Origin of the sequence: Rhizobium sp. rho-13.1 (genome assembly GCF_007000305.1) — a bacterium.
Classification (GTDB): Bacteria; Pseudomonadota; Alphaproteobacteria; order Rhizobiales; family Rhizobiaceae; genus Rhizobium; species Rhizobium rhododendri.
The window spans coordinates 1-56519 of record NZ_SCFL01000013.1; the positions used below are offsets into that span (position 1 = coordinate 1).

Here is a 56519-nt window from a genome sequence, read left to right on the forward strand (position 1 = left end):
TCCGAATCATGGAGGCCTATAGATTCAGAACTTGTAAAAATACGCAACTGTAATGCTAGGAAGCGTCGGACGTCAGAGGCGACATCCGACTGCGTCTTGGCGATCAGAGCCGTGTCGACGTCCTTGCCCCGAACTTGGGTATAAAGTTGCTGGTAGCGATCGAAACGACCGGCAAAGTCGTGCATGTGGATCATCTTCGGCCGACCGATCCGGGCAAGCTGCTCGAGGCCGATCCGGTAGCCCGGATCATAGAGCTTCATGTAGCCGACGATGGCGACAAGCCCGCTGGCTTCAGCCGCCGCGACAAGCGGGCGGGCCTCTTCCGCGGTGAAGGCCAAGGGTTTTTCAACTATAATATGCTTACCGGCTGCGATGGCCGCCGATACTACAGGGCCATGATCGTAGGTGCAGATGACTACCGCGTCGACGGTCGGGTCGTTCAAAAGGTCGCGATAGTCCCGGTAACGTGCCGCCACGCCGTACTGCGTTCCGAGCGTATCCAGCACCGTCTGAGACAAGTCGCAGATCGCGGCGATCTTCAGCGTTGTGAGTTCCTGGAGAATCGGCAGGTGCATGAGCTGGGCGATCTCGCCGCAACCGATGACGCCGACGCCGATAGGAACTTTGGAAGAAGGTGAGCTCATTGATATGGACTTTCTCTCAGGACTTGACGGCGCCGGCGGTCAGACCGGCGATGAACTGCCGCTGCATCAGCACAAAGACGGCGATCACCGGCAGGGTTGTGATCGTCAGGGCGGCAAAATAGAGATTCCACATCGAGCCGTATTGCTGGAAGAATGCCACAAGCCCAAGCGGAATGGTCTGTACTGCAGGCTCACGCAGAAGCAGGAAGGAGAGGAAGAAGTCGTTCCAGATCTCGATGAAGCCGAAGATGATCACCAGCGCCAGGCCGGGGCGCACCAGCGGTAGCATGATCAACCAAAGGATCTGAAGGCGGTTCGCACCATCCATGCGCCCCGCATCCTCGAGTTCAATCGGGAGCGACAGGAAGAAGCTGCGTAGGATGAAGATGGACAGCGGCAGATTAGCTGCCGCATGAATAAGCGCCACGCCCAGACGGCTGTTGATCAAGCCCAGATCGCGCGCTGTCATGAACAGCGGAATGGCCATGACCTGCGGCGGCACGAGCATCGCCGAGACAATCAGCGCGAGGATGAGGTTGCGTCCGCGAAATGTCAGCCGTGACAGGGCATAGGCAGCAGGCGTCGCTGCCATCAGCACCACCACAAGTGCGACACCGGTGACAATGATGCTGTTAAGGATGCGGTCGCCCATCCCGGAGACGCGCCAGGCCTCGACATAATTTTGCCAGATGAAACTGGATGGAGGTCCCCAGACATTGGCGATCACCTCGTCTTTGGTCTTGAATGAGCCGAACAGCACCCACACCAGGGGATAGAGCGTTTCCACCAAAACGATGGCCAGTACACCATAGACAAAGACCAGTTCGGCGACCGACCGACCGGCAAGGCGCTCCCTCCAGCGCAGATGCCGCGTCCGTCTTCGGCTTTCGCCATCGATATCGGGAGAAATGGCTGGATCGAGGGTCATGGTCACATGTCCACCTTTGCGCGGCGCATTAGTCCGAGAAGTGCGACGCAGCCCAGTGCTACGATCAGGAATAGCGCATAGCCCATGGCACTGGCGTAGCCCATATTGCCATCCTGGAAAGCGGTTTTGACCATCAGCGTCATGACGACCTCCGTGGCATGATTTGGTCCGCCCTGCGTCAGAACCTGAACAATGTCGAAGTTGCGCACGAAGGCTCCGGAGAGACCAAGGATCACGTTAATCAGAACGACCGGCATCATCAACGGCAGGGTCAGGTGACGAAAGCGAGAAAATGCCTTGGCGCCATCCATGCGGGCCGCCTCGTAGAGCTCCTGCGGTATCGTCTGCAGTCCGGCAAGATAGATCACCGCATGGAAGCCGAGCCATTTCCAGATATCGACCGCGACGATCGAGTAGAGCGCGATATCCGCATCGCCGAGCCACGACTGCTTAAGCCAGGAAAGGCCGACCAGATCGAGTGCGGCATTGAGAAGGCCGAAAACCGGATTGTAGATCCACGACCAGAGCAACCCGGTTGCCGCGAAAGATAGGGTGACGGGAATGAACACGGCTGCGCGGATTGGTCCGCGCAGAAAAATCGCTCTATCGAGCAGCATAGCCAGGCCTAGACCGAGCGTATTCTTGAAGATCAGGATCAGAACGACGAAGATCAGGTTGTTCTCGATAGCGCCGAGAAACACGTGGTCGTGCAGCAGTCTGAGGTAATTGGTCAGACCGACGAAAGTCGGATTGGAAAAACCATCCCAGCGCGTCAGGCTGATCCACAGGCCCCGAAAGAATGGCCAAATGAAGAACAGCCCGAGCAGCGCCACTGCCGGCACCAGCATCAATGTCGCCACGATCGGGTCGCTGTCGAGCCGGATGCGTCGTTTGGGCGAGGTGGCCACGGCGCTTCTTCCTCAGCCCTTGAGGGGGTTGAGAGAAAGGCCGAGCGTTTCCGTGAGGTAGGCGATGCTCTCGATGGCGCTCTGCTCGGCGGTCTTCTGCGAGGCATCCAGCTCGACGATGGCGAGGCCGTCATAGTCGGCGTCGATCAGGACGTCGGCCAATCCGGGCAAATCGACGACCCCGGCGCCCAACTCGCAGAAAGCAGCGTAGCGCTCCGGGCCGACGAGGCTGTCGTCGACCTTGGTGTCCTTGAGATGCATGTAGCGCACCGCCGACACATAGGTCTTTAGCGCGTCCACCGGATCGGAGTGCGTCTGGGCTAGGTGGGCGGGGTCGATGCAAAGGCCGGCGTGTCGCGTATCCAGCTCGTCCATCATCCGGTCGAGCTGATCGCGACGCTCGATGAAGGTGTCGAGATGCGGATGATAGACCGTGGCGATGCCGAGATCGGCCGTTCGCCGCCCGATATCCTCGAGGGCTCGGCAAAACGCCTTGTAGTCATCCGCTGTGTGCTTGTTGCCCGATGCCTCGGATGGCCCGCCGCCGAGCACGAGAACCGGTGCACCGAAGCCTTTCAGAATGCGAGCGAGCGAGATCAGGCAACCGCGTTCGTATTCCCACAGCACCGGGTTGACGAAGGTGGCATTGACATAGAGCGACGACAGCCCGATGCCGAGATCGCTTTGCGCCTCGGATAGAAGCGCATAACGGCGCAAAATGTCGGTATCGGTGGTCACGCCGGGAGGGGCAAGGTTGCCGAGCTGCATGTATTTCCGGGCGAACTGATCGGACAGGCTGGTGAAAGCGAGGATCTCGAACCAGTTGAAACCTTGACCGGCTAGAAATTCAAGCGCGGGCCGCAGAGGCTGACCGGTGAGGTCCCAGCTGTTGAGATGATAACCGATGGAAAAACGCTGTCTGGCGGAACGGGTCATGGCCTGGGCCTTTCGTGCTAAGGCGGATAGGCTCGTCACTGCGACGAGAGTGTGCGTAGATGCGCAACGGCGCCGTGTCAGGCCGCGGCTGCAGGAAGAGGGCGGCGGCGCGAAGAGATCCCGCGCCGTTCGCATGCTCGGGACGTGTGTCAGTCCTTCGGCGGCCAGTTGCCGTCATCCACCAGTTGCTTGAAGGCCGCCTCGACACTCTTTGCCGCGTCCTGGGGCGTCGTGGTGCCGCCTACGACGCCGGCGATACCCGATGCCACGGCGCTCGTGACTTCGCTCGGCCAGACCCAGTCGAGGAATTTGACAGTATCGGGGAACGTGTTCGCGCGCAGTTCCTTGGCATAGGGTTCGTCAACGCCATCGACACCCTTGATCGATGTGGCGATCGGCTGGTCTGCGTCCAGATAGATTTTTGCGATATCAGGCTTTGTCAGATAGGCAATGAAGTCGAGTGCAGGCTTGACCTTTTCGTCCGGAATGGAGGCGCTAAGGCACATGCCGTTGTCGGCGCCGCCGCCATGCTTAGGCGCCCCGGGCGTTCCAGGCATCTTCGGGAAGGGGAAGACGCCCCAGGTAAAGTTCTTGACGCTATCCTTTAGGGACGGAACTTCCCAAGTGCCGCCATAATACATCGCGCTCTTGCCGCTGGCGAAAGCGGCCCTCATGCCCTCCATGTCGACGGAAAGCGAATCCTTGGACAGAATGCCGTCGTCTGTCCATTGCTTGATCAACTGAAAGGCTTCGATGCTCTTGGCATCATCGAACGGTTCATTGCCTTCGAGTTGCTGTTGGGTGAGGCTCACCGCGTCGCCGCTCGATTGAGACAGGGTCTCGAAATACCACATCGGCCACATGACCGAATTGGCGCCCTGGTGCAGAAGCGGGATGACGCCGGCTGCCTTGAGCTTCGGCACCGCCGCCTTGAGGTCTTCATAGGTCGGAGGCGTCGGAATGCCGAGCTTCTTGAACAGACCGACATTGTAGAAGATCGTCGATGTTGACAGCGAACTGATCGGCACGCCGTAGATCTTGCCGTTGACCGTAAATGCTCCAAAGCTGGTGGCGTCGACATTGGCGGCGAACGGCTTCACATCGTCGGTTATCGGCTTCAGCAGACCGCGGCGTACATAGGCTCCATTGACCCAGAAGGCCGAGCAGGCAACCAGATCCATTTCCTGGCCCGACAGCTTGGCGGTCATCATACGCTGCAGCGAACCGGCTTGCGGCCCCTGCGCATCCCATTCGATGCTGGCTACTTCCGGATGCGCCTTGAGGAATCCGGAGATGATTTCGTCGCGGATCTTGGTCTGGACCTCAGGTTTTTCTCGAGGCGCCAAAACGTCAAGGGAGGAGCCGCCGAATACTTTCAGCGTGACGCCCGCCGCCTCGGCGGATATCGGAAGAGCAATAGCGGAAAGGCTGAGGGTGACGCTAAGGATACGCGCCGTCAACTTCCGATTTCGGTGCGTCATAAAATAGGAGGAATGCAAAGAAGTCAGCATGATAGAACCCCTTTTTTGCTTTATTTCGATGCCTTTGCATCTCGACCATATCGTTGATGGTCATACAAATAAGGATCAAGCGTTTGCACTTGTCAAGCACTTCGAAGCTAAGATTTTTATCGATGTGCAAGCCTTTGGCGATTCGCATGTCAGCTTGCAAGAATCCACGCGCGCCGCTACCGCCGCTGCTCTTCAGACTCGTTCGATTGTCAACGATATTTCAAGGCGTTGCCAGGATCAATCGTGCTGCTGCCATGCTGGCATGCGCTGCTTGATTTCACTCTGCGTCCGTCAGTTTTCCAAGCAGCTTGACAAAAGTTGATCGCTCTCGCGACGACAGCGGCGCCAAAAATTGCTCCACGGAGTCGATGCTGAGCTTAAGCAGCGGCAGGGTGTATTCGATGCCCACAGGCGTCAGGCTTAGCACGGACAGCCTTTGGTCGGTGCTGGACGGCGAGCTTTGCACGAGGCCGCTCTCCATCAGCTTGCGTACGACAATGCTGATGGTCGAGCGATCCATCGCGGTGATGCGACCGAGATGGTTTTGCGACAATTCGCCGTGTTTAAGCAGCGTTGCAAGGGCTGCGTGCTGGGTCGGCGTCAGATCGTAGCCTGTCATGGCATTCTGGAAGCAGGTCGTCGCGCGCTGATGGGCGCGACGGATCATATGGGCCGGATGGGTATCGAGATCGTAGCCCGACGCATCGTAAAGCGCCGCGATCTCCTGCGGTGAATGGGGCTGCGGCGCATTTGCGCTCGTCTTGTCATTCCTTACCGATGCCATCCGCGATCCTCCTCCGTCATGCACATCACGACCAACTCTGTCGATGGAATAGCCATCAAAAGCCGTTTCTGTGAAGAGCGCTACAGCAAGAACCCGGCAATTGAAATCGAGAATTGCGATCTATCGAAATATGAAAATGGCTTATTGACAAAGGCCAGCAATTAGATTGGATTGTATGAGTATCAACGAGTTTTGCAGCCGGATGGGCGCAAACTTCTCGAGTTGGCCATTCAATTTCTGTGGCCGGAGCGGAGATTGTCGTCGCCGCGCCGGAAGGAAGTCGTGCATGGAAGTCATTGATGTCGGATCGAACATTTTACTGGGGTGCGTTCTTGCGACCGCTGTGGTGAGCCACTGCCAGATCGCGGGCCTGGAAGTGCAAGGCCCTACCTGCAACGGCGCGTAGACTGCCGTCGCCGATTTCCATTCTCATTCCAATACGACCAGTCAGGGGGGCCTATGGCACCGGGAGCGAATACCTTGAATGACCGGATTGTCGCCGGGATCGATGTTGGCGGCACCTTTACCGACCTGATCATCATAGATGAGAAGGCGGGCAAGGTCGTCTTGGCGAAAACCCCGTCAACGCCGGGGGACCAGTCTAAGGGCGTGTTGAATGCGTTGGCGCAGGCGGGCTATCCCATCGCGAAAATCGACATGATCGTGCATGGTACAACGGTGACGACCAACGCGCTGCTGCAGCGCCGCATCGCGAAGGTCGGAATGATCACCACCCGTGGATTTCGCGACGTCATCGAGCTCGGCCGCCGCACCCGTCCGACGCCCTATGGCCTGTTCGGGACCTTCGTGCCGCTCATTCCCCGCGACCTGCGTCTCGAAGTTGATGAGCGGATGGAGGCCAGCGGCAAGATCCGCGTACAGCTCGACGAGGAGCAACTGCGCGATGCCATCGTCACCCTGATTGACGCCGGCTGCGAGTCTCTGGTCATCCATTTCCTGCATTCCTACAAGAACCCGGTCCACGAACAGCGTGCAGTGGAAATCGCCAACTCCCTGTGGCCGAATGTCTATGTGACGAGCGGCCACGCCCTGCTGTCCGAAGCCCGTGAGTTCGAGCGCGGGGTGACGGCCTCGGTGAACGCCGCAGTCCAGCCGGTGCTGGAACGCTACCTGCAAGGTCTGCGCACGGCGCTGCAGGACAGCGGATATGACAGGGATCTGCTAGTCATGAACGGCAATGGCGGGACGATCTCGTCACGTCTCGTGACCCGGGAAGCCGCCAAGACTGTCATGTCGGGTCCAGCGTCCGGCGTCATCGCCGCCGCCTACACCGCCAAGCGCGCCGGCTATGACCGGTTGATCACCTATGACATGGGTGGCACGTCGACAGACGTGGCGCTGATCCGCGACAACAAGCCACTAGTGTCCAACGAGATCGATATCGAATATGCGATGCCGATCCATGTGCCGATGGTCGATGTCCATACGGTCGGCGCCGGTGGCGGTTCGATTGCCGCCGTCAATGACGCAGGGCTGCTGCAGGTCGGGCCACAGAGTGCGGGCTCCTGGCCGGGGCCGATGTGCTACGGTCGCGGCGGTACGCGGCCGACCATTTCCGATGCCAATCTACTGCTTGGCCGCTTGAGCGTGAAGAAGCTTCTCGCGGTGGATCAGCCTGTCTCGGTGGAGCGGATCGCTAGTGCTTTTGCAGCCGAGGTGGGCGGCAAACTCGAGCTTGATGCCATAGAGGCCGCTGAAGCAGTGGTCGAGATCGCCAATCTCAAGATGGCCGGCGCCATCAGGATGGTGTCTGTCGACAGGGGTAACGATCCGCGCGATTTCGTACTGTTTGCCTTCGGTGGTGCCGGTCCGCTACACGCCTCGGCGATTGCCCGCGAGCTTTCCATCCCGAAAGTATTCGTGCCGGCAAGGCCGGGCCTGACCAATGCCATCGGCTGTGTCGTCGCAGATCTTCGCCACGACTACGTGACGACGGTCAACCGCTTGGTTGTCGAGACCGATCCGGCACTGATCGACGAGCTGGTCGAAAGCCGGACGGCCATGGGACTGCAGGCGATTGGCAGGGAAGCCGTCAAGCCGGTTCAGATCGTCGTCGAGCACAGCGCCGACATGCAGTTCTCCGGTCAGACGCATCTGATCCGCGTCAAGCTGCCGGAGGGCGCCGCAGACATGCAGACAATGCAGCTGCTGTTCGAGGAAGCCTATTACGATCGCTTCCGCGTGCGCCTTCCGGAAGTCCGGGCAAGAATCGTCAGCATCAACACCTCGGTCATCGGCATCCGCCGTGAGGTCAGCCTAGAGAACCTAATCCCCATGGCAGGAAGAGCGGCGACAGTGGAAGAGGCACTGGTGGAAACGCGGCCGGTCCGTTTTGGCGGCGCATGGCGCCAGACGCCGGTTTACGGGCGTGAGAAGTTGCCGATTGACGCTCGGATCGAGGGTCCGGCCATCCTTGAGCAGCTCGATGCCACAACCGTCATCAATCCCGGCGATGTCGCTGAAGGCGACGCGCAAGGCAATATAATCATCACCGTGGGGCAACGAGCATGAGCGGTATCAACGCCATCACCCTGACTGTCATCCAGGCCGGGCTGCAGCAGGTTTGTGACGAGATGGATCATACCTTTTCGCGCGCGGCCTTCTCGCCGATCATTTCCGAAGCTGATGACCGTTCCGATGGCATCTATGCCGCCGACGACGGCTCGTTGATCGCCCAGGGCATCGGTGGCCTTCCGGTCTTCGTCGGTACCATGCAGGCATCGACAAAGACGATCATCGAGTTCATCCGCGACGGCCGTTGTCTGCCGCCGGAGGAGCACGACATCTATGTGGTCAACGATCCCTACCTTGGCGGCACGCACCTCATGGACGTCCGCTTCGCGATGCCCTTCTACCGCAACGGCAAGATCTTCTGCTGGCTCTCCAACATCGGCCACTGGCCGGACATCGGCGGTGCTGTGCCTGGGGGGTTTTCCGCGTCGGCGACATCCGTCGAGCAGGAAGGTCTGCGTCTGCCTCCCGTGAAACTCTTCAAGAAGGGTATGCTCGATTCGGAGATTTATGCGATCATCTGCTCCAACATCCGCATCGCCGATCAAAGGATAGGTGACATCCGGGCGCAGGCCGCAGCCTTGCGGGTCGGTTCCGAGCGCCTGCATGCACTGCTCGATCGCTATGGCGATCAAACGGTGATCGATGCGATAGCCGAATTGCGCGTTCGCTCTGCCGCGCAGATGCGCGCCTCTATCCGCAGGATCGCCACCGGCACCTATCGCGGCGCCGCCTTTATCGATTCCGATGGTATCGTCAACGAGCCGCTGAAGATTTCGCTGCTGGTCACCAAGACCGACGACGACACGCTGATTTTTGACTTCGAAGGATCAAGCCCACCTTGCAAGGGCCCGATGAATTGCGTTCTGGCGACGACGCATTCCTCGGTGTATCTGGCGATCCGTCACATCTTTCCGGACATTCCCTTGAGTGCGGGCGCCTTCGAGCCGCTGATCATCAAGGATCCGGCCGGAACCTTTCTGCACGCGAAATACCCGCGGCCGGTCTCGGGCTGTGCGGCAGAAGTTTCCCAACGCATTGCTGAAGCCGTGTTCTCGGCGCTAGTGCACGCGCTGCCCGAGCTGGTGACAGCAGCGCCTGCCGGCTCGAGCGGCAATTTCGCCCTCGGCGGCCACGATCCGGAGGTCGGTCGCGACTATGTCATGTACCAGATTTCGGGCGGTGGCTATGGCGGCAACATCGCCGGCGACGGGCTGACGAATGGCTGCTCGACGATCGGGATTTCCAAGTCGCCGCCCGTTGAAATCACCGAACAGGTCTTCCCGGTGCTGTTTACTGAATATTCTCTGCGCGAGGCCTCCGGCGGTGCCGGCAAGACCCGCGGCGGCTTTGGCCTGACCTACGAGGTAGAATTGCTGCGCGGCGAGGCTAGCGCCTCCTTCGTGATGGATCACGGACGCGTCGGACCGCAGGGCGTCCTCGGCGGTCGCGATGGCGAACCAGGCAGCATCGTCGTCATCCGGAACGGCGTCGAATATCGACCGCCGCACATCACCAAGGAGCAGGACATTGCGCTGCGCAAGGGAGACCGCGTGCGTGTGGAGACACCCGGCGGCGGTGGCTACGGATCGCCATTCGAGCGTGATGTCGCCGATGTGCTGACTGATGTCGGACTTGGCTACTACAGCATAGAAGACGTGCGGAAGCTGTTTCGGGTGGTCATCGACCCCTCGACCGGAAAAGTCGTTGCCGACGAGACAGAGGCACTTCGCAACCCGACCCGCCACGTCGCCTGACAGGATCAGAAACAGGAGAAAATTGAATGCTGCCCGTCGAAGTTCGCAAATTCTACCTTCAGATCGAGGAGATCTTCCATGACGGTGGCCCGGTGGCCGACACGCCGCCGCGGCGCGGCGTCATCATGGCGGTCGTCGCAAATCCGTTCGCCGGCGGATATGTCGAGGATATTACCGGCTACATGGACACGCTGAAGCCTCTTGGCCTCGATATGGCACAGCGCCTGCTGGCAGCGCTTGGCGGTGATGTCGCGGTTATCGAGGGTTACGGCAAAGGCTCGATCGTCGGTGAGGCCGGTGAGCTGGAGCACGGCGCCCTTTGGCATGTGCCTGGCGGTTATTCGATGCGTGAGGTTCTGGGCAACGCGAAGGCAATCGTCCCTTCGGCCAAGAAGGTCGGCGGGCTGGGAGCAAGGCTCGACGTGCCGATCACTCACATCAATGCCTCCTATGTCCGGAGCCACTTTGACGCAATCGAAGTAGGCATCCCGGACGCCCCGAAGCGCAATGAGATCGTCTTCGTCCTTGCCATGACGACGGGTCCCCGGGTTCATTCGCGGCTTGGCGGCTTGGCAGTTGCCGACATCAAGGGCGAGGATGGGCTGCGATGAACCTTGAGATCAGGCGGATCGTCACCTTCGTCGAGGAGACGCTGAGCGAGCAGGGGCAAGTGGTACAGCCGCCCGTCCGGCGCGCGGTTGCTGCCGCGGTTGTCAAAAATCCCTATGCCGGCGCCTTCGTCGCCGACCTATCTCCGCTCTATGACCTGGCGACGCCGCTTAGTGAGATGCTGGTGCAAAGGACAATTGCTCTGCTCGGTGTACCTGCCTCAGCCATCCACAGTTTTGGCAAAGCGGCTGCCGTTGGCGAGGATGGCGAGCTGGAGCATGCGGCGGCCTTCCTGCACCCGAAGCTTGGGGCACCGATCCGCGCTGCACTGGCTGGCGGCGCGTCTATCATTCCGTCCTCCAAGAAGCGGGCAGGTCCGGGCGCCATCTTCGACATTCCGCTTGGCTACAAAGATGCGGTCTATGTCCGCAGTCACTTCGACGGCGTCGAGGTCCGTATACCCGGTGCACCGAAAGCCAATGAGATCGTCATCGCCATCGCCTTGACGACCGGTGGGCGGCCCCTGCCACGTGTCGGTGGGCTGCAGCGCGCGGACGTAATAGGAAAGGATGGACTGCGGTAACGCAAGTCTTTGGTCGACCTGTTGAGCGCCGGTTTTTTATCGAACGGTCGTCAATCCTTAAGGAAATAACCCAGGATCACTTTAGGAGTGCCAGCATTGCGAGGAATCGTCGCTGGTCCCTGGGTTTCAGCGGTGCCAGCACCTCGTCGCTAACCCGCTTTGCGATCGGCAAGGTTTCCAATGCGAAATCGATACCCTTTTCGGTGAGGGCAACCAAATTGACACGCTGGTCCTCATCCGATGGGACGCGTTGCAGGAGGCCCGGATCCTGCAGTCGCTGCAGCATAGGGCTCAATGTCGCAGTGTCGATCGCCGTCAGGCGGCCGAGATTGATCTGCGACATCGGTCCATAGCGCAAAAGGGTCGCGAGGATCGCCGATTGCGGTGGAGTCAGCGCATAACCTTCGAATGCTTTCTGGAAGATCGCCGTGGCTCTCTGATGCGCGAGCCGGATGATATGGGCATTGTGCTCCTCGAGCTTGTAGCCGATTTCGGCGAGCCGCAGGTCTATCGCCTCCCGCGATCTCGGCGCGTTATCCGCGGGTTGCTCGCGCGAACACTTGCCACCCTTCGGAGTTCGATCCTGGGTCTCGAGGGTTCCCATCGCTTATGCTTCGAAAATCTGGTTGGAAATCGCGATTTTACCGGCCAAGGCCGCGGTTACCGTCTCGGTGTCGGAGACCGTGCCGAAATGGGTGGCAATATCGTAAAGCGTCGAAACATGTTCGCGTGGTCCGGTCGCGGCACAGGCGTCGTGCGGCACGACGATATCGTAGCCCTGGAAAAAGCCGTCATGCACGGTCGATCGCACGCAGATGTTGGTGACGACACCAAAGACGACGAGCTGCGAGATCAGCATGTCTTTCAGCACGAGATCGAGGTCGGTCTGGAAGAAGGCCGAATAGCGGTGCTTGACGACGACGATGTCTTCGTCCTGCACTTCGAGATCGTCTATGACCTGCGTCGCCCAGGTATTCTCGACGCCATGCGGCGTGCGCTTCACCCATTCGCGATCTCGCCGCATGTTCTTGCGATGGGAATCGACGACGAAGATCACCGGCACGCCATTGGCTCGGGCAGCAGTGATCAGTGCCTTCTGCTGCGGCATCAGTGTTTCATAGCCGGGCAACACCATCCGTCCGCCGGGCTTGCAGAACTCGTTGATCATGTCGATGACGATGACTGCCGTCTTGGTCGGGTCGAGTATCGCTGCGTCATCGTGGCGGTGGGCGGAAAATACGTCGGTCATCCGAAAAACTCCGTGGTTCGTGGCGGGTCAGTCGCGCAGCAGCGTGTACATCAGTTCGAAGAAGCGGTCTGAATCGACACGGCTGGCCACCTTGCAGTTGGTCCCCAGTCCGCGCAGGTTCCAGTAGTCGGCAACCGTGGCGCCGAAAGTATGCGTCCCGGTCAGGTCGATCTCGACATGAGCGTCGCGCGTTTCAATCAAGGTCGGATCGATGACCACCGCCAGCGCCAGCGGGTCGTGTAGCGCGCCGCCGACGCCCATCTGGCCGCGATGCAGCTTCTCATAAAATTTCAGCCAGTCCAGAACGACCTCACCGAGCTTGGTGTCGATTTTCCGCAACTCGGCGAACTGCTCCTCTTCGACCAGCACGTGCATAGTGACGTCGAGACCGACCATGGTGATGTCGAGCCCGCTTTCCAGCACGATTCTAGCGGCCTCGGGGTCGCAGAAGATATTGAACTCGGTCGGAGTGATGTATTCCGTCCGCCGGTAGAAGGCGCCGCCCATCAGCACGATCCTGGCGATCTTGTGCTTCAGCTGCGGATATTTCAGCAGAAACATACCGATATTGGTCAAGGGTCCCGTCGGCACCAGAACCACCGGTTCTTCCGCCTCGGACAGCACCTTGGCGATGAAGTCGACGCCATGCATGTCGACGAGCGGCATCGACGCCTCGGGCAGATAGGTCGTGCCATCGAGGCCACTCGGCCCGTCAGCTGTGCCGAGCACGAGGGAGCGCGCCAGCGGCGAAACACAGCCGGCTGCGATCGGCACATCGGTCGCGCCGATGAACTCGAGAATCCTCCGCGCATTGGTGGTGGTGCGGTCAAGGGTGGCATTGCCGCAGACCGTCGTTACCCCGAGAAGGTCGATGGCTGGAGAGCGATGCGCCATGACCAGGGCGATGGCGTCGTCATGACCTGGATCGCAGTCTATGAGCACAGGGATTTTCTTCATCATCATTTTCCTATGCCAATGCGCCAATGGCGCTCTTAAACAATTTCAGGAATTTCTTGCCGTCGAGGTCCTGGCAGATGCGGGTCGTCGCAGGTCCGGAAAACGGCAGTATCTGTCGGCCGCGGAATGCCACCGTTTGGCCGCGCACCAAGCGTTCGCTGAGGGCAACATCTACGAACAGCGGCTCTGTCATGGAGAAGAATTCTGGATGCAGCACTGCACTCACCGCGATCGCGTCATCGAGCGGAAAGCCGACGAGCTTGAAGAACTCCCGCCAGATGTCGATGTAGATCGGAAACGTCCTCTGGACGTAGGACACCACGGTGCTGTCGGGATAGAGCGATCCGAGATCGTTCAGGTCGTCGCGCGTCAGCATGGAGGCAGCGACGCGGTTGTCCTCGCAGACGTCGAGCGGGACGAGGATGACTGGCGCGCCGCTGGCAAGCACCACGCGTGCCGCTTCCGGGTCGGCCCAGATGTTGTATTCGGAGACCGGTGTCATGTTGCCGGGCGTCTGGAAGCAGCCGCCGAGGACGACGATCTGCTTGACCAAACCGGCGATATCGGGGGCCATGCGCAGCGCCAGGGCAACATTCGTTTGTGGTCCGGTTGCGACGATCGAGATCTCGCCGGGATTGGCCCGCACGGTATCGATGATGAAGTCCGTGGCGTGCTTTTGCATCGCCTGGCGTTTCGGGGGAGGGGCCTTCGGATTGAAGTCCCTCAGCCGGTCGCCAAAGCGCGCCTGCAACTGCTTTTCGAAATTCACGGGCGCCAGCATGTCAGCGGCCGAATTGCCGACGATTGGACGGAAGGCGCCAGCGGCGACCGGGATATCGTCGCGGCCTGCCAGCGATAGCGTGTTGAGGACGACGTTGGTAACCTGCTCGATGTCGCCGGCCGCCCCGGTGCAGGCAGTGACGCCCTCCAGTGAGATACCTTCGCATCCGAGCGCAAAGAGGATGGCAAGGATGTCGTCACCGGCCGAGTCCACATCCAAAATTATTCGTTCCATCATGGCTCCGTGGCCTTACGCCCGTTTGAGAAGAGAGAAGCTTTCAAGCGTTTCCCGGACGACCTTTGGCCGCTGGCGGTAGGTCAGCCCGAACAGTGCCAACAGCGACACCAGATAGGGCACCATCAGCACGAGGTAGGAAGAGACGCCGAAGGTCTGTAGCCGCAGCGAGGCGGCGTCGGAAAAGCCGAACAGCAGGCAGCCGAACAGCACCTTCAGCGGGTCGCCATTTGAAAAGATCAGCACGGCGACGGCCATGAAACCGCGGCCCGACGACATGTTCTCGGCAAACATGGTGATATAGCCGAGCGACAGATGCGCACCGGCCAGGCCCGCGAGCACGCCGCAGAGCAGCGAAGCAATGTGCTGCATCCGCGCTGATGGGATGCCGATCGCCTCGGCTGCCTCCGGCTTCTCGCCGACGACGCGGATATAGAGGCCGAGACGCGTGCGATAGAGGATCAGCCAGACAAGGAAGACGGCGATGAAGGCGAAATAGACGAGTGGCGTGTAACCGGACAGCGCGCGGCCAACTTGGCCCAGCATGGCGATGCCAGGAATGTCGATCCGCGGCAGCCCGACAATGTCGCCGCGGACAATTGATCCACGCACGCCGAAGATCGCCTTGGTGAGCGAGATCGTCAGGCCGCCGGCGAGGATGTTGAGCGCCAGGCCGACGACAACCTCGTTGGCCCGTAATGTGACGACCAGCAGCGAGAACAGTCCGGCCATGGTCACGGCCGCTAGCACGCCGCATAGCACGCCGCCCAGCGCCGAGCCGGTCCAGATTGAACCGAGTACGGCGCAGAAGGCACCCATCAGCATCTGTCCCTCAAGGCCGATGTTGAAGATGCCGGCCTTGGTGGTGAAGGTGCCGCCGAGCGCGACCAACAGGATGGGCGCGGTCGTGCGCAAGGTTGCGGCAATCAGCGCCAGATTGAAGATCTTTTCTAGAATTTCCATCGACGCTCTCCCTGACGGCTGTCGCGGCGGCGGCGCACTAGAATCTGCGCCGAAACGCAGAGAATGATCAAGGCCTGGATCACCGTGATGATTTCGCGCGACGCCGTCGTCTCCACCTCCATCAGCAGCGATCCTGCCCTGAGCGCACCGAAGAATAGCGCCACGCCGACCATGCCGATCGGGCTGCCATTGGCAAGAAGGGCGGCGATCACGCCATCGAAACCGAAGCCCGGCGCAAAGCCTTCCATGAAGCGATGGTGCACGCCGAGCGTCTCGACACCGCCGGCCAGCCCGCCGACTGCGCCTGACACCAAAAGGATGACGAGGATGTTGCGCTTGACTTTAACGCCGCCATATTCGGCGAACTTCAAATTGGCCCCCATGGCGCTCATCGAGTAGCCGGCGCTGGTCCGCTTTAGGAACAGCTGCAGGCCAAAGGCAAGCGCGATGCCAATCAACAGCCCGAGATTGACACGGGAATCGTTCATCAGATGCGGCAGCTCGGCGGTGGCTGCAATGGGCGCCGTTTCCGACCAGCCGCCCGGGCGCTTGAAGACGCTGATCGTCAGATAGGACGTCAACAGCACGGCAACGTAATTGGCCAGGATGGTCGAGACGACCTCGTTGGTGCCGTAGCGGGCCCGGAAGAAGGCCGGTATCGCGACCCAGAGTGCACCCGTAAGGACGGCTGCCGCCAGCGCAACCAGCAAATGAATGACCGGCGGCAGAGTAAAGCCGAAACCGACCCAGGCGGCGGCAAAACCACCGACATAGAGCTGGCCTTCGACGCCGATATTGAACAGTCCGCCACGCAAGGCAATGCAGGCTGCCACACCGCAGATGATGATGGGGGTCGCCTGAAGCAGCGAGCCAGCGATGCGTTCGCTATTGCCGAACGCGCCGCGCAATAACGTCGCGAACACATGCGTGGGATTTTCGCCGACGGCAATGATGATGATCGCACCGCCGATTAGCGAGATGCCGATAGCCAGCATTTGGCCGAACATGCCCTCGGCCCAGTCGGGGAATTTCATACGGCGCTTTGGTGCGACCAGGACCGTTTGTGCGTCGTCGCGGCTCGCGGTCATGAGGCCACCTTCATTTCACCGGCCTGGCGTCCGGCCATCAGGAATCCGATCTCGTCCTCGGTCGTGTTGTCCGGATCGACTTCTCCGACGATACGCCCGGCAAACATCACCAGGATACGATCGGCCAGCTTGAGAACTTCGTCCAGCTGCACGGAGATCAGCAGTATTGCGGCGCCGATTTGCCGTTGCCGGATGATCTCGTCGTGGATTCCTTCCATGGCACCGATGTCCACGCCGCGTGTCGGCTGATCAATGAGCAGGAAGGGTGCTCCACGGGAGAATTCACGGGCCAACACGACCTTTTGCATATTGCCGCCGGATAGCGTCCTGACCGCGGCTCGATGGCCGGTCGCACGGATGTCAAACTGCTTGATCAGCCGTTCGGCTTGCTGCTTGACATGCGTCCAGCGAATGAAGCCGCACTTGGCAAACGGCGCTGAGTGCTGCCGTCCCATCAGGATGTTCGACGCGATGGAAGCCGAGGCATCAACGCCGCGCACCAATCTGTTACCTGGCACATGCGAGAGCCCGGCGATGCGAACGGTTAGCGGATCCTGCCCCTGCACGGGCGTCTGGCATAGTTGGATGACGCCGTGGCTCGGTTGGCGTAGGCCTGAAATCACTTCCGCCAGTTCGGTCTGGCCATTGCCATCGACGCCAACGATGCCGATGATCTCGCCGGCCCTGACCTTGAAATTGATGTCGCTCAGCGTCGGCAGGCCGCGATCGTCGCGGGCACAGACCTCGCGCAGATCAAGCACCGGCTCTCCCGTCACCGCGCCTCGCGGCCGGCGATCGAAATTGACGGCCCGGCCGACCATCATCCGGACGAGCTCGTCTTCCGAGACTTCGCTGGTCGGCCTGGTGCCGACCACGCGGCCGTCGCGAAGCACCGTGATCGTGTCGGAGACCTCCATCACTTCCGACAGGTGATGCGAGATGAAGATCACCGTCATGCCTTTTTCCGTAAAGGATCGCAGGATTCGGAATAGGTCCCGGCTTTCCTGCGGCGTCAGTACGGCTGTGGGTTCGTCCAAAATGACAATCTTCGCACCGCGGGCGAGCACTTTGAGTATCTCGACCCTTTGCTCGATACCAACCGAGAGCTCTGCAACGCGACGATCCGGATCGACCTGAAGGCCGAAGGCTGTCGACAGTTCGCGGACCCGTGCGCTCTGCGCTTTGCGATCGATGAGACCGCCTTTGGTGATTTCCATGCCGAGAAAAATGTTTTCGGCAACGGTCAGCGACGGCACCAGCTTGAAGTGCTGGTGCACCATGCCGAGACCGAGCGCGATCGCCTTGCGCGGCGAATCCATCACCACCGGTTCACCATCAATGCTCAGAACCCCTGCGTCTGGCTGGTAGAGGCCGAAGAGGACATTCATCAACGTCGTCTTTCCAGCACCGTTCTCCCCGACCAGCGCATGGATCTCGCCCTTGCGAACCGCGAGATTGACGTCGCTGTTGGCCGTCTGCGGGCCGAAGCGTTTTGTGACGCCGGACATTTCGATCGCGTAAGCCATCAAGCTCTCATCGTTTTCAACGGCCATTGACCTAAATCAAAAAGGAGGGACTTGGCGCGAATAGAATCGCCGCGCCAAGTTGGACCAAGATTCCGAACTGGAGACCCGATCAGACCCTGGGCTTTGCTCTACTTGTTTAGAGCCACGGAGATCGTGCCGTCGGCGACGCCCTTGCGCATAGCTTCAAGCTTGGTCATGACATCGGTCGGGATCTTGTCCTTGACCTGATCACAAACCTTCAGCTCGACGCCGCCTGACTTGATGCCGTAGAGTACGGAGCCGTCCTTAATAGGATCGTCGCCACTGACCTGGCCTTTGATCATGTTGTAGACTGCGATGTCGCCACGTTTCATCATGGATGCCAAGATGTTGCCCGGTGCGGTGGCGCATTGGTCGATGTCAACGCCGATCGCGTATTTGTTGGCGGCCTTGGCGGCTTGAAGAACACCCTCACCAGTCGGCCCCGCTGCCTGGTAGATTATATCGATGTCCTGACCGTACATAGCCATCGCCACTTCGCTGCCCTTGGCCGGATCGTCGAAGGTGCCAGCAAACACACTGTTGACCTTCACGTCCTTGGAAGCTTTGGCGACGCCCTGCTCCATACCCATAAGAAAGTTATGAATGACGGGGATGTCGCGGCCGCCGATGAAGCCGACTTGCGAAGAGTCGGCGAAGCCGTCAACTTTTTCCGCTGTCAACATGCCCGCAAGGCCGCCCGCGAGGTATGAACCCTCTTCCTCTGAAAATTTGACATAGGTCATCGTCGGGCTATCGAGCACGCCATCAATGAAGACAAAGCGTTGCTTTGGGTAGGCGGCATGCGACTTCTGGAGCGCGTCGACCAATTCCCAGCCCATGACGAAGATGACATCGTAATTGCCATCCTTGGCCAGGTTGTTGAATTGCTCCTCATAGTCGAGCGCGCGATTACCGGTGTCAACGATCTTCAGCTCGATGCCGAGATCCTTCTTGGCCTTGTCTAAGCCATTGACGATCGAAATGCCGAAGCCCTGCGAGAAATATCCCGAAATCGCCGCGACCTTGAGCTGAGCGGCATCCGCAGCCGTTGCTCCGAAGGCCAGAGTGGCGATCATCGCCGAACTGGCAAGCACTTTCCTGAAAATCGAAATCATGATCGTTCCCACTCTGTTGTTGTTTGTTAGCCCGAACCGCCGTTTCAAGCGCATCCCAGTCAGCGCAGGTCGATCTATATAGTTCGTGGACGAACTAAACTGAGCCGCAAATTCAACGTTTGTCAAGCAGGGTGCAATCAGAAATATTGTTGGACTACGGACGGATTTTTCGCTTAACTTGCTCTGCGACGCGGGGTCGGCGGAGGTAAATGCAGGGATGCATATCTTGGTGACGGGGGCTGCTGGACTGCTTGGCCGCCATGTGGTGGAGGCTTATCGTGCCGCCGGCTTTGCCGTTACGGCCATGGACATCGTCGGCAACGAAAGCGGCGATATAGTCGGGGCCAACCTTTGCGACCTTCCTACAGCGACGGCACTGATCAGGGACGTTGATTGCGTGGCGCATATCGCATCGATACCGCGCCCCGTAGGCTACGCGACAGATGATGTCTTCAGAACGAACATGGCCCTGATGTTCAACGTGCTGACCGCCATGGAAACGGCCGGCATAAAGAAACTGTTGTTTGCCTCATCCTTTAGCATCATCGGCCTGCCGTTTGCGCCGGCTCCGGTGCAGCTCGATTTTCTGCCAATCGACCAGTCCCACAGAGCCCAGCCGCAGGACATCTATGCCGTGACAAAATGGCTGGGTGAGGAGATGGTTGAAGCCTGGGTCAGACGCACCGGCGGGACGGCAATGAGCATCCGGATGCCCTGGATACAAACACCGGAGAGTTTCTTCCGGGATGTCGGGCCGCGCCGCCAGAGCTCTGATGCGCCTCTGGATCTTTGGGCCTATATCGACGCAAGGGATGCCGCAGAGGCTTTCGTCCGGGCTGCCAGAGCAGAGGCGACAGGTCATGAACGCATCTTCATTTCGGCCGACGATACCTATAGTGAAACGCCGTCACATCAACTGCTCGAGACGCACTATCCGGATTTGGAACTGCGGGAATATCTAGATGATCACGGTAGCCTCCTGTCGAATGCGTTGGCGAAGGATCTTCTGGGGTTTCAGCCACGTTATTCCTGGCGTTCTTACCCTGACCCGCTGGTTGCACACGAGATCTGAATCAAGAAGAGGCGTGCATCGAAATGACATTCGTACAGGATTTTGCAGGCAAGACAGTGCTTGTCACCGGCGGTGGCGGGGTCATAGGCAGTACGGCCGCCAGGATGTTTCTCGAGCGCGGCGCGAACGTCGTGCTGGCAGATATCGACGGGCAGACATTGGAAAGTAAGGCGTCAATGTTCGGGGTCGGGGACCGACTGGCAATTGTTGCTGGCAACTTGTCCGACGAGACCGCGGCGAAGGGAGCGGTCGATCTCGCTCTCAGGACATTCGGTCGTATCGACGTCGTCTTCAACAATGCGGGCATTTCGGGCATCGTCGCGCCGGTACATCTGCTCGAGGCGTCGGACTGGGACGCCATTGTCAACGCCAATCTTCGTAGCATGTTTCTTGTGTTGAAGTTTGCGGCAGCGGCGATGGTAAAACTGCAGATTGCCGGCAAGATCGTGAACATGGGATCATCAATGGCCGGATGGGACGTCCTTTCTGGAGGCGCTGGCTATGCCGCCACCAAGAGCGCCGTCGTCGGCCTGACCAAAGTCGCCGCCCTGGATCTGGCGCGCTATGGTATACGAGTGAACGCGGTATGCCCCGGTGTGATTGAGACGACGCTCGGTGTGCCCGGCATGCGAGGGGATGAAGACATTAAATCGGCGGTCGAGCATTTCGCTGAGCGGATTCCGCTCCGGCGGATCGGTCAGCCGGAAGACGTGGCAGAAATCGTTCTGTTCTTGGCCTCGGATGGGGCGCGCCACGTCAGTGGCGCGGCGTGGCTGGTGGATGGTGGACAGACGCTGCAAAGCTTCTCAAATGCGCCGACAAAGGGCGTGTATCCAAAGCGGATCAGGTCGATGGATGAGTAGATTGATCGATAACGCTGCTGGGGCCATTAGCTCAAAGTAGGTGGTGAAAAGAGCTCGGAGAATTTAACTCTGAATTCCGCTATGAATTGCGGTGAAACAGAGCGTTAGCCGCGCCTGCGCTGTTCCGTAGATAAGGCGGATGAGCTGTTCATCGAACACGTAACTCTGGGCTTGGCTGCATCTTTTCGATGGGGCAGGCAACGCATGTTTTTCGAACCACCACCAGAAGAGGTACCGGAAAAGACCATGTCCAGGCGAATTGCAGTGATCGGAGCGGGCATCAACGGCCTTGCCGTGGCCCGACAGGTTATGCTGGATCATTCGGGCATTGCCGTCACCGTCTTCGAAAAGGAGGCGAATGTTGCCCAGCACCAGTCGAGCCACAATTCTGGCGTCGTGCATGCTGGCCTCTATTACGAGCCGGGCAGCCTGAAGGCGCGGCTTTGTACCCGCGGCGCCGAACTAATTCGCGACTACTGTGTCGCCCACGCGCTGCCCTATGACGAATGCGGCAAGCTTGTGGTGGCGCTCAAGGACGAAGAACTGCCGCGGCTGGAGGCGATCCACAGGCGGTCGATCGCCAATGGCGTGCCTGGGGTCAGCCTGATCGGGCCTGAGCGGATGCGCGAAATCGAGCCGAACGGCGTCGGCATCCGGGCGCTACACTCGCCGCGCACGGCCATAGTCAGCTACGAGGTGGTAGCCAGGCGCATCGCCGCCGAAATCAAGGAGTGGGGCGCCAGCCTCAGGCTCGGGACGAAGGTCGCCAAGATCACCGAAAGCAGCGACGGCGCCTATGTCGAGGGTGCCGAAGGGCGGCTCGACGACAAGCCCTACGACCATGTCATCGCCTGCTCAGGCTTGCAGTCGGATCGCCTGGCGTGCGCCTCGGGTGACGGGGACGAACCGCGCATCGTGCCGTTCTTCGGCCTCTACTACGTCGTCGACGCCGCCTTCAGAAAGCACGTAAAGGGGCTGATCTATCCGGTTCCGGATCCGCGCTTTCCCTTTCTCGGGGTGCACTTCACTAAGCGCATCGACGGCGAGATTACTATCGGCCCGAATGCCTTCATCTCGCTCGGCCGCGAAAACTATTCCGGCCGCCGCTTCGACCTGCGCGACATCGCCGATTTTGTCACCTTTCCCGGCTTCTGGAAATTTGCGGCCCGCAACAAGGCGGTGGCCATCCGAGAACTGAAGACCGTTCTCAGCCAGAACACCTTCGTGGCTGAAGCGGCGAAATATGTTCCGTCCCTTGCAGACGTAAAGGTAGTGCCCGCTACCCGAGGTATCCGCGCCCAAGCTATGAAGAACGACGGCCGGTTGGTAGATGATTTCGTTATCCGCAAGGCGCGATATGTGACCCATATTCGCAACGCGCCGTCGCCCGGCGCCACATCATCCTTAGCAATTGCCGAGCACATCGCGAAAGAGATCGGGGCATTCCAATAGGGTCCATAAATTTGGTCTGGCAACTAGCGTTGAGCCAGTCGATGTCCCGATGACCGAATCTCAACTCGATTCTCGAACTCATGAGGTTCCATAAATGGGCGTTACGCTTTCATCCGGTTGATTTCGTAAGAATAAATTTTGCGGCTGAGTGGTCGGCGGTTCGGTTCCTATCAAGCGGAAGGCTATATAAACGCGTCATCGTTTTCCCCCTTTATGGCCAGAGACGGTTCATTTCCCAAGTCAACCCGTCTCCAGCAAGGGCGTACTGCAGACGGATATGGTTACGATCCGTTGCTCCTTGCCAGAACTCAACAACGACGCGAGAGACGGCATACACGCGCCAACCCGGTGCAACGTGGTCAGGGTTGGCTGCCAGGAAGGCCCGGGCGTCAACAATACGTCGCTCGAGCTCTTGCCTATCTTTCAGACCGTCGCTTTGCTTCGATGCGATCGCGCTCACTTTCGAACCCGCGGGTCGGTCCAGAAAATCCTCGGCGCATTCTTCGGCAGAAAGCGCGACGGCCTCGCCACGTATACGAACCTGCCGACCAAGGTCGGGCCAATAGAATGTCAAGGCGACCTTTGGCATCGACCCTATCTGCTTGCCCTTAGGGCTTCCGGCCTTCATTGCGAAGTGCCAGCCGCGCTTGTCGACATTTTTTAAAATAATAACTCGGGCATCCGGCCAGCCGTTCTCATCTGCCGTGGATAGCGTCATCGCATGTGGCTCTTTGATGCCAGCAGCCAAGGCATCGTCAAGCCATATTGTGAAAGCAGCGTGCGGTGTGTCGGGAAACCCCTCCACGTCCATATGAGGAAGCGGTCCTTTGAGGGAGGGTATCTGACGCAACTTGTCTTTCATCGACAACTGGCCCGGATTAGAGCTGCTCATGGTCGGTGTTCCTTGGGGATAATTGCGGGGATTGTGGACAGGGCTGTCGCGGAAAATCCGATATCGTGAGTGTCTCGCCCAAGTAGGATGGTCGACAACCCAGCAGCTTGACCGCCAGCAATGTCCGCGTCGGGGTTGTCGCCAATCATCCACCGAGCCCGACCGGGAGCCAGCGATTCAATCGCATATCGGAAAAGTGCTGGTGATGGTTTTTCAAGGCCGATCTGCCCTGAACAAAAGACTTTATCGAAATGGATGCTAAGCCCCAACCCATCCATCAGCGATGGGAGCTCGGGAGCAAAGTTGAAAATAACTGCGTGGTGCCAACCGAGGGCAGACAGGTGTTCCAATACCTCGACGGCGTCTGGGTCTACCTGCCAACCAGCAAGATCCAGATAGATCTCGCGCGATCTTATTGAGACCGATATGGCCAAAGTCTTTTCCATGCCAAGGGTGACAAGAGCCGTTTCGGCGGCGGCGAGGATAGGGCTCCACCATCCATCTGCGTTTCCTGCCCAGGAATGCGCAAGTTCGTCACGGTGCCAGGGGAAGGCACCTGATAGGAATGGCCTGATGATATCAGCAGTACAGGTGAATGTGGGATCGGCAACAGTGGCTGCAGCTTCCAAAGCGCTTGTATAGCGCCCCTTACGTACGGCAAGCGTTCCCTCAAAATCCCAGAGGAGGTAGTTTTTTGAAACCTGGTTTGACAACATCGAGAGCCCTGGAACGTATGACCTCTTAACGGTATGATTGTCCCTAAAGAGGTATATACCTCTATCATCGTCAACATGACATTGGAATGACAAAGGGCATGGGCCTTATAATGTCGAACGCTAAATCTGAGAAGCAACCGCTATGGCTGCAGACGGCTCACAAAATCCGTAGACGGATAGAAGAAGGCGTCTTGAGGCCCGGCGAGAGAATGCCTTCAAGTCATCAGATTGCCGAAGAGTTTGCGATCAACCGCATGACGGCCCGGCGTGCCCTGGCAGAGCTGGAGAAGGACGGGCTTCTTCGCATCCTTCATGGTAACGGCACCTTCGTCGCCGATGCACCGATACCGTATGCCATTGGGACCAGGGTAAGGTTTGACCAAAATCTGGAAGCCGTGGGCGCCGTTCCGGAAAGAATAGTCCTTCGGCGCTGGTTGGAACCGGCAACTGAAGAGGTGGCAGCACAACTGGCGTTGTCGATCAGAGCGCCGCTCATTGTGATGGAGATCGGTGCTTATGCCAGCGGCCATCCAATCGGGATTGGGAGGCGTTATTGCTGTGCGACAAGATTTGCTGGTTTCGCAGAGATTTTTGAGGAGCTTGGCTCAATCAGTATGGCGCTGAAGCAGTTCGACATTGACGATTTTCAAAGAGCCAGCACAATCGTCGTCGCCAGGATGCCGACGACCGATGAATGTGAGTTTCTCAGGTCCTCGAAATCTCAGCCTGTCTTGGCATACAGCGCGATCGATGTGGCTCCGGCGGACGAGCCGATATCCTATTTTACGGGTTGTTTTTCGGCTCGTGCGGTTGAAATGCACATTTTCGCCTGAGCACTCGACGGTTCGATCCTCTCCAAGGCGAGAGGTCGCCTGATAGCGGTGTGATCGTCTCAACGAACCGATCCACTTCTCTCGGCAAGCCTTGTCTTGAGAGCCAAAAGCTATCACTGGCGCGTCTGGCGACCTCGCCTGTCGAGGTGAGCCCATCCTCCGGGGAAGGCTGCCAATAGACTCTTGTCAGCCGATCAGACCTTCGCTCTCTATGCCCTTCGTCAGCTCCAACGCCTGGTGCTCGAACAGTCTGCGATAGATCCCGTTCCTCCGTCGTATAAGGCGAGCGTGGGTATCTTCCTCAGCGATATGTCCGTGTTCGCCGCCCGTATATCCTGCCAGGGAGCAGCTGGCTGCGGTGCCCTGAACCGCATGGGCCCTAACGGTGGTGCGGCGAAGGGAATGCCGCGCCAGCTTCGCACCCCATCCGTCACGATGCCGGCGAAGAAGCCGCTTTCGATCTCAACGGCGAGACTGCCGTGGGGGCTCTGATCAGACATGCGCTGCTCCTTCGAGTGGCGCCGTTTCTGTTGTCAATGCTTGGCGCGGAATGGGCGTGGGACCATCCAGCCCCGGCAAGAAAAAACGAGATCCGTTCCGCAGTGATGGAGAGGGTAGCCGGCGTCGCCTCACAGGGCGACAAACCGAGTGCCGACGCGCGCATGGGCGGCGCTATGGCAAGGTCCCACAGAAATTGCGCATTGGCTACGATCGCGTGCTCCTCTGCCGGCTGGACAAGGCGAAGAATAGGGTAAAGGCGGCTCGTGGCCCGAAGCGGACGTCTTCCAGCACTGGCACGATCTCCGGAAAATGGTCTGCCTGCGCGACAAGGGTAAGTTCCATCGCGATGATGTCCGGATGCAGAAAGAAACGAAGCAGATCCTGGCAAACGTTCAGCAACTGATCGGCTACGGCCCGATCTCCGGCGCATTTCACAACAATCTCGTCCAGATGCCAAACATCGCCGGGGCGGCCCTGCCGTCTCCGCAAGTTGTGGGCGATATGGGGTCCGAACTTGGCGATCCAACGGCGGATCGTCTCATATGAAATATCTCTCTCACGCTCGAGTAGCATTAGCTCAACTTCACGAAGGCTCAGGTTGAACGGTAGGTAAAGCCAGGCCGCGTGAGAAACGATCTGCGGCCCAAAACGGTGACGCTTGATATCCGGTGTTTGCATCGCCGAAATTTACGCCCAACCCAAAACGTAGGCAACTGCAAGCCGGTGAACTTGACAACACCCATGCAGGGATATCTGTTCTCGAAACCTGTGTTTGAATCGGTAGCGAAGGATATCGCAGCTCTCAAAACCTGCCAGATTTGAGCAAACGGATGTTTTCCAACATAGTCGAGTGCTTTTGCGAGAGGCGGTTGCGTCACTATTCGATACCGGAAAGACCGAGCAACGTCCCCTCGACATGCGTGCGGGTTTGGCCGCCGATCCAGACCTGGCCCTCGTCATCCCGGCCCACATGAACACGCCCATTACGACCGAGACAGGTGCCCTGCGCGGCTATGTAGTCAGTATCCACCACGCGGGTCGCAAACAGCCACTGCGCCAGCGAGGCGTTGAGACTGCCGGTAACCGGATCTTCCACTATCGTTCCCAGATTGTCGGTGAAGAAGGCACGAACCTCGAAGGCGGCATCGCCGCCGAGAGCATGGGGGCCAATCACGCCGATGTCGATCCGCCGCGGCCAGCTCCGTGCCGGCTTGAGCGACAGAAGCTTTTCGGCCGATGCCAGCCGGATGCCGAGCCACCCCGGACCGTTGTCGATCCAGGCAGCATCGACGATCTCACGGCTATCGATACCAAGGAACTCTTGCGCTTCCAGTCGCTCCCCATGGGATGGCGCGCCCGAGCGGATGAGAGGCGGAGCAGCGAAGGAGAGCCGGTCCTGATCGCGCCGAATTTTGACCAGACCCGCCCCGCACTCTTGGATGATATTTGATCCGCCTTTCGGCACCCAGCCGCTCTTCAGCCAAACGTGGCAGGTGCCGAGTGTCGGATGCCCGGCGAACGGCATCTCCCGATCCAGCGTGAATATCCTGACGCGATAGTCGGCGACCGGATCTATAGTCGGCAGCAGGAAGGTCGTCTCCGACAGGTTGAACCAGCGCGTGAGGCGCTGCATCTCCTCGGTGGGAAGAGCCTCCGCACCGATGATGACAGCCAGAGGATTACCGGAGATCGCGTCCGAACCAAAAACGTCGACCATTTGAAACGAAAGGCTCATTCGATTTTACCTCCCAGACGCGAGCAGCTTCAGACCCGCAACAGTGAACAAGGCGCACAAGCCGCTTTCGATCCACCGTCGCAGTCGTCCGTAAATGGCGATCATCGGCGCAGTCGAGAACAGCACCGCATAGCCTCCAAAGACGAAGACGCCCAGCAGCGCGCAGCCGCCGATGATCGTCGGCAGCACGCCGGAGGGCGTATCGTTCCGAAGCCCCAGCGACATGATCGCGATCCATGAGAGGACCGCCTTTGGATTGCCGATGTGCATGAGAATGCCTTGTCGATAGAGCTGGCGATAGCGAGGAGGAGGCACATTGGTCCGTGTCGTCAGCACGTCGGAGGTCTCGCGCATGGCCGATCGTCCCGCGCGAAGCGCCAGATAGAGCAGATAGACACCGCCCAGAATTTTGATGACGAAAAGCGCGTCCGCATAGGCCGCCAGCACTGCGGACATGCCCGTCGCGGCGAGGATCGCCCAGAAGAGCGATCCCGTGATGACGCCGCCCGCCAGTGCAAGGGCGGGACCGCGACCGTCGCGCATCGCCGTTGCCATGATCGCCATGTTGCTCGGCCCCGGACTGGCCGTCGCGAGGAGATAGGTGGCATAGACGAGCCCGATCTGGCTGGCGATCATCGAACGGTCTCCCCAAGTAGCCGCCGCTCCCCACGCGGATCAAGGTCGCCGCGATAGACGATGTGGGTCTTGTTTACATCGGGGTCGCGCAGATAGGCATCACAATACCCCTCGCCATAATGCGTACGGGCGCCCGGTACGCCCTCATCCGTGCCGATGTTCGCCAGCCCCGAGGTCCATGACGCGTTCACCGCTTCGGTTGTGGGCGCTAGGAAAGCGGCGATACTGCCGTTGCTAACCGTTGCCGGTCGCCCGTCGTGCGGGCTGTACACATAGAAGCGCGGGAGTGGCGCGTCCCCAGACACCCAGCATAGTGCCAGAGGGCCGTCATCGGGGTTGACGTCACGTTGCCGCAACCCGAGCGGTGCGAGAAGTGCATCATAAAAGCGGCCCGCTCGCTCAGGACCCCGGGTTCCGACAGTGACATGGCTGAACATGCGCCCTCCATGCGTCCGTCTTGGCGGACGTACGCTCATTAATTGATCGAGCTTGCCCTCCTATCAATTGTTACACTTGTGCGCTATTTGAATAGTGTCACATGACACTTTTGAGGTATCCGGCATGCGCATCCAATCCCCTTGGGCACCGCGCCTCGCGGACATCGAAGCCAGCACCGCTGACCGGCTGGTCCTAGCACTTGCAGACGACATCATTGAAGGGCGATTGAAAGGTGGCGACCGTCTGCCAGCCCATCGCGATCTCGCATGGAAACTCGGGATCGGTCTCGGCACCGTAACCAAAGCCTATGGCATCGTTGAGAGGCGCGGCCTGACGCGGAGCGTCAAGGGTCGAGGCACCTTTGTGACAATACATCAGGCCCACGAAGGGCGGCAGATCGACCTTTCGTCCAACACGCCGCCGGCCATGCTCACCGAACGCCTCCTGACACGCACGCTGGCCGGGATCGCCAGGAGGATCGACGCAGACCAGCTCAATCTCTATGCGCCGCCTACCGGGCACCTTGAACATCGCCGTCTCATGGCACGCTGGCTGGAAACACAGGGCGTACCGGCCGACCCATCATGTGTGGTCCTTACAGGCAATGCCCGTCAGGCTATCGCACTGGCTTTCGATCTTGCCTGCGGTCGGCAAGGGGTTATCCTGACCGAGAGGCTAACCTACCCCGGTGCGATTGCACTCGCCCGGCGCAAAGGACACCGGATCCTCGGTGTTGAAATCGACGCGGAAGGCATGATCCCGGAAGCGCTTGCGACAGCCCTCGCTAGTGAAAAGGATGGCGAAAAGGTAGTCTATCTCACGCCGACGCTGCACAATCCTTCCACCGCGACAATGGGATCGGCACGACGACAGTCGATCGTCGATATTTGCTGCCGTGCCGGCGCCCGGATCATCGAAGACGGCGTTTATGCCTTCGCGTCCGGCCTGCCGCCGCTGGCAGCTTTAGCGCCGGACATTACGCTTCACGTCAATGGATTTTCGAAGTCGCTTGGGCCGGGATTGCGGATCGGCGTGCTGGCGCTACCGCCCGCTATGATGGACGCGGCAGAGGACATCGTGCGGGACATGCCGATGCAGCCGGCACCTCTTTCCTGTGCGCTGGTGGAGGAGTGGCTGGCGAGTGGTGTCATCGCATCGGTTCAAAAGGATCTCGTCCATGAAGCTGCGCGCAGATCGCGTCTGGCCGCCTCGGTTCTCGGCGCCGCCGGTCTCATCACCGATCGGGCAGCGTGCCACGCCTGGCTGCCCGCGTCGCGCGATTTCGCCGATAGCCTCGTCACAGCCGCTGCCGCGAACGGAGTCAAGCTTACGCCCCCTGCATCGCTAATGGTCGAAAGCGAGGATCAAACGACCGGCATCCGGCTTTGCCTCGGCGGGCCGTCGTTCGACGAATTGACGCTCGCCCTAAGCGGGATCTCAGGACTATTGAAGAATGCGCACTATATCAACGTCGGTCGTCAAAACTCGGGATGATCCGCGCCGACATTGGAGCCTGATGGCGGCGGATAGGTGGACCTGAATAGCCGAGGACGTTCGGCCTCTCTCGGGACTCGCCAAACACGACTGCTTCGCCTTCCCAAGCCGCGCTTGTCAGCCCGTTCATGCCAAAACACCTGAGCGCCTTGAGAAAAGGCTGGATTGGAGGGCGGCAGAGAGCCATAGAAGCACGCAAGGTGCGCTGGACCTCCAGCCAAACATAGAAGCGCATACCGTCGATAGACGACGATAATCCTCGTGGCATTCCCCTCTTTGCGTTACGCCAAGCCGTCCTTGTCGCCGAGGTGCTGAACTTCCATTACGCGGCAAATGTTCTTGGAACAACCCAATTGAACGTCAGCGCCCGGGTCAAGGGATTGCCAGATGCCTGAACGGGAAAAAGCGGACATGGAACGCATCAAGCGCTTCTTCGCGCCCGTAATCTCGTCGGACACCTTCGTCCAATTTCCGAAGCAGGGCGCTTAAACGCGAACTCGAGCGTCGCCACAACAGACTCCCATTGTAGGCAGCCAGCTTGTCTACTATCGTGATACGATGAGCAAAGAAGATGATGTCGACCGTCGTATTGGTGCCCGCGTCCGGATTGAACGCGAGAGCAGAGGATGGTCTCTCTCAGAGCTTGCGGAGAAAGCGTCGGTCTCTCGCGCCATGATCTATAAGGTGGAGCACGGAAATAGCAGTCCGACGGCCAATCTTCTTGGAAAGCTCTCAGGCGCGTTCGGATTGAGCATGTCTACGCTGATGGCCCGTGCCGAAATTAAACAGGGGCGTATGCTCCGAAAGGCCGAGCAGCCTCTCTGGACCGATCCGGCAACAGGATACATTCGCCGACATGTATCGCCGCGATCAGATTTTCCTTTCGATATCATACACGTAACTCTCCCGGCAGGTACGGAGGTGGCGATGCCGGCCGCAGCCTATGCTTTCATTCGACAGCTCATCTGGGTTCTTTCGGGAGAGCTCGTGTTCGTTGAGGGCGGGTCTCGGCATGCGCTGATGGAAGGCGATTGCCTGGAGCTTGGCCCACCCACGGACTGCGTTTTTATAAACGAGACGGATTCGGGCTGCACCTACGCTGTTGCTGTGCTGACTACCTCGTAGGTCGCTAGCCGAATTCTCACACACCGTTTCAGCAACGTTGCATTTCGCTGCCTCGAAGCAGCACTAACTGGCTTGTCGCCAATCGTCTACTATGGTAGCGATACGTAACTACATAGTAGACGAATTGAGGGCAATATGGAAATTCGAGACGCTGCTCCGGCGGATGTTAGGGCCATTGCAGATATCTACAACCATGCGGTCGTGAACACCACTGCGATCTGGAACGACGCGCAGGTGGACGCTTCCAATCGTGCGGCATGGTTGGCGGATCGGGAGCGGCTCGGCTATCCGGTTTTGGTTGCCGCTGAAGATGACGGCCAAGTTCTTGGCTACGCTTCGTTCGGAGATTGGAGAGCATTCGATGGCTATCGCCATACTGTTGAACACTCGGTCTATGTGGGTATCGAGCAACGCGGCAGGGGTATTGGCGAAGCTCTTATGCGGGCGCTGATAATTCGCGCAAGAGAACTTGGCAAGCATGTTATGGTGGCCGGGATCGAGGCGCGGAATGTCTCTTCAATAAAGCTTCACGAGAAGCTTGGCTTCGAGACTGTCGGCAACCTTAAAGAGGTTGGAACCAAGTTCGGTATATGGCTTGATCTCGCGTTCATGCAAATCATTCTCGATGCCAGGAAAATACCTTACGAAGGTTGAGCGCGATGTTGGACCTCGGCGTATTCTTCATGCTGGTCGCAGCGGGTGCCGCGATAGTAGGTCAAAACATACTGATGGTGCAGATCTCCGGAAGCGTTCCGACCGTCCTGATACCGCTTGCTATGAATGCAGGCGTTGGGCTCGTCAGCTTATTGCTATGCGGAAGCCCATAAGCCTCCGCTTCCATTGCGGGTCTACCATGGAATGCCCCGAGAGCGTGGCGCGAGACGGGCCATCATCTGCGAGGAGTGAATATATTGGCAGCGCCGCTCCCCGAACGAAGCTCATTTCGCCGCCGAACTGCTGATCGTAAGCGCGGAAAGTCTGCAGCTCAGTGGCTCGGCTGCTCTATTCAAGGAGGACCGCTCCATTGCCGCTGGCGCCGAGTATGTCGCCAGGGTTGCGCAAAGGACAGTCCTTGACGGATAGGCACCCGCACCCGATACATCCTTCAAGGTTGTCTCTCAATTGCGTGAGCTTGTCCATCCGCTTTTGAAGCGCTGCTCTCCACAAATCCGCCAGATTTTTCCAATCTTCCGCATTCGGCGTTCGCCCATTCGGCAGCGACAACAACGCATGACGAATTTCAGCAAGCGGGATGCCGGCCTGCTGGGCGATTTTGATGATAGCAATGCGGCGTAAAACCTCTCGCGGATAGCGCCTTTGATTGCCGGAATTACGCGAGGCCGACAACAGCCCTTTCGCCTCATAAAAGTGGATGGTGGACACGGCAACGCCACTGCGCCTGGCAACCTCGCCCACCGCAAGCTCCCGATGAATATCTATTTGTGTCGTCATGGCCCTTGACCTCAACCATAGTTGAGGTCGTATGAACCGTATCAGCTCATCAATCAAGCGTCGGCAACGGCGTTCAGTACGACAGACAAGGAGTTGATCCGTGATCTCAATTAAAGGACTTTACGAAACCCACCTGACCGTTTCGGATCTTGGTCGCTCCATTGATTTCTACCAAAATACCGTAGGTCTGGAATTGGCGCACACTATCCCGGAGCGAAACGTGGCGTTCCTGTGGATCGGCGGGCGTGAACGATCCATGCTCGGTCTCTGGTCCATCCAGAGCTCTCCCTTACGAATGAAGCTGCACATCGCTTTTCAGACGACGATCGATGAAGTCACGGAGGCTCCTGCCTACTTGCGCTCAAAGGGCATTGTTCCTCGAAATGGCGCAGGAGACGAAATCCAGGAGCCCATCGTGTTTCCCTGGATGCCAGCCTCCAGCGTTTACTTCAATGATCCTGACGGACACTCACTCGAATATATTGCAATTTTGCCGGGACAGGCTAGGGCGGACATACCCGGTATAACTACGTTCTCGAAATGGAACCGGCTACACGATGTCGAAGGATAATGCATGCTCAGTCGAACATAGGATATGAACGTAGTTGGGGGGGACATCTGCTCACAAAATGCCTCGATCCGTTGTTTTCGTTGGAAAAGGCGCTCTATGAGTAAGGGGCAATGGTTCGATTCCTATCAAGGCGAAGACGTTGTGATCTGGTCTAGAACCTGTGAGAGTGCCACCTTGATCTTAGCATGACTGCGCGCCAACCAATCCGCTCTTACCCAAAAAGAGGTGAGTGGATATTGCTTGAAACTTTTGCCCAAGAGGGCTATGTAGGGAGCGTCATGGGCTGCCACACGACTCCTTCGGGAAGTGCAAAAGGGTGGCCCTTCTTATTTCATGGCACTTATTCCTTACGTCAAGGCGCACGCGACGGCGGCGCAGAGGATTGCCCATCTGAGGGCAAAGGGGCTGGTTATAAGCCGCCCGAATGTCGCTGCCCGGAAAATTGAGGCCATCGGCTATGAACGTCTTCGCATTTATTTTCTGAGCCGCAGGCAGACGAACGTCACGGGCAAGCCCTTTATAGCCGGCACGAAGTATCACGACATCATCAGCCTATATGAATGCGATGCCGAGTTGCGTGACGCCTGCTTTCTTACCGTCGGGCAGTTCGAACTGCTGTTACGCAACAGCATGTCAGAGGCTTTGAGCGCGGGGTTCGGCAGTCATCCCTACTACCATGCAAGTGCATTCAAGGATTCGAGTGCAAATCTCAATGCCCTTCAGACCTTCGCCAAGGTGTATGGGGCTTCCAAGGACCGGAGGGCGAAGCACTATCGGGACACGTATAGCACCCCTGTTCTGCCGCCGATCTGGACGATGAAGGAATTTCTGACATTCGGAGCGTCTTCGCGGATTTTTCAATGCCTCGAAGGTTCAATCAAAACAAACATTGCGGCTCAATTCGGAGTGGGTTCGGATCAGGTTTTCACTAGCTGGATCGAAGCCCTTGTGGATTTACGTAACATCTGCGCTCACCATGACCGGCTTTTCAATCGCAGCTTACAAAAGCAGCCAAGTCGATTAAGAAGTGCGAGCGTTCCGACAGCGGCGCCAAACAAGCTGAAAGCTATCCTTGAATGCCTCGATTACATGCTCTCCAAACGAGGCTCCCCAGCCGGTATTAGCGATAGGGTACGCCGCATTATATTACAGTACCCCGAAATGCAGCTGGCTGAAGCCGGCTATTAGCAGATCCGCTGCACAGCTCGATAGCGCAATGACTGGGTCTGCGGTTCGTGTCACGAGATAAAATCCCATTAGAGCGACCACGAAAAAGAATATTTCTCAAGGATTTAGCAAAGTCGACTTAGGGGCCGGCTGTTCGGTTCCTTTCAAGCGCAATCGACTGTTTTGTCCACCCTCGGCACTTTACAACAAATTCAGCCGAAGGATGACTGGCGACACAGCTCAGGAGAAGTTTTCAAGCACCGCCAGGAACGTGTGCCGGTCGCCCTGTCCCTCCGTCAGCTTGACGCGCTCTTCGATGTCGGCGAGGTGGTGGTCCATCAGCTCTTTCGCTTTAGTGGCATCCTTGGCCTTCACGGCGGCCACGATCATGCGGTGGTGGTCAGCACCGCAATCATCCTTTCGGTCTTCCTCGTAAAGGGCCATGACCAGCGAAAGGCGCGCCACGATCTTGGCCAGCATCTCGGTCAGAACGGCATTGCCGGCAATCTCCGCCAAGGCGATGTGGAACTTGCCGGACAACACGGTCTTGGATTTCTCATCGCCATGATGATGGATGTGCTCTTCCTCATCCGTCAGCCTCTGCAGTGCATCGAGCTGCTCGTCCGTTGCCCGCTCCACCACGAAATCGAGCAGCATCCCCTCGATTTTGCGGCGTGCCTCGAACAGGCTTTTAGCCTGCTCGATACTCGGCTCGGCCACAAAGGTACCTCGGTTTCTCTTTCGCTCCAGCAGATGGTCGCTTTCAAGAACGCCGAGTGCCCCGCGCACGACCGTGCGGCTGACGCCAAAGTGCTCGGCGATCGCCTCTTCCAGGATTTTCGTGCCCGGCTTGAGCGCGCCTTCGCCGATGGCGTTTGCCAGCGTCGTACGGATACGCTCGGAAATATCGTCGTTGTTGTCGCTTGTATCCACTGGGCTGGTGCCGGCGGGAATGGATTTGGCGCTCTGGCGGCGCGACTTCTTCATGGGGGTCTCCGGTCCTGCCTGCCCATCGACATGAGAGCGGCAGATCATTCAAATCAGATATTCGCCTGCGATAATTATTTCCATAATTATCTTCTTGCGTAAACAGCTTTGCTGGCAAGGTAATCTCGGTCCAGATTCGCTGGCGAGACTATCGCCAGCGAATCCAGCTGTTTCAGGCGGCCTTCTGCCGCGAGACAGTCGAGGACAGGGGAATGCCCTTGTCGATGCAGATCGACTCGATATGGCTGGCTGATGCCTGGATGAAGCCGATGGCTTCATTGAAACCGTAAGGCTGGTTCTCGTAGGTCGGGTAGCCGTACTTGCTGCTCTCGTAGCCTTGCCAATCCATGACTTCGCCAGAGCGGACGCGAGCGTCGTAGGCCTCGATCATGATAAAATAGGCCTCCAGCTCGGTCGCCGTCAGGTCCGGGTGGGCCGCCCGCCAAATCGGATCATCGATCTCAATACACTGGCGTGGGTTGGCCTTGCGTCGGTTGTCGTCGGTCGACTGGGCGACTTCCAACGACAGATTCAATGCAGGATTGGCATCGGCAAGGATCGGGATGATCGCCGAGAAATCGACGATTCCGTTGCCACAGGGCCGGGTCTGGAAATCCAGGCCACCCGGCGCGCGGTTCACATAGGCGTCCTTGATATGGGTCTGGCGCACGAAGGGTGCGAGGCGCTTGGTGGCAAAGACCGGATGCTCGCCGCGCTGCAGCATGTTGGCGGTGTCGAGCACGACGCCGACGACATCGGCTCCGACGTTTTCGATCAGCCGGAGGATTTCGAAGGACGTGATCTCGTCGTGGGTCTCCATGTTGAGATGGACGCCGTTTGCGCGGGCAACGGGCGCAAGTTTCCGGAGAACCTTCTCCATGGCGAGGAGCTGCTCTTCCCAGGTAACGTCGGTGCGGAAGCGGTCGTTGGCAAGCCTGCCGGGATAGACCGCCTTGAAGTTGCCCGGTGAGACCCAAAGCTCGAAGCAGCCGATGGCTGCACCAGCCTCGATCATGCGGGAAAAGCCGGCGATGATGTCGCCGCCGCCGATTGCCCGGAATTCCGGCGCTTCGGCGCTGCAGTAGGGGTTGATCTTGCCGACGCCGCCTTCAAGATAGAGGCCGAGTTCATCGGCCTTGGCGCGGATTTCCCGCAGCTGGCCGAGGTCGAGGTCGGGGCTCATGTCCAGCATCGTGCTGAAGAAGATGCCCTCAAGGCCGAGTTGCTTGACGTGGTCAAGGCTGGCGAGGGCCCCCCGTTTTTTGACCTCCGGCAGTTTCAGTCCGTCGATTCCCAGTTTCATGGCAGTCTCCTGGTCGGATGCGCTTCAATGGCGATCCTTGATGATCTTGTGCAGCTGGTGATTTCCGATGGCCGGCGATGCTCGCGATCGCTAGGTTCGGGGTTTTCTGGCCGAGGTACGATCCTTCGGCAGAAGGCTTTGCTCGAGAAAATGCTGGCCGATGGAGGCTACGCTTGTGATCGCGAGGTACCAGATCGAGGCGACGAACAGCATTTCGATGACGAGGAAGTTGCGGGCGTAGATCGCCTGCGCCTGGGTCAGAAGATCCTGCATGCCGATGACCGAGACGATGGCGCTGGCCTTCAGCATGCCGATCGCTTGGTTTCCCGTCGGGGGAACGATCAGGCGTGCCGCCTGCGGCAGGATGATTGTCCACAGGGTCTGCCGTGATTTCAGACCGAGGGCGGCCGCGGCGTCGCGCTGGCCCCGATCGACGGAGACGAGACCACCGCGGATGATTTCCGACATGTTCGCGGCCTCATGCAGACCGAGGGCCAGGAAACCTGCTAGCGATGGCGTGACGAGATCGTTGATCGAGATGACATGCGTTCCGATGCCGATCTGCGGGATGAACAGGGCGATATTGAACCAGAAGAATATCTGGACGATCAGCGGCACGCCGCGAAACCACCAGACGAAGGCCGCCGTGATCGCCTTAAGAACGAAATTTTGGCTTGTCGCCATCAGGGCCAGAAGGCATCCGAACACGATCCCGAAGGTCATGGCGGCGACGGTGAGTTCGAGCGTCAGCACGACCCCGCTCAGAACGGACGGATCGAACAGGTATTGGGGAACCTCGGACCACTGCACGCTCTGGCTCTGGGCGACGATAAAGGCGAGGACGGCCAGCACCAGGATTGCAGCCGTTCCTGTTGCCACCTGGCCCCACTGGATCGACCGTGTTGGGGGCGGAGCAAGATAGAGCGTTGTGGGTGTTGCGCGAAACAGGGCCATCGGCTCAATCCGCAGGCATGCTGGTTGCATCGTTCACCTTCACGGTCGGAACGGCCAGCGCTTTAAGACCCCATTTCTTCATGATCGCTCCGTAAGCACCGGAGACGCGCATCTGCTCCAGCGCGCCAACGACCGCATCGCGCAAGCCTCCACTATCCTTGGCGACCAGCATGCCGAGGTAACCGGTCGCAAGGCGTATATCGGGAAGCGCCTGCAGGCCCTTGCCGTTTCCGGTCTGGTGTTCGGTGGTGTAGACGCTGGTGGCGTAGCCGTTGACCGTGGCATCGGCGCGACCCGTGCGGACGGCCTGGAGGACATCGGGCATCTTGGGGATCGACAGGATGGCGATCGGGGTCGCGCATTTCACTGACGCTGCCTCGACCATCTTCGCCTGGAATGTGCCGACCGGCACGGCTACCTTTCTGCCGCAGAGGTCCGCCATGGACTTGATGGCAAGGGGATTACCCTTGATGGTCATGATCGTGGTGGCATCATACATGTAGTCTATAACGTCGACCCGCTTTTCCAGCACCGGATCGTCATTGATCCCCGATATGGACATGTCGAAGCGCTTTGCCAGGATCGAGGGAACGATGGCAGCCCCTGCGCCGACGTCGGTCATCTGAACTTTGACTCCAAGGATGACCCCGAGCGTGTCGGCGATATCGGCGTCGATCCCGATAAGCTTGCCATCCTCGCCATGGAAGCTGATGGGTGGCGTCAGGTCAGTTGCGATCTTGAGTGTGCCAGACGACTTGATAGCGGCGGGCAGCATGTCGGCCAGCTGTACCGTGAGCGTGGCTCCGGGAAGTTTGGCAACGTCCATCTCCTGTGCGCTACCGTGTGCAGCAAAGGCGGAGGTAGCAATCAGAGTGGCGACTGCCCTTGTCAATCCTGTCTTCAAATGTCCCGGTACGCTTCTCATGGAATCCCCTTTGCAGTTTCCTGTTGGCGCGACATGCTGAAATCATCGATGCAATCGTCGTGCCAGTCATAGGGGGCGAGGGATTAGGAGTTTGATATGTAACGGTTATATCTAAATCATCGGATTTATGGAAATCTTTCTTATATAGTTTCGCATAGATATTCGCATAAATTATGGTCAGTATCTGCCTTGAAGGTTTTTGATGTTCACATTCTCTCGCTTTTTAGGCTCACATAGGTCAAATTTGATGTTTTTGACAGCTGATACACACGCCAGTCTGCTCCAAAAGGCCAGAATCGCGGGTTTGAGGAGCCTAATACCTCGCTTCTATCGCTTTAAAATTGCGCGACTCTGCTGAAAGTTTGAGCGAAATAACACTTCGCACAAAGTCGTGCATTTATATAATTATAAAGGTTCGAACATCTATAAATCGTGTAATGTGTCTCAATAACAGTGGCTTGTGATTTTCATACACCCGCTACCTCGAAACTGGCACAGCCCTTGCAGCATGGTTCTCATGAACAACCTCGTTGCAACATTGCCCTCCAAGCTTTCCTTCCGCCTCCCATCGGAAAGCACCGAGCCACATGTTGCTGCCGCGCAACCGCAGGGAAGCCAGATGTCGGACACCTCGCATACTTCTGATCGGACCCGCCTCAGCGTCCAGGGATTGACGCACAGCTACGGCGGCCAAAATGCAGTCAGTGATGTCTCTTTCGATATCGAGGCAGGCGAGATCGTCGCACTCCTCGGCCCGAGCGGCTGTGGCAAGTCGACCGTCCTGCGGGCGATTGCCGGCCTGATCCTGCCGAAGGCGGGCAAAATCGTTCTCGGCGATACCGATCTCGCGCATCTCTCGGCCCGATCCCGCGGCATCGGCATGGTCTTTCAGAACTATGCCCTGTTCCCGCATCTGACGGTTGCTGAAAACATCGCCTATCCGCTGGCCTGCCAGCAGGTACCGCGTGCGGAACGAAAGGCTCGCGTCGAAGAAATGCTGTCGCTTGTGCGGCTCGGCGGCTTCGGCAATCGCCTGCCACGGGAGCTCTCCGGCGGCCAGCAGCAGCGCGTCGCCGTCGCCCGCGCCATTGCAGGGCGGCCGTCGCTCCTCCTGCTCGACGAACCGTTCGGGGCTCTCGATCGCGCCCTGCGCTTCGACTTGCAGGTGGAACTGCTGCATTTGCAGAAGACCCTGGGGATCACCACGCTGATCGTCACGCACGATCAGGAAGAGGCGCAAAGTCTGGCAAGCCGCCTGGTGCTGATGAACAAGGGCAATGTCGAGCAGATCGATACGCCCATGGCCGTCTACGATCAGCCGAAGACCCTGTTCGTCAACACCTTCATCGGCCAGGCAAACCTGCTGCAGGGAACGGTCAAGGAACTCGGGGACCAGCGCACGGTGATCAGCCTGGCTGAGGACAGGACGTTGCGCCTTCCACGCCGCCTTAAGTTCACCGTCGGTTCCCCGGTGACGGTTGCCTTCCGGCCCGAAGAGGTGCGCCTGTCCCCACACTCGACCGAAAACTCACTGCCCGCCCGCATGACCGTCTCGGTGCCCCTGGGTCCGACCCTTGTTCATGACCTTTTGCTTGAGGACGGCACAAACCTGCGGGCCTCCGAGGTCAGAAGCCCATCCACCAGCATCCCCGAACGGGGCGCGCAGCTCTTTGCCAAGATCGATGCATCCCGGTGCCATGTCTTTCCCGCCCAATCCGAAAACGTCCAGTGAAGACTACGTCAACAGAGGTGACCATGATGAAGAACGTTCAAATGACCCGTCGTGCATTCGGCTTCCTGGCTGCAGGTGCCGCCGCATCAGCCATGCTTCCGCGTTTCGCGCAGGCAGCCGGCGGTACGGCCGTTGCGGCAACCTTTCCCGGAAGCTGGGAAGACGCCTACCGCACCGTTCTCACTCCGATGCTGCAGAGCGGCGGCTATGACCTGACTGTTGCGCCGGCCATGGCACAGGACCAGCTTGCCAAGGTCATGGCAAGTCCCGGCAACCCTCCCTACGACACGCTGCTGATGTCGCCGGGCCAAATGGCAGTGGCCGTCGACAATGACCTGATCCAGAAGATTGATCCGACCAAGCTCAAGAACTGGGACAAGCTCGACAAGTCCTTCCAGGGCGAATACGGCCCGACCGTGACCATCGAGGTCAACGGCATCGCCTACAATCCTGACCTCGGTCCGAAGCCGAAGGGCTATCGCGATCTCTTCGAGAACCCGGCCTACAAGGGCAAGGTTTCCTGGACGGGGTTTGCGTCGAACACTGCCGTCATGGCCTATACCGAGATTGCCAAGATATTTGGCACTGGCCCAAACGACATGGATGCCGTCTTCAAGCTGTTCAAGGATAGCCCGGAACAGCGCCAGGGCGTCGTCGATAGCACCAACCACCAGATGACGCTCTTCCAGCAGGGCGAGATCGCCGTCTTCATGTGCAGCACCAACAATGTGGCGCACTTGAAGAGCCTTGGTCTGAACGCCGAGTTCGTCCATCCGGAAACGGGCTCGCCCGCAGCCCCCGTCAACATCCACCTGGTCAAGGGCTCGCAGAACCTCGAGGCAGCCTATGCCTACATGGATGCTGCCATCTCGAAAGCCGCCCAGGACCTGCTCAAGGAGCCGCCGACGGAGATGTTCCCGACCAACCGCGATGTCGAGCTGACCCCGAGCATTGCGGCCTATGTTACCCGCGAACAGCTCCCCACCATGGTCTATCCCGATTGGGTCGCCATCAACAAGAACCGCTCGGACTGGATTCGCCAGTTCGACGCACTCGTTGCCGGTTGAGGTGACATCATGAAGGCGAGCGGCTTCCCATACGTCGTACCGATGCTTCTGCTTTCGGTGGTGTTTTTTGCAACGCCGCTCGCCGTCCTTGTCGGCTTCAGCTTCGTCAGTCCCGGCGGTGCTAGTCTTGAACACTATGCCCGCTTCTTCGGCGATTCCTTCAATTTCCGGGTCCTCGTCAACACCGCGCGGCTTGGCGTCGAGACGGTTATCGGCACGACGCTGCTCGGGATTCCGATCGCCTTACTCTATTGGCACGGTGGCCGGAACCTGCGGCAGGTCCTGATTTTCCTCACTCTCATCCCGATGCTGACCAGCAACGTGGTGCGGACCTTCGCCTGGATCGTCATTCTTGGACGCCAGGGTCCGATCAGCGAGACACTCGTTTCCCTTGGCATCACCGGCATGCCGACCAGCCTCCTGTTTACCGAGACCGGTCTGGTCATGGCGATGTGTCAGATCGACCTGCCGTTGATCATCCTGCCCTTGATCGCCATTTTGTCACGGACGCCTCAACAGCTTACCGAGGCGGCACAGGTGTCCGGCGCTGGGCCATGGCGCATCCTGGCAACCGTACTCCTACCGCTGATGCTCCCCGGATTGCTGGCTGGCTGGATCCTGGTCTTTGCGAGCACCAGCAGTTCCTTCGTGACCCAGGCGGTGATTGGCGGCGCGCGGAACGTCTACGTGCCGCAATTGATCTACCGCGAGGTTGGCACGCTGTTCGACTGGCCGTTGGCCTCGGCGATTGCCGTCGTGCTGCTGCTGTCGACGGGCTGCCTGCTTGTCGCTCTCACCATGATTTCCCGTCACAGGAGGTTGGTCGGCCATGCTTGATCGTCGAGAAAATCCCATCCCGGCACTTCTCTACAGCGTCTTCGTCTATGGTTTTGGCGGTCTCTGCGTCAGCTATCTGATCGCGCCAATCGTCATTGCCCTGATGATGTCCTTTACGTCAGGCCAAACTTTGAAATATCCCCCACAAGGGTTTTCGTTCCGCTGGTACCAGGCGCTGCTCGATCCCGTCCGCTCGGCGACCGAACAACTTGCTGCCTGGAACTCGCTGAAGATCGCTGGCCTCGCAGTCCTCGGCTCGCTGCTGTTCGCCGTTCCCGCCGCCATCGGCATGACGCGAATGAAGCGAGGGACCGTCAGCACGATCGAGCCACTTCTTCTGGCACCGCTTGTCCTGCCCAGCCTTGTCTATGGATTGGCGGCACTGATCGTTGCCAACTTCATTGGTTTCCGGCCGTCGCTTTGGCTGACGATCGCAGGCCATGTCGTGGTCTTCGGGCCGCTGATGTATCGTGCAGCCTCCGTCGTTGCCCAAGGGATCAATCCCTCTCTTGCCGAGGCATCGACGGTCATGGGCGCGAACTGGTTCACAACCTTGCGGCGGGTGACGCTGCCGCTTTTGATGCCGGGTATCTTGGCGGGTGCGCTCCTCGTCTTCATCCAGTCGCTCGACAACGTCTCCGTCTCGCTCTTCCTTGCCGACGCCCGGACCACGCTCCTGCCGCTCAGGATGTTCGCGTTGATCGAGGAATCCCTCGACGTCCGCGTCGCTGCGATCTCCGGGATTTTGATCGCCGTGACGCTGGTGGGGCTGCTCGTCGCCAGACGCGTCCTCGTCCCACAGCGGCAAGCCTAGCTCACACATATCGAACTCGAACTGACAGGTAACACACCATGACCATGCGCCCCAAAACTGCAGGCAACCGGATCGGATCGCTGATGGCGGAGTTCGAGCCGGACTTCGAATTCTCGGGCCCGATGCCGCTTCCCGTCGAGGAGTTCGAGGAGCGCCTCCGCCGTATCCGGCGCCAAGCCGTCGAGGCAGGCCATGATGCCATCATCGTCCATACAGGCAGCGTCGGCTGGTTCCACACCTCGAATGCCTATCTCCGCTATATCTGCGACTGGATGCGCGAGGGCGTGCTGATCATTCCGACGGATGCGGACAAGGCCATGGTGCTCCTGTCCTTCTTCACGCAGTCCGTCCTCTTGCCGCCCGGCGGGGAACCGGTCCTCGTTGACGAAATCTGGCAGATCGGCCCGATTGGTCGTGAATATGCCGATCGCCCCGGCGACTCCGTCATCAAGACGGCGGAAAAATGCGCCGAGGTGCTGGCGAGGGTCGGATGTGCCAAGGGGCAGATCGGCAGAATCGGCGATCGGACGTCAATGACATTTTGGGCAGCGCTCGACGAACAGCTTCCCAGATGCAAGTTCGTCGCCGACAACGGCGTCCTCGACCGCATGCAGAAGGTCAGGTCGCCGCGTGAGATCGAGATGTTCCGCGCCGCCGCGCAACTGATCAGCATCGGCACCCAGGCCGCCTATCATGTCGCCAGACCCGGTGTCACCGATCATGAAATCTACGCCGCCTTCAGCTATGCCCAGCTTGCCCTCGGCGGCGAGACGGGCGACGGCTACCAGATCGGCATCAACGAGTTCGGTACCCATTGCGGCAAGCCCTATGGCCATATCGTCCGTCCCGGCGATCTGATCAATCTCTATATCTCAAACGTCACCTACCGCGGCTATACCGCCCAGACCGCCCGCATGATCGCCGTCGGTAACACCACGCAGAAGCAGGAGGACGTTCTCTCCGCCTGCACCGAGGGAGTCAAGCGCGCCGAAAAGCTGATCAGGCCCGGTGCGCTGATGCGCGACATCAATAACGCCGCCTTCGAGCCGATGATCGAGCGTGGCATGCTGACGTCTCCAGAAGCGCGCACGATGCCTTACAACTGGTCGCCGATGCCCGACGGTGGTGCGCGTCTGATCCCGAGCCAGTACGTCAAGGATCTCGACTGGGAGGCACAGGGCCGCAAGCTCATGCATGTCTATCCAGCAACCGAAGGCCCGCACAATCCGAACCTCGGTCACTCCGTCGGCATGGCCGGCGGCCAGAACAGCTTCAACATCTCTTCGCATAACTACGATCGTCTCGAGGAGGGCATGGTCTTCGTGCTCCACACCCAGTGGCTCGAACCCCTGTCGGCAGGCTGCAATATCGGCGACATGTATGCCGTCACCAAAGACGGTTTTGAGAACCTCAGCCGCCACACCCCACTTGAAACGCACCGCATTGCCGCCGAGGCTTGAATGAGCAGACCCATGGAACACACGCATTTCGACTTCGCAAAACTCACCGAGCGGGAACGATACAAGCTCCTGATCGGGACGGTCATTCCGCGCCCGATCGCGTTGGTCACGACATTGAGCAAAGACGGTCGGCCCAATGCCGGACCGTTCAGCTTCTTCAATGTGCTGACCCACGATCCTGCGATCGTCGCCATCGGCGTCGAGAACTATTCCGACATGAGTTTCAAGGACACGGCGCGTAATATTCGCGAGACCGGGGAATTCACCGTTCATATCGTCGACGACGCCTTGGTCGCCCAGATGGAGGTTTGTGCCATCAAGTTCGGACCAGAGGTCGACGAGATGTCGGAAGCAGAATTGGCCACGGCACCGGGGCAAATGGTCCGAAGCCCGCGCATCCTAGCAGCCCCTGCAGCACTGGAATGCCGTCGGCATACGACGTTGCAGGTCGGCCCCGCCCGCGAGATCATCCTTGGCGAGGTGCTTGGAGTTCATATCCGCAGCGACGCCGTTAATCCGTCAAATCTTCACATCGATCAGCAGCTGATGGATGCCGTGGGAAGGATGGGTGGGCACACTTACGCCCGGACGCGTGATCAGTTCGACGTTAAAACACAGACCAAGGAGGAATGGAACGCGCTCAAGAGGCTTTAAAGGACAGGCCACATTGCGCGATTGGAAATGCCACCGGTCGTAGTGAAAGCCTGCCCAAGCCTAAAGTCTGCATGATCTGGAATGGGGTATCCAACCCACGCACCAGAGCTTGATCATCGACATACTTTAGCCCCGTCTCCACCCATACGCGATCATCCTGGCTGAACGTGCTTGAGAGCGTTCGATTTATCGTGCCCAAAAAAGCGATAAAGGACGTCAGAGCGCTGTCTGCCTCGCACCTAGACCATCTGCGTTGGTCTTTTCAAAGACGATTGATGCAGCAGAGAGGGTAGAAGTGCGACAGCATCGGACATCGTCACACCTTTGCCTTAAGGATGAGAGATCCCCGCGAGTCCCACTCGGGATGTTGATGTGGAGCATAGAATGAATAAATGTTCGTACTTGGTTGTGTTCTCTATCGCTCTACTCGCCTCAGTCGGCTCGATTGCGAAGGCCGACGGGTTTGCTAAAGTGGCGCAAGCTGCGTTCGAACCGTTGGTAAAGCAATACGACATTCCGGGACTTGTGGTCGGAGTTACCCGGAACGAGAAACATGAGTTTTATGCGGTCGGGTTGGCTTCGCGTGCCGACAACCATCCCGCTACGCCAGATACGCTATTCGAACTTGGCTCGATGAGCAAAATTTTCAATGTGACGCTTGCAGCACTGGCTGAAGAACGCGGGAAGCTCAGCCTCAGTGACACGGCGGCACACCATCTCTGTGACGACGCATGTTCAATTGGTGACAAGCTTACACTCATGGATTTGGCAACACACCATTCGGGCGGTCTGCCATTGCAGGTGCCGGACAATCTACCGGATGTCGATGGGTTGGTGAATTGGCTGAAGGGTTGGCATCCGCCACAACCGGGAGCACGAAGCTATTCTAACATCAGCATTGGGATGCTCGGCTATATATCCGGCAAAGCTATGGGCTCCAATTACAAGCTGTCCTTACAAGACATGTTATTCCCCGCATTCGGGTTACATCATACGTGGATAGACGTCCCGAAGAGTGACTTGAACCTGTACGCTTTCGGCTATGACCGAAAGACCAATGCACCAATCCGGGTAAACCCTGGAGTCTTGGACTCCGAGGCTTACGGCGTGAAGTCGAGTGTCCGGGATATGCTCACAGTTCTTGACGTGGAGTTGGGACAGGGTAATGCCCCCGAAGACCTCCGCAAAGCCATCAAGCGAACCCAGGAGGGCCATTACAAAACTGCCTTTTTCACCCAAGATATGATCTGGGAGCAATACCCATGGCCCGCCGATCTGCAGGCCATGACGTCCGGCAATGGCTCCGATTTTATTATGAAGCCGCAGCCGGTTGAAGGTATCAGTCCAGCGCTTCCTCCCCAGAGGAATGTGATCCTGAACAAGACCGGCTCAACGAACGGGTTTGGCGGCTACATCGCTATGTTGCCGGGCGAAGGGATAGGTGTTGTCGTCCTCGCAAACAAAAATTACCCGAACGAAGCTCGCGTGAAGGCAACGTATTCTCTAATTCAGGCATTGCTCACGAATTAGCGCAAGCGATGGGCGGGCGGGGCGATATGCGTTTAAGGGAAGCAAGCAATGTGAGTGCGCGCAAATTGTGCAGCTTACCTGGTCTGGGTTCGCGTCATCGGATCGCGATGTCATGTATCACATAGAAAGAAGCGAAAAATGGGTCAGCTGCCATTCTGGTCGACGAGCGGGTCGTTGCTGCGGTCCGCCGCTTTATAGATTTTACTGCAAGCGGTCGTGTTGGCAGAACTTCCGACACCCGCGAACCGGTAATTAAAGCGACGCCCTGCTGAGCTGCGTATGAAACTACCAACTCGCTAGCCTTGTTCTCGGTGCTCAGAATTGACGGGTCGGTGGTTCGGACTGGTTCAAGGCGTGTATAACGCCTTCTCCCGAGATCATTAATCTGATCGCGAGTGAGGGAACACTGAGAAAGTGCAAGCTCGCCAGCCAGATGCCGACGAACCATAATAGTCGCTTTGAACGCGAGGGCACCATTCGTGGTATGCTTCGTCAGGATCGATCTTGCCGCGAAAAACCCAGTAGGCGTAGAGAGCTAGTAGCAATGGAACGGAAAACCCTCACTAGGTTCAGCTTTCCCGGACCGAAGGGGCGTTACACGACGCGGGAATGTTCAACAGGCGGCTGCATCAGCTCTATAGTGATGCCATCCGGGCCGGAGATGTACGCGACCATTGTTCCGCATCGGGGGCCGGCTGGTATCGGCTGCGGCGAACCCTTCACTGCCCACCCCGCCGTCTCAACCCTCGCGATGGCCGTGCGGATATCCGTAACCGTGAAGGCGATGTGCGCGGCGCCGATTGCACCCGCGCTACGAGGTGTCTGGCCCAGCGTACGACCTGTCGAATACTCGAGAAGCTCGATAGGGTAGCCATTTGGAGCCGTCACCAGCGCCATTCGGCAACGGGGGTCGTCAACCCCCGTGGCCTCCCGTAGGAACTCTCCACCCATCTCTCCTCGCCGAGCAAGGTCGAAACCCATCGCCTCAGTCCAGAACTGGATCGCCTCCTCCAACGAGGCGACCGAGAACCCCGTGTGGTCCACAGCTATCACGCCCGCATCTTCGGCCACTTTTTTAATCCTCTCATATCGAACAGCTGCGTCACGCTACAGTAAGCCATTCGCCTGACAAGTCACAGCACTTGCAATCCCTTTAGCCATTTCATAGCTCGGGTTCGATTCCCCTCAAGACCTTACGGTCGAGAGCGGGAGTAATTTACATGCTCCTCAATCGGCCGCATGGCATACAAGCAGTTTTTTTGCCAGATGCTCACGACTGTGGTCGGTACTACAATTTGTATCGCTGTAAGATCGGCATGCCGATCCTGCGTGCGACAACTTGCAAAAGATCAATCGGCACGCGGCGCTTCGCTGGGAGATGGCGAACGTGGAACGCCGAAAATTCCATCTCGGCGGTTGCGCCGCGGGCAAGCTTGAAGCTGGAAGCACCCGAGGACATGTTGAATGCGAGATTGTTGTCGGCAGCAAACCGGCTTCCGGCGTGGAAACCCAGCCGATAAAGGCCCTCACGTTGGTCGATGCCGGTATTGTAGCCCATCAGCGGCATGGTGGCGTAATCTGCGAAATGGTGTATGCCGCCAAAACTCTGGATCACGCCATCCGCATCCCGCAGCACCATGTAGCGGATCATGCCGATCGCATGTGTCATGATGACGAAATCGGGTGTGTAGATCGGGTTCAGCCGGGAATATTTGTCGAGATAAAGCATGGCGTAAAGCGCTGCGATGCGTTGGGCATCCGGCCGGCTGATCGTCTGCAATTCTTCGTAGCGATAGGGCGTATTGCGCCAGAGAGCCTCGTCCCTTTTCAGGTCACGGCGCCTTGTCATCTGGCTGGCGATATCATCCACCAGAAACAGCTGCCTGCTCGGCAAAAGCACCCAGCCGGCGGCCTGCAGCGCGACCATCAGCCTGCTGTTTTGCCGCCAGTTGAGGGAGCGCATCGCCAAGATATGACAGGGAAAACGCGCCGTGAATTCCTCGGTCTGCTCTGCCACCAGACCGGCATCGATGGCGGCCAGAAGATTGGTCGACATCATCCAGTTGTTGATGTGGACGATGCGGTCGAGATCGGCCAAACGCAAGATCCCCGCGACGCCGCTGACGACGGCATGCAGGGCGGGCACCAATGCCCGGTTCGGAAAGCGGGAAAGCTCTTCACGCGTGTAATCGACATAACCGACCCATGGCGAACAGACGAAGGTCGCAGCCTTTTCACCGTGGTTGATGGTGATCGGCAGTAGGTGGTCACCCCATCGCTGCACGCCCACCTCCGTCTGCAGGTTGCGGATATAGGTCGAGGAACCATCGCGTATGAAAGCATGGGTAAAGTCCTCGACGATCCGGTGCCGGTATCGGTCAGCCATGGGCTGCCTGACGGATAACCCCGGCGCGGACGCGGTAGATGATCGCCTTGTCCGAAGTCGACAGTTTTTCTGACAGCGCCTCATCCACCTCGACGGTATCAAGGGGCACGATCATATCGTTCATGAAGATGCGCTCGCAGAATTTCGCGTCGGCAGCAGCGACAGCCACAATGCCCTTCCAGCAGGCGGCATAAAACTCTTGGCCGCAATAGGAGCCGAAATCGGAGAGCGAAAATCCTTCGATCTCGCCCAGTTCAAGCCGTGGCAGGTCGGTGATGCCGCCTTCAACGATGCGCAGCCGCTCCAACCGGCTCTTGACCAGATCATAGTTCTGCCGCTGCAGATGGAAGGGTAGCGCGCCCTGCGCATCATGCCTTCCGCGAAACACCAGCATGGCGAAATCGCTGTCGCGAAACAGGAAAGTTCGCGCCGCCGCTTCGAAATCGTCATCCAGCCGTTTGCCGACTTCCTGCGGTTTGGGCAGGAACTCGCCGGCCGGCTCACGCATCACCCAACGCCAGACCCAGTCGCGGCCGATCATTTCGATGGCTGTTCTGAGCGCGCTATGGGCGAATTTATCCTCCCAGATCCGCGCCTGCACCTGAATGTCGGGCGCTGCCAGCAGAGCATTGATATGCCTGCCGCGGAAGAGTTTCAGAAACCGCGCGTTCCAGAGCAGCAGCTTTTCCCATTTGCCGGCATGCCAGACGCCGGCCTCGATCATGCCAAGATGCTTGTCCCAGTGATCCTGCACCGTCGGCGACAGGCGCGGGCGAATGCGCTGGTAGACCTCGGCGCGGGACCGGCTTTCGGCAATGCCGATAAAGGCCAGAAACGCATCGCGATCCAACATGTCCATGGCCGCAATTTTCAGCGCCAGAAGCGCGTTCTGCGTCGGGTTTACATCGAGTGCGATAACCTCGTTGGCATCCGACAGAAGCATGTCCAGCGGTCGGGTTCCGGAGCCGGTCAGGCAGACGATCCGTTTGGCTCCCGCAAGCGCCGCAAGCTCGCTTTCGCCATCCTCGTTCGCCGACGAAAAGTTTAAATTCTCGAAGAAACCCACCATAGCCCCGCTGTATCGACATCTGTCGTTCTGAGTTGAAACAGCCGGCGTTCATTGTCCGCCGGTCGACTGCCATGCGCGTCTTATGCGCCTGAGCTTGCCTTTCGAATGTATGGCCAGATCCACGCTCTCCACGTGACAATCCGGCGAAACGCCATGGCTTTCCAGAACCGCCGTCAGGTTCGCCCGCACGGCACGGCGGACCGGCGCAGGGCAATCGGCAGGCAGTTGCAATTCCAGCGCCGCCGCGTCGGTCTGAACAAGGGCGAAGTCCATGATGCCGCGATCGGTGTCGACAATGACGTTGCGCAGAATATCCGGCGTCAGTTCGACAATGCCGCCATTCGGCGACGAAAGCAGAAACACGTCGTCCTCGCGGCCGACGATTTCCCGCACCACCTGAAGGGGAGAGCCGCAGGGGCAAGTCCTGTCATCCAGACGCAACAGGTCGTTCAACCGGTAGCGTGCCATGATCTGCGTGCTGCGGCTGAAATCGGAAAGGATCGGCCTCACCAGCCCGTTGCCCGCCTCCTCGAAGGCAAAATGCATGCAGTCTTCTGCCAGATGCAGGCGACCATGGGCGCAGGTCACGCCCAGCAGGCCCTCGGTCGCCATATAGATTTCGCCAAGGCGCAGACCGAACCCGGCTTCGATGATCAAGCGGTCGGCAGCTTCCAGCTTTTCGGCAGCGGAAAATACCCGCCTCGGCGACAGGCGGCCAGGCATCCCGGCGAGCCGGGACAGGATGCGCGGCGGCGCGATCACGATGGTCGGATCGAAGGCCGACAACGCGGCGGAAAATTCCTCAAGCGGGGTGCTCAGGTTAAAGAATTGCAGCGTCAGGTTTCTGGTCCGGTTGGCGCTGTCGTAAAGCGGCGTGTCGATCGGCAGCAGCACCGCGACGCGATCCCTGTGCCGCCAGAAATCCGGCAGCGCCTTTGCCAGCATGGCGCCCAACCATGCAAACCGTTCGGCCTGCGAGATGACGAACAGACCGCGATTGCCGCTCGTGCCGGTACTGGCGCCGACGATATAGTCGCCGATGCGTTTTTCCCCTTCAAATGCGCGCCACCCCTGCGCATTGGTGATGGCCGGAACGTTGAAACGGGAGAAATCGGCCATCAGCTTGGATTTGTCCATGATTGACAGATCGTCGATCACGGTTTTGCGGCCGGCCCTTGCGCTGAACGCCGCGACCTTCGGAACGTCGTTTTGCAGCCATGCGGAGAGTTTTGCCGACTGCCATGCCAGCAGATGGGCGCGGTCAGGCATCCGGTAAGGCAGGGTGCGGATGCGTAGATAGGATTTAAGGGCAGTCAGAAGGCTCAAGAGGCTCGCTCCAGACCGATATCCAGGTCGAGCCGGTGCGCCACCGGATCATGGCAAAGCATGATCTCGCCGCCCTGTTCGAAAAAGGATCTGACCTTTGCGACGCTCGACAACATGGCCCGGCGATCGTGGCAGACGAGACTGGCCGGAAAGCCCGGCAGCCTGTCCTCGGTGATCGCCCTGATCAGCCATTGGGTATCCGTGGCATAGAGTAGAGGCGTTGGCAGGTCCGGAAAACAAAGGCCCACGTGGCCATCGAGATGACCGGGCAGATCGATGACAAGAACGGAACCGTCTGCAGCGATATCCCGACCCGGTTCGAGCCTGTTCGGCGCCGGAGCAGTGCGAAAATCCTCGAAAAAGCGCAGCCGTTTTTCTATGCCGTCGGGCAAAAGCCCACCGAAGACGCCGGTCATCGCGTTTTTCGTGGCGCTTTTGTTGCGAAAGGTCTCCCAGGCTTTTCGCGAGCATAGAATCTGCACATCCGGCAGGTCTCTCAGGCCGCCGATGTGGTCGGCATGAAAATGGGTGAGAATGACTGTTTGTATGTCCTGCTTGCACAGATCAAGCAGGCTCAGTCCGGCACTCAGCGGATCGTCACGTAACGTGGTTGGCCGCATGAGCAGCCGATAGGCGGCCAATAGCGGCCCCTGTTTCAGTTTTCGCAACGTGTCGACATTGCAATAACCGGTGTCGATCAGCGAGTGGCCCAGGTGCGGATGGTGAAAATACCCGACACGCACGCGCAGCGGCAGTTTATTGAAACTGCCGCGTCTGAGCAGAAGCCATTCGCGGACGGGAAGAATTGAAGAGCTGAAAAAGCGCGGTTCTGTCACCATCATTCCGCACCCCGCCGACCGGTGTCGAACGTACGCAACAGGCCTTCCGCAAAAGAAATTCTTGGGCGCCATTGCAGATGCCGGCGGGCATTGGAGAGATCGAGCGTCTGGGAATACGCGAATATGCCAAGACCATAGGCGGTGACGAGCGGCTCGGGCCTCGCCGGGTGAAGCCGGGCTGCAAGTTCAGCGACCCGCACCGCCGCCAGCACCGGCATGACCGGAAGATCGCGCCAGCGCGGGGTGATTCCAACCGCCGTCGTCGCTTGGTCGACGATCTGTCGAATCGGCAAGGCTTCGCCGCCCGATATGTTGAACACCCGCCCGATCGCCTGCGCTGGTTGCCGGATCACGCTCAGAATGGCCTCGACGACATCCGCGACATGAGTGATGTCGGTCACGGCCCTGCCGCCGCGAAACCGTGGCAGGGTACCCGTTCTTGCCGCCCGGATCAGCCTTGGCAGCAAGGCGGTATCCCTGACTCCATAGATGCCGCGTGGTCGGATAATCGTATGGGGCAGGCCGCTGGTCAACACGCGCCCGTCGGCAATCGCCTTGGTGCGCGCATAGTCGCTGACCGGCTTGGGCAAGGTGGCATCTTCGGCGATATTCAGCTGGTCCTGAAAGCGGAAATAGACAGCCGGCGTAGAGATATGGATGAGGTGTTGCACTTGTAACATCCCGGCGAGCGCAATGACCTTGTCCGTCGCGACGATATTCGCCCGTTCGAAATCCGCCCTGAGCCCCCAGGGTGATGACAGCGCCGCACAATGAACGATATGCGTCACGCCATCGAGCTGCCAGCGCAAATCCGCCGGTTCGAGCATGCTCAGGTCCAGCGCCAGTCTGTTTTTGTCGGATATGGGCAGCGCGCTCAGCTTTCCTTCATCACGACCCGTGGCGATGATGTCGCACCCTTCCTCACGCAGCCGGCGAACCAGCTCGCCACCGAGAAAACCTGTCGCTCCGGTCACCAGATAACGGGCCATCGATCATAAATCCACGACTAGCCCGCCAAAGGAGACGCCGGCGGATGTGCCAAGGATCATGATCCGGTCTCCCCTGTGAATCAGCTGGTGTTCGACGCCATAATCGAGGACAAAGGGAATGGAGGCGGCGATCTGGTTGCCGAACTGCGCGGAAATATCGATCACCTGTCCGGGGGCGAAATTGCAGATCCGCGTCATGTGGGCGAGGGCGCCCGGGCTGGCTTGATGGGCGATGACGCGCGCGATCTCGTTATGCCGGGTATTGGCCGCAGCAAGAAGCGCACTGACAAAAGCCGCGAAATCGCGGGCAGTGAGGCGAAACAGTTCCTTGCCATCCATCGAGAAGGTGCTGTGGGCGGTAAACTCTTCCGGCTCGCGGTGGAAATCGAAGCGGGTGCCGCCGGCACCGATCTGGCAGGCGTCGTAACCGGATGACAGGGTGGTGAAACGGGAGGCCAGAATGCCGGAGCGATCATCCGCGCGGATAATGGCGGCACCTGCGCCATCCCCGAAAAGACCGGCGACGGCGGGCTGGGCTTTCCAAGGCAGGGCGCGCGAGGCGATTTCCGACGAAACTATCAGGATAGTGCGGTGATTGCCGGTTTGCAGCAGACTCGATGCAAAATGCAGCGCCACCGGAAAACTCAGGCATGTGCTGTTGATGTCAGTGGAAAAACAGGCGCCGTCCGCGATGCCCAGCGCCCTCTGGATGGCCGGCGCCATGCCCGGAATTGGCTGATAGGCGACCGCCGAAGCACTGATGATCATGTCGAGATCCTGCGGTCGCAGGCCAGCCGCATCGAGCGCCTTGCGTGCGGCATCACAGGCGAGATCGATCTGGTTCTCGTCATCACAGACATAGCGCGTATGCACACCGGTCACGGACTGCAGATAACCGCCGGGGAAGCCATGCAGGTTATCGAGATCCGATGATGCAACGGCGCGACGGGGGACGGATCTGCCGGTTCCCACGATGGTCATGCCGGAGAGGCGTCGTTCTTCAGCTACCCGGTGCATTGCGTTCCTGTACCTGTCGATCGTCTCTGTTCGGGGCGTAAGATCGAAAGGCACGCGACGCGACCGGAATGACGTCGATCACTTCGGTCGCGTCGCGCATATTCGATGCCGGAAAGGCAATTACAGGACAGTTACGTTTTCTGCCTTAGACTTGCCAGTCTTGCGATCTTGGCCGACGTCGTAGCTAACTTTCTGGCCATCCTGCAAAGCACCGCCAAATCCAACGGCTGAAATGTGGACAAATACGTCCGGACCACCATTGTCAGGGGTGATGAAGCCGAAGCCCTTATCTTGGGCAAAGAATTTTACAGTACCGGTTGCCATCAAGTCCTCATTTTCAGTATGCGACGTCTTCTGATTGCGCAGCAGTAGTAAACAGCAAGAGCTCTGGCTGGCAATAGCTCGAACTGAACAAGATTCAATCATTCTCCCGAGGGCGGGGACATCATATCAGAAACTACTGGTCGTTAGTTCGAGTCCGCTCACGGCGACGGAATCAGCAAGTGTTAGGCGAAGGTCGGACCGATGGCACATTTGAGTCTTTAAACCACGCAGCCATCGTTAGTGCCGTCGAGCGCAGCCGCGAGAACATGAAAACGCGGGTTTCCAAGGAGCCGCTTTCGGCAGCTCCCGCCCAACCCCAGTCGTTCCTGATGCAAAAGTCAAAATTTTGGCATCAACGCTGACCGCCGATCAGCCTTGCCGCATCCAGGCTTCTCGCACGCGCCGCGTCCGTCATCAGTGACATGGCCTCGGCAATAAAATTGTGTTCGGCTTCGGCGGTTGTAAAAAAGCGCCGAGGAAGGACCATAGCGCTGCTTTGAACCAGAAACACCCAGTATTTGCGGGTTTGAAAGAGATCCGTGACGCAACGCCAATTGGCGGTCATCGTCAGGTCGCCCAGATCATAGACTAGCGCCTCAGGAGTTAAGCGAAGCGAAAGCGGCTGCTCATATGCTTGACCTCGCTTCGCAAGAGCTTTCCGCATTGAAGAGCCGGCCAGTCTTTGGATTGCCAGCAATCCCACCCAAACGCCAACGAAAGCGAACTCGATTGAAATCGTGGCTGCGAACCATGACCCCGACACCCATCCTCCCACAGGGATGCCGATCGCCAACATACAGACTAGCAGGATCAATTTCATCTGGCGTGGTGATACGCCCCTTCGACCCTTGATATAGGCCATGGCGGCTGTTGTTTCCCCGGCAGCCAGAACGCCTGTCGCTTCCATCCTAGTCCCCTCGAAGCAGCTTTGAGAGCAATCGCCGCGTAAGCGCGTGCGCGAGCAAGATAGAGGCGAATGCGCCGAATGAGAATGGGCCGGAGCGGACGCCTCCCATTTATGACTAACGTCAGACGGGTGGAAACGCTACCACGGCCCTAACGCCTGCGTGCTGTCTATGTTATGAGGCGAGCAATCCACAAACCGGCCGCGGCTAATGCCCCAGCCCAGATGACTGCCACGAAAATCATAATAATGATGCTGCGGATGAGCTTCATCTGGCTACCTTGTCGGTGGAACACTAATCCGGCGCAGACGCTTTGTGGGCGATAGTGCACGCTCTGAATCGGTGAAGACGCCTTTACTGGATGGCAGCAGAAATGCCAAGTCATCAAGCTCGTCCGAATTTCGGCCCGCAGCATGCTGCACTGATTGACGTGGCCACCTCGCATTCGTAATAGTCTCCGCGATGGTTCCCGTATGGGATCAAAAGGGAACACGGTGCGGATTACCCATCAGGGGCCAAAACCGGGACTGTCCCCGCAACTGTAAGCGACGAGCTTCATCCAAGATGCCACTGGTCCACATGGGGGACTGGGAAGGCGGATGCGGCAACGACCCGCAAGTCAGGAGACCTGCCATCATCGGATGTCATTGGCATAAGCGTGGGGCGGGGTGTCTCGACGCGGCGGATTTCCGTCACCTTTGCCATGACAGCAGACGTCACACAAAGGACTTCCCATGTTGACCAATATCACCAGACTTTTCGACGAGAGCACCCCTGAACTCAAGGCACGTCTCGTGACGATCTATACGATTCTTGCCGTTCTAAATTTTGGAGCCTGGCTATGGGCGCTTGTCGCCTTCTGGGACGAGCCTGCGCTACTCGGCGTGGCACTCGTAATCTACGGGCTCGGCCTTCGCCATGCCGTTGATGCCGACCATATAGCCGCCATTGACAATGTCACCCGAAAGCTCATGCAAATGAAACAGCGGCCGGTTTCCGTCGGCTTCTTTTTCGCAATCGGGCATTCGACGGTGGTCGTGCTGGTTGCTGGAGCTGTGGTGGCGGCATCCTCGCTGCTTGGTGGGTTCCAGAGCCTCGAGGGTATTGGCGGCACGATCAGCACGAGCATTTCGGCATTGTTTTTGCTGATCATCGCTACGATGAACATCGTGATCTTCGTGGCGATCTATCAGAGCTACCGCCGCGTGCGGGCAGGGGGCACCTATGTCGAGGAGGATCTTGACCTTCTCCTCAACAATCGAGGCTTTCTCGCGCGCGTATTGCGCCCGATGTTCAAACTGGTCACCAAGAGTTGGCATATGTTTCCC

The 56519-nt window shown here is 58.7% G+C and carries 55 protein-coding genes, 2 pseudogenes and 1 riboswitch (1 of these 58 running past the window's edge); of the genes and pseudogenes, 22 read left to right on the forward strand and 35 right to left on the reverse strand.

What is annotated here, in order from left to right:
* The 5 genes from EQW76_RS22135 to EQW76_RS22155 form a co-directional block, all read right to left on the reverse strand.
* A partial coding sequence (locus EQW76_RS22135; protein WP_143123251.1) for a Gfo/Idh/MocA family oxidoreductase occupies positions 1-644 on the reverse strand: 644 nt, incomplete at its 3' end.
* Positions 645-660: 16 nt separating this feature from the next.
* Positions 661-1572: a carbohydrate ABC transporter permease gene (locus tag EQW76_RS22140; protein WP_142831129.1), complete on the reverse strand. Its 912-nt coding sequence runs from the start codon at positions 1570-1572 to the stop codon at positions 661-663.
* 2 nt (positions 1573-1574) lie between these two features.
* Positions 1575-2480, reverse strand: coding sequence for a sugar ABC transporter permease (locus tag EQW76_RS22145; RefSeq protein ID WP_244615424.1), 906 nt, complete (start codon positions 2478-2480; stop codon positions 1575-1577).
* Positions 2481-2492: 12 nt separating this feature from the next.
* A complete protein-coding gene (locus EQW76_RS22150; RefSeq protein ID WP_142831130.1) occupies positions 2493-3416 on the reverse strand; it encodes a sugar phosphate isomerase/epimerase in 924 nt (307 codons plus the stop codon).
* 149 nt (positions 3417-3565) lie between these two features.
* Entirely contained in the window at positions 3566-4927 is a 1362-nt protein-coding gene (locus EQW76_RS22155; RefSeq protein WP_224129381.1) for an extracellular solute-binding protein, read from the reverse strand.
* On the opposite strand from EQW76_RS22155, the gene EQW76_RS22160 reads away from it, so the two are divergent.
* Positions 4926-5249 carry a hypothetical protein gene (locus EQW76_RS22160; protein ID WP_142831131.1) on the forward strand — a complete coding sequence of 108 codons (324 nt, stop codon included), beginning with the start codon at positions 4926-4928 and terminating at the stop codon, positions 5247-5249. The two genes, EQW76_RS22155 and EQW76_RS22160, sit on opposite strands and share 2 nt — an antisense overlap.
* Here the strand turns inward: EQW76_RS22160 and EQW76_RS22165 are convergent.
* Positions 5205-5711 (reverse strand): MarR family winged helix-turn-helix transcriptional regulator, encoded by a 507-nt coding sequence (locus tag EQW76_RS22165; RefSeq protein WP_142831132.1) that lies wholly within the window; start codon positions 5709-5711, stop codon positions 5205-5207. The two genes, EQW76_RS22160 and EQW76_RS22165, sit on opposite strands and share 45 nt — an antisense overlap.
* A 459-nt stretch (positions 5712-6170) precedes the next feature.
* On the opposite strand from EQW76_RS22165, the gene EQW76_RS22170 reads away from it, so the two are divergent.
* Genes EQW76_RS22170 through EQW76_RS22185 form a run of 4 tightly spaced genes read left to right on the forward strand, consistent with a single transcriptional unit; the run spans position 6171 to position 11192 of the window.
* Positions 6171-8243: a hydantoinase/oxoprolinase family protein gene (locus EQW76_RS22170; protein ID WP_142831133.1), complete on the forward strand. Its 2073-nt coding sequence runs from the start codon at positions 6171-6173 to the stop codon at positions 8241-8243.
* Complete coding sequence (locus EQW76_RS22175) at positions 8240-10000, forward strand: hydantoinase B/oxoprolinase family protein (protein WP_142831134.1); 1761 nt, start codon at positions 8240-8242, stop codon at positions 9998-10000. Before EQW76_RS22170 ends, EQW76_RS22175 begins: the two co-directional genes overlap by 4 nt.
* Positions 10001-10026: 26 nt before the next feature.
* Positions 10027-10611 carry an amino acid synthesis family protein gene (locus EQW76_RS22180; protein ID WP_142831135.1) on the forward strand — a complete coding sequence of 195 codons (585 nt, stop codon included), beginning with the start codon at positions 10027-10029 and terminating at the stop codon, positions 10609-10611.
* Positions 10608-11192, forward strand: coding sequence for an amino acid synthesis family protein (locus EQW76_RS22185; protein WP_142831136.1), 585 nt, complete (start codon positions 10608-10610; stop codon positions 11190-11192). The genes EQW76_RS22180 and EQW76_RS22185 overlap by 4 nt, the downstream gene beginning before the upstream one ends.
* Positions 11193-11268: 76 nt before the next feature.
* On the opposite strand, the gene EQW76_RS22190 is transcribed toward EQW76_RS22185, so the two are convergent.
* The 8 genes from EQW76_RS22190 to EQW76_RS22225 form a co-directional block, all read right to left on the reverse strand.
* Positions 11269-11796 (reverse strand): MarR family transcriptional regulator, encoded by a 528-nt coding sequence (locus tag EQW76_RS22190; protein WP_142831137.1) that lies wholly within the window; start codon positions 11794-11796, stop codon positions 11269-11271.
* Positions 11797-11799: 3 nt separating this feature from the next.
* Positions 11800-12441, reverse strand: a complete 642-nt coding sequence (locus EQW76_RS22195) for an isochorismatase family cysteine hydrolase (protein ID WP_142831138.1) — start codon at positions 12439-12441, stop codon at positions 11800-11802.
* Between the two features lie 27 nt (positions 12442-12468).
* On the reverse strand, positions 12469-13404 hold the full coding sequence (locus tag EQW76_RS22200; protein ID WP_142831139.1) for a nucleoside hydrolase: 936 nt from the start codon (positions 13402-13404) through the stop codon (positions 12469-12471).
* 4 nt (positions 13405-13408) lie between these two features.
* Positions 13409-14413, reverse strand: coding sequence for a nucleoside hydrolase (locus tag EQW76_RS22205; RefSeq protein WP_142831140.1), 1005 nt, complete (start codon positions 14411-14413; stop codon positions 13409-13411).
* 15 nt (positions 14414-14428) lie between these two features.
* Positions 14429-15376 carry an ABC transporter permease gene (locus EQW76_RS22210; protein WP_142831141.1) on the reverse strand — a complete coding sequence of 316 codons (948 nt, stop codon included), beginning with the start codon at positions 15374-15376 and terminating at the stop codon, positions 14429-14431.
* A complete protein-coding gene (locus tag EQW76_RS22215; RefSeq protein ID WP_161990986.1) occupies positions 15364-16410 on the reverse strand; it encodes an ABC transporter permease in 1047 nt (348 codons plus the stop codon). The genes EQW76_RS22210 and EQW76_RS22215 overlap by 13 nt, the downstream gene beginning before the upstream one ends.
* A 50-nt stretch (positions 16411-16460) precedes the next feature.
* The gene (locus EQW76_RS22220; protein ID WP_142831143.1) at positions 16461-17990 is read right to left on the reverse strand and encodes an ABC transporter ATP-binding protein; all 1530 of its coding nucleotides are present in this window, start codon (positions 17988-17990) and stop codon (positions 16461-16463) included.
* A gap of 128 nt (positions 17991-18118) precedes the next feature.
* The gene (locus EQW76_RS22225) at positions 18119-19126 is read right to left on the reverse strand and encodes a BMP family ABC transporter substrate-binding protein (RefSeq protein WP_142831234.1); all 1008 of its coding nucleotides are present in this window, start codon (positions 19124-19126) and stop codon (positions 18119-18121) included.
* A 217-nt stretch (positions 19127-19343) separates the two neighbouring features.
* Here EQW76_RS22225 and EQW76_RS22230 point away from each other — a divergent pair, with 217 nt between their 5' ends.
* From EQW76_RS22230 to lhgO, 3 genes are all read left to right on the forward strand, one after another.
* On the forward strand, positions 19344-20198 hold the full coding sequence (locus EQW76_RS22230) for an NAD(P)-dependent oxidoreductase (protein WP_142831144.1): 855 nt from the start codon (positions 19344-19346) through the stop codon (positions 20196-20198).
* A 23-nt stretch (positions 20199-20221) separates the two neighbouring features.
* Entirely contained in the window at positions 20222-21061 is an 840-nt protein-coding gene (locus EQW76_RS22235; protein WP_142831145.1) for an SDR family NAD(P)-dependent oxidoreductase, read from the forward strand.
* A 246-nt stretch (positions 21062-21307) separates the two neighbouring features.
* Positions 21308-22513 (forward strand): L-2-hydroxyglutarate oxidase, encoded by a 1206-nt coding sequence (lhgO, locus tag EQW76_RS22240; RefSeq protein WP_142831146.1) that lies wholly within the window; start codon positions 21308-21310, stop codon positions 22511-22513.
* Between the two features lie 211 nt (positions 22514-22724).
* Here lhgO and EQW76_RS22245 read toward each other — a convergent pair whose 3' ends face one another.
* Positions 22725-23405 (reverse strand): pyridoxal 5'-phosphate synthase, encoded by a 681-nt coding sequence (locus tag EQW76_RS22245; RefSeq protein WP_244615428.1) that lies wholly within the window; start codon positions 23403-23405, stop codon positions 22725-22727.
* A complete protein-coding gene (locus EQW76_RS22250; RefSeq protein ID WP_142831147.1) occupies positions 23402-24121 on the reverse strand; it encodes an HAD-IA family hydrolase in 720 nt (239 codons plus the stop codon). Before EQW76_RS22250 ends, EQW76_RS22245 begins: the two co-directional genes overlap by 4 nt.
* Positions 24122-24207: 86 nt before the next feature.
* Between EQW76_RS22250 and phnF the strand changes: the two genes are divergently transcribed.
* Complete coding sequence (phnF, locus tag EQW76_RS22255) at positions 24208-24954, forward strand: phosphonate metabolism transcriptional regulator PhnF (protein ID WP_142831148.1); 747 nt, start codon at positions 24208-24210, stop codon at positions 24952-24954.
* Between the two features lie 374 nt (positions 24955-25328).
* Here the strand turns inward: phnF and EQW76_RS29910 are convergent.
* From EQW76_RS29910 to EQW76_RS22280, 5 genes and pseudogenes are all read right to left on the reverse strand, one after another.
* Positions 25329-25454: pseudogene (locus EQW76_RS29910) on the reverse strand (hypothetical protein); the annotation flags it as partial.
* A gap of 433 nt (positions 25455-25887) precedes the next feature.
* Positions 25888-26133: pseudogene (locus tag EQW76_RS22265) on the reverse strand (IS6 family transposase); the annotation flags it as partial.
* Positions 26134-26332: 199 nt separating this feature from the next.
* Complete coding sequence (locus EQW76_RS22270) at positions 26333-27190, reverse strand: PhzF family phenazine biosynthesis protein (RefSeq protein ID WP_142831150.1); 858 nt, start codon at positions 27188-27190, stop codon at positions 26333-26335.
* Positions 27191-27196: 6 nt separating this feature from the next.
* Positions 27197-27826, reverse strand: a complete 630-nt coding sequence (locus EQW76_RS22275; RefSeq protein ID WP_142831151.1) for a LysE family translocator — start codon at positions 27824-27826, stop codon at positions 27197-27199.
* Positions 27823-28263 carry a VOC family protein gene (locus EQW76_RS22280; RefSeq protein WP_142831152.1) on the reverse strand — a complete coding sequence of 147 codons (441 nt, stop codon included), beginning with the start codon at positions 28261-28263 and terminating at the stop codon, positions 27823-27825. Before EQW76_RS22280 ends, EQW76_RS22275 begins: the two co-directional genes overlap by 4 nt.
* Positions 28264-28387: 124 nt before the next feature.
* Between EQW76_RS22280 and EQW76_RS22285 the strand changes: the two genes are divergently transcribed.
* The 3 genes from EQW76_RS22285 (at position 28388) to EQW76_RS22295 (ending at position 31537) form a co-directional block, all read left to right on the forward strand.
* Positions 28388-29758 (forward strand): PLP-dependent aminotransferase family protein, encoded by a 1371-nt coding sequence (locus tag EQW76_RS22285; protein WP_143123252.1) that lies wholly within the window; start codon positions 28388-28390, stop codon positions 29756-29758.
* A gap of 558 nt (positions 29759-30316) precedes the next feature.
* Entirely contained in the window at positions 30317-30883 is a 567-nt protein-coding gene (locus EQW76_RS22290; protein WP_142831154.1) for an XRE family transcriptional regulator, read from the forward strand.
* A gap of 135 nt (positions 30884-31018) precedes the next feature.
* Positions 31019-31537, forward strand: coding sequence for a GNAT family N-acetyltransferase (locus EQW76_RS22295; RefSeq protein ID WP_142831155.1), 519 nt, complete (start codon positions 31019-31021; stop codon positions 31535-31537).
* Positions 31538-31885: 348 nt separating this feature from the next.
* Here EQW76_RS22295 and soxR read toward each other — a convergent pair whose 3' ends face one another.
* Entirely contained in the window at positions 31886-32335 is a 450-nt protein-coding gene (soxR, locus tag EQW76_RS22300; protein ID WP_142831156.1) for a redox-sensitive transcriptional activator SoxR, read from the reverse strand.
* 100 nt (positions 32336-32435) lie between these two features.
* Here soxR and EQW76_RS22305 point away from each other — a divergent pair, with 100 nt between their 5' ends.
* Both EQW76_RS22305 and EQW76_RS22310 read left to right on the forward strand, forming a co-directional pair.
* A complete protein-coding gene (locus EQW76_RS22305) occupies positions 32436-32906 on the forward strand; it encodes a VOC family protein (protein ID WP_142831157.1) in 471 nt (156 codons plus the stop codon).
* A gap of 333 nt (positions 32907-33239) precedes the next feature.
* Positions 33240-34094: an Abi family protein gene (locus tag EQW76_RS22310; protein WP_142831158.1), complete on the forward strand. Its 855-nt coding sequence runs from the start codon at positions 33240-33242 to the stop codon at positions 34092-34094.
* Positions 34095-34313: 219 nt separating this feature from the next.
* On the opposite strand, the gene EQW76_RS22315 is transcribed toward EQW76_RS22310, so the two are convergent.
* From EQW76_RS22315 to EQW76_RS22330, 4 genes are all read right to left on the reverse strand, one after another.
* Entirely contained in the window at positions 34314-35060 is a 747-nt protein-coding gene (locus tag EQW76_RS22315; protein WP_142831159.1) for a GntR family transcriptional regulator, read from the reverse strand.
* 172 nt (positions 35061-35232) lie between these two features.
* On the reverse strand, positions 35233-36363 hold the full coding sequence (locus EQW76_RS22320) for a sugar phosphate isomerase/epimerase family protein (RefSeq protein WP_142831160.1): 1131 nt from the start codon (positions 36361-36363) through the stop codon (positions 35233-35235).
* 90 nt (positions 36364-36453) lie between these two features.
* Positions 36454-37317: an amino acid ABC transporter permease gene (locus EQW76_RS22325; protein ID WP_142831161.1), complete on the reverse strand. Its 864-nt coding sequence runs from the start codon at positions 37315-37317 to the stop codon at positions 36454-36456.
* Between the two features lie 4 nt (positions 37318-37321).
* Positions 37322-38242, reverse strand: a complete 921-nt coding sequence (locus EQW76_RS22330) for an ABC transporter substrate-binding protein (protein WP_142831162.1) — start codon at positions 38240-38242, stop codon at positions 37322-37324.
* A 517-nt stretch (positions 38243-38759) separates the two neighbouring features.
* Between EQW76_RS22330 and EQW76_RS22335 the strand changes: the two genes are divergently transcribed.
* The 7 genes from EQW76_RS22335 to ampC all read left to right on the forward strand — a co-directional run bounded on the left by EQW76_RS22335 (position 38760) and on the right by ampC (position 46336).
* Positions 38760-39974, forward strand: coding sequence for an ABC transporter ATP-binding protein (locus EQW76_RS22335; RefSeq protein WP_142831163.1), 1215 nt, complete (start codon positions 38760-38762; stop codon positions 39972-39974).
* A 17-nt stretch (positions 39975-39991) separates the two neighbouring features.
* On the forward strand, positions 39992-41041 hold the full coding sequence (locus EQW76_RS22340; RefSeq protein ID WP_244617008.1) for an extracellular solute-binding protein: 1050 nt from the start codon (positions 39992-39994) through the stop codon (positions 41039-41041).
* A gap of 9 nt (positions 41042-41050) precedes the next feature.
* Positions 41051-41878 (forward strand): ABC transporter permease, encoded by an 828-nt coding sequence (locus EQW76_RS22345; protein WP_142831165.1) that lies wholly within the window; start codon positions 41051-41053, stop codon positions 41876-41878.
* On the forward strand, positions 41871-42692 hold the full coding sequence (locus EQW76_RS22350; protein ID WP_142831166.1) for an ABC transporter permease: 822 nt from the start codon (positions 41871-41873) through the stop codon (positions 42690-42692). The genes EQW76_RS22345 and EQW76_RS22350 overlap by 8 nt, the downstream gene beginning before the upstream one ends.
* A gap of 38 nt (positions 42693-42730) precedes the next feature.
* Positions 42731-44152 carry a Xaa-Pro peptidase family protein gene (locus EQW76_RS22355; RefSeq protein ID WP_142831167.1) on the forward strand — a complete coding sequence of 474 codons (1422 nt, stop codon included), beginning with the start codon at positions 42731-42733 and terminating at the stop codon, positions 44150-44152.
* Positions 44153-44806 carry a flavin reductase family protein gene (locus tag EQW76_RS22360; RefSeq protein WP_142831168.1) on the forward strand — a complete coding sequence of 218 codons (654 nt, stop codon included), beginning with the start codon at positions 44153-44155 and terminating at the stop codon, positions 44804-44806.
* Between the two features lie 384 nt (positions 44807-45190).
* Complete coding sequence (gene ampC, locus EQW76_RS22365; protein WP_142831169.1) at positions 45191-46336, forward strand: class C beta-lactamase; 1146 nt, start codon at positions 45191-45193, stop codon at positions 46334-46336.
* A 594-nt stretch (positions 46337-46930) separates the two neighbouring features.
* Here the strand turns inward: ampC and EQW76_RS22375 are convergent.
* From EQW76_RS22375 to EQW76_RS22415, 9 genes are all read right to left on the reverse strand, one after another.
* Positions 46931-47389 carry a VOC family protein gene (locus tag EQW76_RS22375; protein WP_162854778.1) on the reverse strand — a complete coding sequence of 153 codons (459 nt, stop codon included), beginning with the start codon at positions 47387-47389 and terminating at the stop codon, positions 46931-46933.
* Between the two features lie 235 nt (positions 47390-47624).
* The gene (locus tag EQW76_RS22380) at positions 47625-48722 is read right to left on the reverse strand and encodes a hypothetical protein (RefSeq protein ID WP_142831172.1); all 1098 of its coding nucleotides are present in this window, start codon (positions 48720-48722) and stop codon (positions 47625-47627) included.
* Positions 48715-49788, reverse strand: a complete 1074-nt coding sequence (locus tag EQW76_RS22385; protein WP_161991117.1) for a DUF3419 family protein — start codon at positions 49786-49788, stop codon at positions 48715-48717. Before EQW76_RS22385 ends, EQW76_RS22380 begins: the two co-directional genes overlap by 8 nt.
* A 51-nt stretch (positions 49789-49839) precedes the next feature.
* Entirely contained in the window at positions 49840-51117 is a 1278-nt protein-coding gene (locus tag EQW76_RS22390) for a CoF synthetase (protein ID WP_142831174.1), read from the reverse strand.
* Positions 51114-51959, reverse strand: coding sequence for an MBL fold metallo-hydrolase (locus EQW76_RS22395; protein WP_161990980.1), 846 nt, complete (start codon positions 51957-51959; stop codon positions 51114-51116). Before EQW76_RS22395 ends, EQW76_RS22390 begins: the two co-directional genes overlap by 4 nt.
* Positions 51956-52945, reverse strand: a complete 990-nt coding sequence (locus tag EQW76_RS22400; RefSeq protein WP_142831176.1) for an NAD(P)-dependent oxidoreductase — start codon at positions 52943-52945, stop codon at positions 51956-51958. The genes EQW76_RS22395 and EQW76_RS22400 overlap by 4 nt, the downstream gene beginning before the upstream one ends.
* Positions 52946-52948: 3 nt before the next feature.
* The gene (locus tag EQW76_RS22405; protein WP_142831177.1) at positions 52949-53962 is read right to left on the reverse strand and encodes a 3-oxoacyl-[acyl-carrier-protein] synthase III C-terminal domain-containing protein; all 1014 of its coding nucleotides are present in this window, start codon (positions 53960-53962) and stop codon (positions 52949-52951) included.
* Between the two features lie 120 nt (positions 53963-54082).
* Positions 54083-54286 carry a cold-shock protein gene (locus EQW76_RS22410; RefSeq protein ID WP_142831178.1) on the reverse strand — a complete coding sequence of 68 codons (204 nt, stop codon included), beginning with the start codon at positions 54284-54286 and terminating at the stop codon, positions 54083-54085.
* A gap of 352 nt (positions 54287-54638) precedes the next feature.
* Positions 54639-55193: a YcxB family protein gene (locus EQW76_RS22415; protein ID WP_143123254.1), complete on the reverse strand. Its 555-nt coding sequence runs from the start codon at positions 55191-55193 to the stop codon at positions 54639-54641.
* Between the two features lie 444 nt (positions 55194-55637).
* A riboswitch (cobalamin riboswitch) is annotated at positions 55638-55842 on the forward strand.
* Positions 55843-55925: 83 nt separating this feature from the next.
* Here EQW76_RS22415 and EQW76_RS22420 point away from each other — a divergent pair.
* On the forward strand, positions 55926-56519 hold the 5' portion of the coding sequence (locus EQW76_RS22420; RefSeq protein WP_142831179.1) for a HoxN/HupN/NixA family nickel/cobalt transporter. The gene runs 465 nt beyond the window's last position; only the first 594 of its 1059 coding nucleotides appear in the window; its start codon is at positions 55926-55928; its stop codon lies beyond the right edge, outside the window.

What these genes read in the sequence shown, in the direction of transcription:
- EQW76_RS22140 (WP_142831129.1), bottom strand. Translation starts at nt 1,572, where the DNA reads ATGACCCTCGATCCAGCCATTTCTCCCGATATCGATGGCGAAAGCCGA.
- EQW76_RS22150 (WP_142831130.1), bottom strand. Translation starts at nt 3,416, where the DNA reads ATGACCCGTTCCGCCAGACAGCGTTTTTCCATCGGTTATCATCTCAAC.
- EQW76_RS22160 (WP_142831131.1), top strand. Translation starts at nt 4,926, where the DNA reads ATGATAGAACCCCTTTTTTGCTTTATTTCGATGCCTTTGCATCTCGAC.
- EQW76_RS22155 (WP_224129381.1), bottom strand. Translation starts at nt 4,927, where the DNA reads ATGCTGACTTCTTTGCATTCCTCCTATTTTATGACGCACCGAAATCGG.
- EQW76_RS22165 (WP_142831132.1), bottom strand. Translation starts at nt 5,711, where the DNA reads ATGGCATCGGTAAGGAATGACAAGACGAGCGCAAATGCGCCGCAGCCC.
- EQW76_RS22170 (WP_142831133.1), top strand. Translation starts at nt 6,171, where the DNA reads ATGGCACCGGGAGCGAATACCTTGAATGACCGGATTGTCGCCGGGATC.
- EQW76_RS22175 (WP_142831134.1), top strand. Translation starts at nt 8,240, where the DNA reads ATGAGCGGTATCAACGCCATCACCCTGACTGTCATCCAGGCCGGGCTG.
- EQW76_RS22180 (WP_142831135.1), top strand. Translation starts at nt 10,027, where the DNA reads ATGCTGCCCGTCGAAGTTCGCAAATTCTACCTTCAGATCGAGGAGATC.
- EQW76_RS22185 (WP_142831136.1), top strand. Translation starts at nt 10,608, where the DNA reads ATGAACCTTGAGATCAGGCGGATCGTCACCTTCGTCGAGGAGACGCTG.
- EQW76_RS22190 (WP_142831137.1), bottom strand. Translation starts at nt 11,796, where the DNA reads ATGGGAACCCTCGAGACCCAGGATCGAACTCCGAAGGGTGGCAAGTGT.
- EQW76_RS22195 (WP_142831138.1), bottom strand. Translation starts at nt 12,441, where the DNA reads ATGACCGACGTATTTTCCGCCCACCGCCACGATGACGCAGCGATACTC.
- EQW76_RS22200 (WP_142831139.1), bottom strand. Translation starts at nt 13,404, where the DNA reads ATGATGATGAAGAAAATCCCTGTGCTCATAGACTGCGATCCAGGTCAT.
- EQW76_RS22205 (WP_142831140.1), bottom strand. Translation starts at nt 14,413, where the DNA reads ATGGAACGAATAATTTTGGATGTGGACTCGGCCGGTGACGACATCCTT.
- EQW76_RS22210 (WP_142831141.1), bottom strand. Translation starts at nt 15,376, where the DNA reads ATGGAAATTCTAGAAAAGATCTTCAATCTGGCGCTGATTGCCGCAACC.
- EQW76_RS22215 (WP_161990986.1), bottom strand. Translation starts at nt 16,410, where the DNA reads ATGAAATTCCCCGACTGGGCCGAGGGCATGTTCGGCCAAATGCTGGCT.
- EQW76_RS22220 (WP_142831143.1), bottom strand. Translation starts at nt 17,990, where the DNA reads ATGGCTTACGCGATCGAAATGTCCGGCGTCACAAAACGCTTCGGCCCG.
- EQW76_RS22225 (WP_142831234.1), bottom strand. Translation starts at nt 19,126, where the DNA reads ATGATTTCGATTTTCAGGAAAGTGCTTGCCAGTTCGGCGATGATCGCC.
- EQW76_RS22230 (WP_142831144.1), top strand. Translation starts at nt 19,344, where the DNA reads ATGCATATCTTGGTGACGGGGGCTGCTGGACTGCTTGGCCGCCATGTG.
- EQW76_RS22235 (WP_142831145.1), top strand. Translation starts at nt 20,222, where the DNA reads ATGACATTCGTACAGGATTTTGCAGGCAAGACAGTGCTTGTCACCGGC.
- lhgO (WP_142831146.1), top strand. Translation starts at nt 21,308, where the DNA reads ATGTCCAGGCGAATTGCAGTGATCGGAGCGGGCATCAACGGCCTTGCC.
- EQW76_RS22245 (WP_244615428.1), bottom strand. Translation starts at nt 23,405, where the DNA reads ATGAGCAGCTCTAATCCGGGCCAGTTGTCGATGAAAGACAAGTTGCGT.
- EQW76_RS22250 (WP_142831147.1), bottom strand. Translation starts at nt 24,121, where the DNA reads ATGTTGTCAAACCAGGTTTCAAAAAACTACCTCCTCTGGGATTTTGAG.
- phnF (WP_142831148.1), top strand. Translation starts at nt 24,208, where the DNA reads ATGACAAAGGGCATGGGCCTTATAATGTCGAACGCTAAATCTGAGAAG.
- EQW76_RS22270 (WP_142831150.1), bottom strand. Translation starts at nt 27,190, where the DNA reads ATGAGCCTTTCGTTTCAAATGGTCGACGTTTTTGGTTCGGACGCGATC.
- EQW76_RS22275 (WP_142831151.1), bottom strand. Translation starts at nt 27,826, where the DNA reads ATGATCGCCAGCCAGATCGGGCTCGTCTATGCCACCTATCTCCTCGCG.
- EQW76_RS22280 (WP_142831152.1), bottom strand. Translation starts at nt 28,263, where the DNA reads ATGTTCAGCCATGTCACTGTCGGAACCCGGGGTCCTGAGCGAGCGGGC.
- EQW76_RS22285 (WP_143123252.1), top strand. Translation starts at nt 28,388, where the DNA reads ATGCGCATCCAATCCCCTTGGGCACCGCGCCTCGCGGACATCGAAGCC.
- EQW76_RS22290 (WP_142831154.1), top strand. Translation starts at nt 30,317, where the DNA reads ATGAGCAAAGAAGATGATGTCGACCGTCGTATTGGTGCCCGCGTCCGG.
- EQW76_RS22295 (WP_142831155.1), top strand. Translation starts at nt 31,019, where the DNA reads ATGGAAATTCGAGACGCTGCTCCGGCGGATGTTAGGGCCATTGCAGAT.
- soxR (WP_142831156.1), bottom strand. Translation starts at nt 32,335, where the DNA reads ATGACGACACAAATAGATATTCATCGGGAGCTTGCGGTGGGCGAGGTT.
- EQW76_RS22310 (WP_142831158.1), top strand. Translation starts at nt 33,240, where the DNA reads ATGGCACTTATTCCTTACGTCAAGGCGCACGCGACGGCGGCGCAGAGG.
- EQW76_RS22315 (WP_142831159.1), bottom strand. Translation starts at nt 35,060, where the DNA reads ATGAAGAAGTCGCGCCGCCAGAGCGCCAAATCCATTCCCGCCGGCACC.
- EQW76_RS22320 (WP_142831160.1), bottom strand. Translation starts at nt 36,363, where the DNA reads ATGAAACTGGGAATCGACGGACTGAAACTGCCGGAGGTCAAAAAACGG.
- EQW76_RS22325 (WP_142831161.1), bottom strand. Translation starts at nt 37,317, where the DNA reads ATGGCCCTGTTTCGCGCAACACCCACAACGCTCTATCTTGCTCCGCCC.
- EQW76_RS22330 (WP_142831162.1), bottom strand. Translation starts at nt 38,242, where the DNA reads ATGAGAAGCGTACCGGGACATTTGAAGACAGGATTGACAAGGGCAGTC.
- EQW76_RS22335 (WP_142831163.1), top strand. Translation starts at nt 38,760, where the DNA reads ATGAACAACCTCGTTGCAACATTGCCCTCCAAGCTTTCCTTCCGCCTC.
- EQW76_RS22345 (WP_142831165.1), top strand. Translation starts at nt 41,051, where the DNA reads ATGAAGGCGAGCGGCTTCCCATACGTCGTACCGATGCTTCTGCTTTCG.
- EQW76_RS22350 (WP_142831166.1), top strand. Translation starts at nt 41,871, where the DNA reads ATGCTTGATCGTCGAGAAAATCCCATCCCGGCACTTCTCTACAGCGTC.
- EQW76_RS22355 (WP_142831167.1), top strand. Translation starts at nt 42,731, where the DNA reads ATGACCATGCGCCCCAAAACTGCAGGCAACCGGATCGGATCGCTGATG.
- EQW76_RS22360 (WP_142831168.1), top strand. Translation starts at nt 44,153, where the DNA reads ATGAGCAGACCCATGGAACACACGCATTTCGACTTCGCAAAACTCACC.
- ampC (WP_142831169.1), top strand. Translation starts at nt 45,191, where the DNA reads ATGAATAAATGTTCGTACTTGGTTGTGTTCTCTATCGCTCTACTCGCC.
- EQW76_RS22380 (WP_142831172.1), bottom strand. Translation starts at nt 48,722, where the DNA reads ATGGCTGACCGATACCGGCACCGGATCGTCGAGGACTTTACCCATGCT.
- EQW76_RS22395 (WP_161990980.1), bottom strand. Translation starts at nt 51,959, where the DNA reads ATGATGGTGACAGAACCGCGCTTTTTCAGCTCTTCAATTCTTCCCGTC.
- EQW76_RS22400 (WP_142831176.1), bottom strand. Translation starts at nt 52,945, where the DNA reads ATGGCCCGTTATCTGGTGACCGGAGCGACAGGTTTTCTCGGTGGCGAG.
- EQW76_RS22405 (WP_142831177.1), bottom strand. Translation starts at nt 53,962, where the DNA reads ATGCACCGGGTAGCTGAAGAACGACGCCTCTCCGGCATGACCATCGTG.
- EQW76_RS22410 (WP_142831178.1), bottom strand. Translation starts at nt 54,286, where the DNA reads ATGGCAACCGGTACTGTAAAATTCTTTGCCCAAGATAAGGGCTTCGGC.
- EQW76_RS22415 (WP_143123254.1), bottom strand. Translation starts at nt 55,193, where the DNA reads ATGGAAGCGACAGGCGTTCTGGCTGCCGGGGAAACAACAGCCGCCATG.